At 73.2% G+C, this 57,671-nt stretch carries 47 protein-coding genes, 2 rRNA genes and 3 pseudogenes (2 of these 52 cut by a window edge); 39 read left to right on the top strand and 13 right to left on the bottom strand.

What is annotated here, in order from left to right; genetic code table 11:
• From HA039_RS27000 to HA039_RS33670, 3 genes are all read left to right on the top strand, one after another.
• A 23S ribosomal RNA gene (locus HA039_RS27000) occupies positions 1-1,228 on the top strand (it extends 1,896 nt beyond the left edge of the window).
• A 110-nt stretch (positions 1,229-1,338) separates the two neighbouring features.
• Positions 1,339-1,455, top strand: a 5S ribosomal RNA gene (gene rrf / locus HA039_RS27005).
• Positions 1,456-2,735: 1,280 nt separating this feature from the next.
• Positions 2,736-3,476, top strand: a complete 741-nt coding sequence (locus HA039_RS33670; protein WP_208298844.1) for a tetratricopeptide repeat protein — start codon at positions 2,736-2,738, stop codon at positions 3,474-3,476.
• Positions 3,477-3,537: 61 nt separating this feature from the next.
• On the opposite strand, the gene HA039_RS27015 is transcribed toward HA039_RS33670, so the two are convergent.
• The gene (locus HA039_RS27015) at positions 3,538-4,848 is read right to left on the bottom strand and encodes a DUF1015 domain-containing protein (RefSeq protein ID WP_167033958.1); all 1,311 of its coding nucleotides are present in this window, start codon (positions 4,846-4,848) and stop codon (positions 3,538-3,540) included.
• 73 nt (positions 4,849-4,921) lie between these two features.
• Between HA039_RS27015 and HA039_RS27020 the strand changes: the two genes are divergently transcribed.
• Positions 4,922-5,953: an HAD hydrolase-like protein gene (locus HA039_RS27020; RefSeq protein ID WP_167033959.1), complete on the top strand. Its 1,032-nt coding sequence runs from the start codon at positions 4,922-4,924 to the stop codon at positions 5,951-5,953.
• A 67-nt stretch (positions 5,954-6,020) separates the two neighbouring features.
• Here the strand turns inward: HA039_RS27020 and HA039_RS27025 are convergent, their stop codons facing one another.
• From HA039_RS27025 to HA039_RS34215, 3 genes are read right to left on the bottom strand one after another with little or no spacing between them, the layout of a single operon-like run.
• Positions 6,021-6,872, bottom strand: coding sequence for a siderophore-interacting protein (locus HA039_RS27025; RefSeq protein ID WP_167033960.1), 852 nt, complete (start codon positions 6,870-6,872; stop codon positions 6,021-6,023).
• Positions 6,869-7,570, bottom strand: a complete 702-nt coding sequence (locus HA039_RS27030; protein ID WP_243870264.1) for an ABC transporter substrate-binding protein — start codon at positions 7,568-7,570, stop codon at positions 6,869-6,871. Before HA039_RS27030 ends, HA039_RS27025 begins: the two co-directional genes overlap by 4 nt.
• A 5-nt stretch (positions 7,571-7,575) precedes the next feature.
• Positions 7,576-7,737 (bottom strand): hypothetical protein, encoded by a 162-nt coding sequence (locus HA039_RS34215; protein ID WP_243869766.1) that lies wholly within the window; start codon positions 7,735-7,737, stop codon positions 7,576-7,578.
• Between the two features lie 99 nt (positions 7,738-7,836).
• Here HA039_RS34215 and HA039_RS34660 point away from each other — a divergent pair.
• Positions 7,837-7,926, top strand: a pseudogene (locus HA039_RS34660) (ABC transporter ATP-binding protein); the annotation flags it as partial.
• A 62-nt stretch (positions 7,927-7,988) separates the two neighbouring features.
• Here HA039_RS34660 and HA039_RS27040 read toward each other — a convergent pair.
• The gene (locus HA039_RS27040) at positions 7,989-8,336 is read right to left on the bottom strand and encodes an SCP2 sterol-binding domain-containing protein (protein WP_167033961.1); all 348 of its coding nucleotides are present in this window, start codon (positions 8,334-8,336) and stop codon (positions 7,989-7,991) included.
• A gap of 42 nt (positions 8,337-8,378) precedes the next feature.
• Here HA039_RS27040 and HA039_RS27045 point away from each other — a divergent pair, with 42 nt between their 5' ends.
• The 5 genes from HA039_RS27045 to HA039_RS27065 all read left to right on the top strand — a co-directional run bounded on the left by HA039_RS27045 (position 8,379) and on the right by HA039_RS27065 (position 13,725).
• Positions 8,379-8,750, top strand: a complete 372-nt coding sequence (locus HA039_RS27045; RefSeq protein ID WP_243869768.1) for a hypothetical protein — start codon at positions 8,379-8,381, stop codon at positions 8,748-8,750.
• A 7-nt stretch (positions 8,751-8,757) separates the two neighbouring features.
• Positions 8,758-9,573, top strand: a complete 816-nt coding sequence (locus HA039_RS27050) for a TlyA family RNA methyltransferase (RefSeq protein WP_167033962.1) — start codon at positions 8,758-8,760, stop codon at positions 9,571-9,573.
• Between the two features lie 32 nt (positions 9,574-9,605).
• Positions 9,606-10,580 (top strand): NAD kinase, encoded by a 975-nt coding sequence (locus HA039_RS27055; protein ID WP_167037677.1) that lies wholly within the window; start codon positions 9,606-9,608, stop codon positions 10,578-10,580.
• Between the two features lie 143 nt (positions 10,581-10,723).
• Positions 10,724-12,487, top strand: coding sequence for a DNA repair protein RecN (gene recN / locus HA039_RS27060; RefSeq protein ID WP_167033963.1), 1,764 nt, complete (start codon positions 10,724-10,726; stop codon positions 12,485-12,487).
• Positions 12,488-12,636: 149 nt separating this feature from the next.
• A complete protein-coding gene (locus tag HA039_RS27065) occupies positions 12,637-13,725 on the top strand; it encodes a glycosyltransferase family 4 protein (protein ID WP_167033964.1) in 1,089 nt (362 codons plus the stop codon).
• Positions 13,726-13,755: 30 nt separating this feature from the next.
• On the opposite strand, the gene HA039_RS27070 is transcribed toward HA039_RS27065, so the two are convergent.
• The 3 genes from HA039_RS27070 to HA039_RS27080 form a co-directional block, all read right to left on the bottom strand.
• A complete protein-coding gene (locus tag HA039_RS27070; RefSeq protein ID WP_167033965.1) occupies positions 13,756-15,402 on the bottom strand; it encodes a PucR family transcriptional regulator in 1,647 nt (548 codons plus the stop codon).
• Positions 15,403-15,437: 35 nt separating this feature from the next.
• Positions 15,438-16,229, bottom strand: a complete 792-nt coding sequence (locus HA039_RS27075; RefSeq protein WP_167033966.1) for a class I SAM-dependent methyltransferase — start codon at positions 16,227-16,229, stop codon at positions 15,438-15,440.
• Positions 16,230-16,345: 116 nt separating this feature from the next.
• Complete coding sequence (locus tag HA039_RS27080; RefSeq protein WP_167037680.1) at positions 16,346-18,154, bottom strand: glycoside hydrolase family 15 protein; 1,809 nt, start codon at positions 18,152-18,154, stop codon at positions 16,346-16,348.
• Between the two features lie 453 nt (positions 18,155-18,607).
• On the opposite strand from HA039_RS27080, the gene HA039_RS27085 reads away from it, so the two are divergent.
• The 14 genes from HA039_RS27085 to HA039_RS27150 all read left to right on the top strand — a co-directional run bounded on the left by HA039_RS27085 (position 18,608) and on the right by HA039_RS27150 (position 34,946).
• Complete coding sequence (locus HA039_RS27085; protein WP_161310575.1) at positions 18,608-20,278, top strand: CTP synthase; 1,671 nt, start codon at positions 18,608-18,610, stop codon at positions 20,276-20,278.
• A 98-nt stretch (positions 20,279-20,376) separates the two neighbouring features.
• Positions 20,377-21,003, top strand: coding sequence for an NUDIX domain-containing protein (locus tag HA039_RS27090; protein ID WP_167033967.1), 627 nt, complete (start codon positions 20,377-20,379; stop codon positions 21,001-21,003).
• Between the two features lie 797 nt (positions 21,004-21,800).
• A complete protein-coding gene (locus tag HA039_RS27095) occupies positions 21,801-23,927 on the top strand; it encodes a tetratricopeptide repeat protein (RefSeq protein ID WP_167037683.1) in 2,127 nt (708 codons plus the stop codon).
• Between the two features lie 98 nt (positions 23,928-24,025).
• Positions 24,026-25,141, top strand: a complete 1,116-nt coding sequence (gene ald, locus HA039_RS27100) for an alanine dehydrogenase (RefSeq protein WP_167037685.1) — start codon at positions 24,026-24,028, stop codon at positions 25,139-25,141.
• A gap of 381 nt (positions 25,142-25,522) precedes the next feature.
• Positions 25,523-26,641, top strand: coding sequence for a ParA family protein (locus tag HA039_RS27105; RefSeq protein WP_167033968.1), 1,119 nt, complete (start codon positions 25,523-25,525; stop codon positions 26,639-26,641).
• Positions 26,638-27,207, top strand: coding sequence for a hypothetical protein (locus HA039_RS27110; RefSeq protein WP_167037688.1), 570 nt, complete (start codon positions 26,638-26,640; stop codon positions 27,205-27,207). The genes HA039_RS27105 and HA039_RS27110 overlap by 4 nt, the downstream gene beginning before the upstream one ends.
• A 51-nt stretch (positions 27,208-27,258) precedes the next feature.
• Positions 27,259-28,422 (top strand): segregation and condensation protein A, encoded by a 1,164-nt coding sequence (locus HA039_RS27115; protein ID WP_167033969.1) that lies wholly within the window; start codon positions 27,259-27,261, stop codon positions 28,420-28,422.
• Positions 28,419-29,060, top strand: a complete 642-nt coding sequence (scpB, locus tag HA039_RS27120) for an SMC-Scp complex subunit ScpB (RefSeq protein WP_167033970.1) — start codon at positions 28,419-28,421, stop codon at positions 29,058-29,060. The genes HA039_RS27115 and scpB overlap by 4 nt, the downstream gene beginning before the upstream one ends.
• Positions 29,060-30,415, top strand: a complete 1,356-nt coding sequence (locus tag HA039_RS27125; RefSeq protein WP_167033971.1) for a pseudouridine synthase — start codon at positions 29,060-29,062, stop codon at positions 30,413-30,415. Before scpB ends, HA039_RS27125 begins: the two co-directional genes overlap by 1 nt.
• Positions 30,416-30,560: 145 nt before the next feature.
• Positions 30,561-31,217, top strand: coding sequence for a nicotinamide riboside transporter PnuC (pnuC, locus tag HA039_RS27130; protein WP_167037691.1), 657 nt, complete (start codon positions 30,561-30,563; stop codon positions 31,215-31,217).
• The gene (locus tag HA039_RS27135; protein WP_167033972.1) at positions 31,214-32,293 is read left to right on the top strand and encodes an AAA family ATPase; all 1,080 of its coding nucleotides are present in this window, start codon (positions 31,214-31,216) and stop codon (positions 32,291-32,293) included. The genes pnuC and HA039_RS27135 overlap by 4 nt, the downstream gene beginning before the upstream one ends.
• Positions 32,290-33,084 carry an NUDIX hydrolase gene (locus tag HA039_RS27140; RefSeq protein WP_167033973.1) on the top strand — a complete coding sequence of 265 codons (795 nt, stop codon included), beginning with the start codon at positions 32,290-32,292 and terminating at the stop codon, positions 33,082-33,084. Before HA039_RS27135 ends, HA039_RS27140 begins: the two co-directional genes overlap by 4 nt.
• Positions 33,081-34,103, top strand: a complete 1,023-nt coding sequence (locus HA039_RS27145) for an ADP-ribosylglycohydrolase family protein (protein ID WP_208298720.1) — start codon at positions 33,081-33,083, stop codon at positions 34,101-34,103. Before HA039_RS27140 ends, HA039_RS27145 begins: the two co-directional genes overlap by 4 nt.
• 3 nt (positions 34,104-34,106) lie before the next feature.
• Positions 34,107-34,946 (top strand): nucleotidyltransferase domain-containing protein, encoded by an 840-nt coding sequence (locus HA039_RS27150; protein WP_167033974.1) that lies wholly within the window; start codon positions 34,107-34,109, stop codon positions 34,944-34,946.
• Here the strand turns inward: HA039_RS27150 and HA039_RS27155 are convergent.
• On the bottom strand, positions 34,872-35,621 hold the full coding sequence (locus tag HA039_RS27155; protein ID WP_167033975.1) for a nucleotidyltransferase domain-containing protein: 750 nt from the start codon (positions 35,619-35,621) through the stop codon (positions 34,872-34,874). The two genes, HA039_RS27150 and HA039_RS27155, sit on opposite strands and share 75 nt — an antisense overlap.
• A 125-nt stretch (positions 35,622-35,746) precedes the next feature.
• On the opposite strand from HA039_RS27155, the pseudogene HA039_RS34220 reads away from it, so the two are divergent.
• The 5 genes and pseudogenes from HA039_RS34220 to der form a co-directional block, all read left to right on the top strand.
• Positions 35,747-35,857 (top strand): annotated as a pseudogene (locus HA039_RS34220) (chorismate mutase); the annotation flags it as partial.
• Positions 35,854-36,939: a prephenate dehydrogenase gene (locus HA039_RS27160; RefSeq protein WP_167033976.1), complete on the top strand. Its 1,086-nt coding sequence runs from the start codon at positions 35,854-35,856 to the stop codon at positions 36,937-36,939. The pseudogene HA039_RS34220 and the gene HA039_RS27160, both read left to right, overlap by 4 nt.
• Positions 36,940-37,156: 217 nt before the next feature.
• Positions 37,157-37,882, top strand: coding sequence for a (d)CMP kinase (gene cmk / locus HA039_RS27165; RefSeq protein WP_167033977.1), 726 nt, complete (start codon positions 37,157-37,159; stop codon positions 37,880-37,882).
• The gene (locus HA039_RS27170) at positions 37,840-38,586 is read left to right on the top strand and encodes a lysophospholipid acyltransferase family protein (protein ID WP_425086387.1); all 747 of its coding nucleotides are present in this window, start codon (positions 37,840-37,842) and stop codon (positions 38,584-38,586) included. The genes cmk and HA039_RS27170 overlap by 43 nt, the downstream gene beginning before the upstream one ends.
• 77 nt (positions 38,587-38,663) lie before the next feature.
• Entirely contained in the window at positions 38,664-40,124 is a 1,461-nt protein-coding gene (gene der / locus HA039_RS27175) for a ribosome biogenesis GTPase Der (protein WP_243869772.1), read from the top strand.
• A gap of 137 nt (positions 40,125-40,261) precedes the next feature.
• Here the strand turns inward: der and HA039_RS27180 are convergent, their stop codons facing one another.
• Both HA039_RS27180 and HA039_RS27185 read right to left on the bottom strand, forming a co-directional pair.
• Positions 40,262-40,591: a hypothetical protein gene (locus HA039_RS27180; RefSeq protein WP_167033979.1), complete on the bottom strand. Its 330-nt coding sequence runs from the start codon at positions 40,589-40,591 to the stop codon at positions 40,262-40,264.
• A gap of 101 nt (positions 40,592-40,692) precedes the next feature.
• The gene (locus HA039_RS27185) at positions 40,693-41,472 is read right to left on the bottom strand and encodes a hypothetical protein (RefSeq protein ID WP_167033980.1); all 780 of its coding nucleotides are present in this window, start codon (positions 41,470-41,472) and stop codon (positions 40,693-40,695) included.
• 518 nt (positions 41,473-41,990) lie between these two features.
• Here HA039_RS27185 and HA039_RS27190 point away from each other — a divergent pair.
• The 4 genes from HA039_RS27190 to HA039_RS27205 all read left to right on the top strand — a co-directional run bounded on the left by HA039_RS27190 (position 41,991) and on the right by HA039_RS27205 (position 46,002).
• The gene (locus HA039_RS27190) at positions 41,991-43,256 is read left to right on the top strand and encodes a glycosyltransferase (protein ID WP_167033981.1); all 1,266 of its coding nucleotides are present in this window, start codon (positions 41,991-41,993) and stop codon (positions 43,254-43,256) included.
• A complete protein-coding gene (locus HA039_RS27195; RefSeq protein WP_243869774.1) occupies positions 43,253-44,134 on the top strand; it encodes a hypothetical protein in 882 nt (293 codons plus the stop codon). The genes HA039_RS27190 and HA039_RS27195 overlap by 4 nt, the downstream gene beginning before the upstream one ends.
• A gap of 87 nt (positions 44,135-44,221) precedes the next feature.
• Positions 44,222-45,385, top strand: a complete 1,164-nt coding sequence (locus HA039_RS27200; protein WP_167033982.1) for a glycosyltransferase — start codon at positions 44,222-44,224, stop codon at positions 45,383-45,385.
• Between the two features lie 401 nt (positions 45,386-45,786).
• Positions 45,787-46,002: an I78 family peptidase inhibitor gene (locus tag HA039_RS27205; RefSeq protein WP_167033983.1), complete on the top strand. Its 216-nt coding sequence runs from the start codon at positions 45,787-45,789 to the stop codon at positions 46,000-46,002.
• 128 nt (positions 46,003-46,130) lie between these two features.
• Here the strand turns inward: HA039_RS27205 and HA039_RS27210 are convergent, their stop codons facing one another.
• The gene (locus HA039_RS27210; protein WP_167033984.1) at positions 46,131-47,123 is read right to left on the bottom strand and encodes a phosphatase PAP2 family protein; all 993 of its coding nucleotides are present in this window, start codon (positions 47,121-47,123) and stop codon (positions 46,131-46,133) included.
• A gap of 436 nt (positions 47,124-47,559) precedes the next feature.
• Here HA039_RS27210 and HA039_RS27215 point away from each other — a divergent pair, with 436 nt between their 5' ends.
• The gene (locus HA039_RS27215; RefSeq protein WP_167033985.1) at positions 47,560-49,308 is read left to right on the top strand and encodes an MFS transporter; all 1,749 of its coding nucleotides are present in this window, start codon (positions 47,560-47,562) and stop codon (positions 49,306-49,308) included.
• Between the two features lie 146 nt (positions 49,309-49,454).
• Entirely contained in the window at positions 49,455-50,642 is a 1,188-nt protein-coding gene (locus HA039_RS27220; RefSeq protein ID WP_167033986.1) for an acyl-CoA dehydrogenase family protein, read from the top strand.
• Positions 50,643-50,699: 57 nt separating this feature from the next.
• Here the strand turns inward: HA039_RS27220 and HA039_RS27225 are convergent, their stop codons facing one another.
• Positions 50,700-51,131, bottom strand: a complete 432-nt coding sequence (locus HA039_RS27225; protein ID WP_167033987.1) for a cell division protein SepF — start codon at positions 51,129-51,131, stop codon at positions 50,700-50,702.
• Between the two features lie 237 nt (positions 51,132-51,368).
• Here HA039_RS27225 and HA039_RS27230 point away from each other — a divergent pair, with 237 nt between their 5' ends.
• The 4 genes and pseudogenes from HA039_RS27230 to HA039_RS27245 all read left to right on the top strand — a co-directional run.
• A complete protein-coding gene (locus HA039_RS27230) occupies positions 51,369-52,526 on the top strand; it encodes a DUF5685 family protein (protein ID WP_167033988.1) in 1,158 nt (385 codons plus the stop codon).
• Between the two features lie 399 nt (positions 52,527-52,925).
• Positions 52,926-54,821, top strand: a pseudogene (locus HA039_RS27235) (FAD/NAD(P)-binding protein); the annotation flags it as partial.
• 440 nt (positions 54,822-55,261) lie between these two features.
• The gene (locus HA039_RS27240; RefSeq protein ID WP_167033989.1) at positions 55,262-56,335 is read left to right on the top strand and encodes an LLM class flavin-dependent oxidoreductase; all 1,074 of its coding nucleotides are present in this window, start codon (positions 55,262-55,264) and stop codon (positions 56,333-56,335) included.
• Positions 56,332-57,671, top strand: the 5' portion of a protein-coding gene (locus tag HA039_RS27245) for an NtaA/DmoA family FMN-dependent monooxygenase (protein ID WP_167033990.1). The gene runs 7 nt beyond the window's last position; the window shows 1,340 of its 1,347 coding nt (coding positions 1-1,340); it begins with the start codon at positions 56,332-56,334; the stop codon falls past the right edge of the window. The genes HA039_RS27240 and HA039_RS27245 overlap by 4 nt, the downstream gene beginning before the upstream one ends.

The raw sequence follows: 57,671 nt of genomic DNA on the forward strand, positions 1-57,671 counted from the left end.
TGCCCCCGTAACTTCGGGAGAAGGGGGGCCATCTTGGGTGAAGGAATTTACTTCCTGAGCTTGGGGTGGCCGCAGAGACCAGCGAGAAGCGACTGTTTACTAAAAACACAGGTCCGTGCGAAGCCGTAAGGCGATGTATACGGACTGACGCCTGCCCGGTGCTGGAACGTTAAGGGGACCGGTTAGTCACATTTCGGTGTGGCGAAGCTGAGAACTTAAGCGCCAGTAAACGGCGGTGGTAACTATAACCATCCTAAGGTAGCGAAATTCCTTGTCGGGTAAGTTCCGACCTGCACGAATGGCGTAACGACTTCTCGACTGTCTCAACCATAGGCCCGGTGAAATTGCACTACGAGTAAAGATGCTCGTTTCGCGCAGCAGGACGGAAAGACCCCGGGACCTTTACTATAGTTTGATATTGGTGTTCGGTTCGGCTTGTGTAGGATAGGTGGGAGACTGTGAAGCTTGGACGCCAGTTCAGGTGGAGTCGTCGTTGAAATACCACTCTGGTCGTGCTGGATGTCTAACCTGGGTCCGTGATCCGGATCAGGGACAGTGTCTGATGGGTAGTTTAACTGGGGCGGTTGCCTCCTAAAGAGTAACGGAGGCGCCCAAAGGTTCCCTCAGCCTGGTTGGTAATCAGGTGTTGAGTGTAAGTGCACAAGGGAGCTTGACTGTGAGACCGACGGGTCGAGCAGGGACGAAAGTCGGGACTAGTGATCCGGCGGTGGCTTGTGGAAGCGCCGTCGCTCAACGGATAAAAGGTACCCCGGGGATAACAGGCTGATCTTCCCCAAGAGTCCATATCGACGGGATGGTTTGGCACCTCGATGTCGGCTCGTCGCATCCTGGGGCTGGAGTCGGTCCCAAGGGTTGGGCTGTTCGCCCATTAAAGCGGTACGCGAGCTGGGTTTAGAACGTCGTGAGACAGTTCGGTCCCTATCCGCTGTGCGCGTAGGAGTTTTGAGAAGGGCTGTCCCTAGTACGAGAGGACCGGGACGGACGAACCTCTGGTGTGCCAGTTGTTCTGCCAAGGGCATGGCTGGTTGGCTACGTTCGGGAGGGATAACCGCTGAAAGCATCTAAGCGGGAAGCCTGCTTCGAGATGAGAACTCCCACCCCCATGAGGGGTTAAGGCTCCCAGTAGACGACTGGGTTGATAGGCCAGATGTGGAAGACCGGTAACGGTTGAAGCTGACTGGTACTAATAGGCCGAGGGCTTGTCCTCAGTTGCTCGCGTCCACTGTGTAGTTCCCGGGTTGCGAACTGTCGCACCGGTTGAACTAGCGTCTTTTACTCAATTGAAGAGTGTGCTTGTTCGCTAGAGCCCGATAGGGTTTCGGTGGTCACAGCGTGAGGGAAACGCCCGGTTACATTCCGAACCCGGAAGCTAAGCCTCACAGCGCCGATGGTACTGCAGGGGGGACCCTGTGGGAGAGTAGGACGCCGCCGAACAATCTTTCAAGGACCCTTGGTCCAGCGTTCATGCTGGACCAAGGGTCCTTTTTGTTTTTCCCCACACGACGATCACTGCGGTACCCGCAGAACAGGAGCCACCGATGTCCCCCAATTCCTCCGACGACCGACCTGAGCGCGAGCAGCGTCGCAGCAGGGACAGTGGTGGCGACCGGGGCGGGTTCCGTGGTGGCCGTCCCGCGGGTGCGGGCGGGGCCGGCGGCGGTCGTACCGGTACGGGTGGCAGGCCCGCCACCGGCGGTCGGCCGAGCACCGGTGGCCGGCCCAGTACCGGTGGCGGCGCCCCTCGCCGTGACGACCGTGGTGGTCGGCCCACCGGTGGTGGCAGCGGCAGTGGTGGCTTCCAGCGGCGTGACGACCGGCCTTCGGGTCCCCGTCGTGACGACCGTGGTGAAGGCAGGCCCTCGTTCCGCGGCGACCGGCGTGACGAACGCCCCAGTGGTCAGCGCCGCGACGACCGGCCGGCCGGCAGCGGTCCGCGCCGTGAGGACGACCGCGGCGGTCGTCCCAGCGGTTCCGGCGGCTACGGCGGCGGTCGGCCCAGCACGGGTGGCGGCCCCGCCCGTCGCGACGACCGCGGCGGCCGGCCCACCGGCGGTGGCACCGGCGGCGGTTACCAGCGCCGTGACGACCGCCCCACCGGTGGTGGCTTCCAGCGTCGTGACGACCGCCCGAGTGGTGGTGGCTTCCGGCGTGACGACGAGCGTGGCGGGCGGCCCACCGGAGGCGGTACGGGCGGCGGTTACCAGCGTCGTGACGACCGGCCCAGCGGTGGCGCCCCCCGGCGCGACGACCGTTCGAGCGCTCCCCGGCGGGACAGCAACGACCGTCCCCCCTTCAAGCGTGACGACAACCGGGGCGGCGGTGGCGGCTTCCAGCGTCGCGACGACCGGCCTACCGGTGGCGGTTTCCGGCGGGACGACGAGCGTGGCGGGCGGCCCACCGGTGGTGGCACCGGCGGCGGTTACCAGCGCCGTGACGACCGCCCCAGCGGTGGCGGTTTCCGGCGTGACAACGACCGGGGCACCGACCGTGGCAACGACCGCGGGGGCCGTCCCGCGGCCGCCGGCGGCGGTTACGCCCGGCGTGACGACCGGGGCGGGCGTTCCGGTGGCGGCTACGGCAGCCGCGACGGCGAGCGCGGGACCGGCTACGCGCGGCGGGACGAGCGCGAGCGTGACCGGGAGCCCATCAAGCGGCTCCCGATTCCCGACGAGGTCACGGGCTACGAGATCGACAAGAGCGTCCGGCAGGAGCTGATGAGCCTGCCCAAGACGCTCGCCGACGACGTCGCCAGGAACCTCGTCATGGTCGCCCAGCTGATCGACGACGACCCGGAGCAGGCGTACGCCTACTCCCGTATCGCCCTCCGGCTCGCGTCCCGGGTCGCGGCCGTCCGCGAGGCGGCCGGCTTCGCCGCGTACGCCACCCAGAAGTACGCGGAGGCGCTCGCCGAGTTCCGGGCCGCGAAGCGGATGACCGGGAACGTCGACCTGTGGCCCGTCATGGCGGACTGCGAGCGCGGCCTCGGCCGTCCCGAGCGCGCCATGGCGATGGCCGGGGAGCCCGAGGTCGCCAAGCTCGACAAGGCCGGCCAGGTCGAGATGCGGATGGTCGCGGCCGGGGCGCGCCGGGACATGGGGCAGATCGAGGCCGCCATCGTCACGTTGCAGGGGCCCGAACTCGCGTCCCACTCCGTGCAGCCGTGGACCGCGCGGCTTCGTTACGCGTACGCCGACGCGCTCCTGTCGGCCGGGCGTGAGGACGAGGCGCGTGAGTGGTTCGGCAAGACCGTCGAGGCGGACAAGGACGCCGCGACGGACGCTTCGGACCGTCTTGCCGAGCTGGACGGTGTCGAGTTCGTCGACGCCCTGGTCGATGACGAGGACGACGACGTCGAGGATGACGCCGAGGACGACGACCTCGACGTGGTGAAGGACGAGGACGAGGACGACGAGAACGACGACGAAGACGAGAACGAGGACACCACTGGGCACTGAGCCGTGAGGCGAGTGGGCGGCACCCCCGACCGGGGTGCCGCCCACTCGCCTTTTTTCCGTTTCAGCCCTGCGACAGGCTCCGCAGGACAAGTCCGGTCGCCGGCTTCGGCCCGAACGACGTCGACTTGCGGGGCATGGTGACGCCCTGGCGTGCCAGGTCCCGTACGACCTCCTCGCGCACCGGATGCATCAGCACCGCCGTCCCCCCGACCCGTTCGGCCTGGGTGACCGCCGCCTCGGTGTCGTGCAGGTACGCGATGTGCTCGGGCGCGTCGGGGATCCGCCAGACGTGGTCGAGCAGGGTGGAGTGCAGGACCGTCGCGTCCAACTCCCGCCAGGCGGCGGGCGGTCCGGCCGGCACCGTACGGGCCAACAGGTCCTCGTCCGGCCGGTCCACCAGGTGGAAGCGGCCGTCCCCGGCCAGCAGGAACGCGTTGCTCGCGGACGCGGCCTCCGCCAGTGCCGTCAGGGCCTGGGCCAGCGGGACGTCGAGCGTACGGACGCGGAACGTGTCCCCGATCGCGCCGAGGGCCTGTGCGACCGGGAGCCGGTGCAGCAGGCGGTGGATGGCGCGGACCTGGAGGGGGTAGCGGGCCGTGTCGATCAGAAGGACCAGGCCGAAGTCCCAGGGGCTGCCCGCCGGGTGCTCGGCGCGCAGCCGCAGGTACGTCGCCCAGCGGTGGTGCCCGTCGGCGATGAGCGCCTGGTGGCGCGCGAGGTCGGCCTGGATCTCGGCGAGGTCCGCGGGGTCGGTGACCGACCACAGGCGGTGGGCGAAGCGGTCCTCGGTGATGGTGGCCAGGATGGGCGGCCGGGTGAGGGTGCGTTCGATGACCACGCTCGTGCCCGTTGCGGGGGCCTGCGTCGCGGTGGAGTCCGAGGCGTTCTCGGAGCGGTAGGTCAGCAGCAGCGGTTCGAGGTTGGCCGCCGTGGTCCGCATCAGCGCCGCCCGGTCCTCCACCACGTCCGGCATCACGTCCTCGTGCGGCAGGACGATCCCGTCGGCCGGCGCGGACAGTTCCAGCGCGCCGATGACCCCGCGTTGCAGCAGACCGTCCCTGCGCTGCTCGTAGACGTAGAGGGCCGGTTCCCGGTCGGCGGCGAGGATGCCCTCCGCCAGCCACTCGGCCAGGGTCCGGGCCGCCTGCCGGTGCCTCTCGTCGGGGGTGGCGGCCTGCGGCAGGATCAGCCTGACGATGTTGTACGGGTCCGCCGACTCCAGGTGGTGGAGTCCGTCGGGCCTGATGACGACGTCGTACGGCGGTGAGGTGACGGCGGACAGGCTGCCGACCCGGTCGGGGTCGTAGCGGAGTCCGCGGAACGGGATCAGGCGCAGCCCTCTGTTCTCATCCTGCGGACCTGTGGTGTTCATCCGTGCATCGTATGTGGGGCGGGGGATGAGCGATGATCGGGGGAGAAGTCCCGAGCGAGGAGCGAAAGACTCGATGAGCGAGCGCCAGAACACGACCAGGCCCCGGGGCAGCGAGACCCCGTTGAACGAGGCGTACGACACGGCTCTGCTCGACCTCGACGGGGTGGTGTACGCGGGCGGTGAGGCCATCGACCACGCCGTGGACGCGCTGGGTACGGCCAGGGACGCGGGGATGCGTCTCGCGTACGTCACCAACAACGCCCTGCGCACGCCGGACGCGGTCGCCGCGCACCTGACGGAGTTGGGTGTGCCGGCCGAGCCCGCCGATGTGATCACCTCGGCGCAGGCGGTGGCCCGGCTGATCGCCGAGCAGGTGCCGGAGGGTTCCAAGGTGCTGGTCGTCGGGGGTGAGGGGCTGCGGGTCGCGCTGCGGGAACGCGGGCTCGAACCGGTCGAGTCGGCGGACGACGGGCCGGTGGCCGTGGCGCAGGGGTACGGGGGGCCCGAGATGGCCTGGGGGCGGTTCGCGGAGGCCGGTTACGCGATCGCGGCGGGGGTGCCGTGGTTCGCGTCCAACACGGACCTGACGATTCCAAGTGCGCGGGGGATCGCGCCGGGCAACGGCGCGGCGGTGGAGGTCGTGCGGATCGCGACGGGCGCGGAGCCGCGGGTCGCGGGGAAGCCGCTGCCCCCGATGCACCGCGAGACGATCCTCCGTACCGGGGCGGAGCGGCCGTTGGTGGTGGGGGACCGGCTGGACACCGACATCGAGGGCGCGTTCAACGGTGAGGTCGACTCGCTGCTGGTGCTGACCGGGGTGACGGACGCGGCCCGGCTGCTCGCGGCGCTGCCCGCGCACCGGCCGACGTATGTGGACGCGGATCTGCGGGGGTTGCTGACCGGACAGCCCGAAGTCACCGAGGCCGAGGGCGGGTTCGGCTGTGGTGGCTGGACGGCGTCGGTGCGGGGCGGTGAGTTGGCGCTCGCGGGGGACGGCGGGGCGATGGACGGGCTGCGCGCGCTGTGCGCGGCGGCGTGGACGCACGCGGGTGACGGGGCGGCCGATCTGGACGCCGGCGAGGCGCTGGCGAAGCTGGCGCTGTAGGGCGATCCGGGAGCAGGGGGCCGGCCGCTTTTCCGGGGCCGGCCCCTTCGTACCGTGAGGGGCGTGGTCAGGCGTCCTCGTCGGCGCGGAGCAGTTCGTCCTCCGACGTGCCGCGGCGCCAGTAGCCGGTGAACCTGACCGCCTTCCGGTCGAATCCGCGTTCTCCGACGAGGTGGCGGCGTACGGCTTTCACGGTGGCGGACTCGCCGGCGATCCAGGCGTACGGGGTGCCCTCGGGCAGGACGGCGGCGCGGATCGCGTCCGTGGTGCTGGGGGTGTCCTGCCGGCCGTCCCGTTCGCCGCGTACGAGCCAGGTGATCTCGGCCTCCGCCTTGGTGGGCAGGGGTTGACGGTCCGTCAGGTCGTGGACGTCGATCCAGACGCGCGCGGGGGTGCCCGGCGGGAGGTGTTCCAGGATGCCCGCGACGGCGGGGATCGCCGACTCGTCCGCGGTCAGCAGGATCCAGTCGGTCCCGGCGGGCGGGCGGAAGTCATAGCCGCCGTTCTCCTCCCCGGTCGGGGCGAGGACGCCGACCCGCATACCGGCGGCGGTACGGGCCCAGCGCGCCGCGGGCCCGGCGGCCGGGTCGTCGGGGTCGCCGTGGAGGGCGAAGTCGAGCATCAACTCGTCCGGGGCGCGGCGCAGTTCGCGGACGGTGTAGGTGCGCATGATGCCCCGTACCGCGACGTCCATGGAGCGCCAGGCGTCGTACCAGTCGTCGGAGTCCTCGGCGATCACCGGCATGACGGGCGCGTCCTGCCCCGGGTGCGGGAGGAAGAGCTTGACGCGCTGGTCGCGTCCGGCGGTGGCCATCCGGGCGACGTCGGGTCCGCCGAGGACGACGCGGACCATCGCGGGGGTGATCGGTTCGGTGCGGAGCACCTCGGCGTCGAAGAACCGGTACGGGGCGTCGGTCATGCGGGAAGCCTCCTCGACTTCGTGACGGCGGCGGCGAGTTGTTCGAGCACGGGCGCGTACCCGGCGTAGCTGTGGCGTTCCTCCATGGCCCACGGGGTGATCTGCCCGGCGGCGACGGCGGGCAGTCGGTTCCAGGTGGGGTGCTCGGCGAGTTCGGCCGGGGTGAGTGCCTCGGAGCGGTTGTCGACCATGATGAGGTCGGCGGGGTACTTCCCGGCGTTCTCCCAGCTGAGGAACTCCCAGAAGCCCCACTTGTCGACCTTCTCGCCCTGGACGAACTCGACGCCCAGTTCGGCGAAGTAGCGCAGGTCGCAGTACGAGTCGGGGACGGCGACGTACATCTGGTCGTTGTCGGCGGACATGGCGAGGACCCTGAGGCCGCCCTTGTCCGCGGCCGCCGCGCGCAGGGTCGCCTCCGCGCGGTCGAACCGCTCCTTCGCGCGTACGACGTGGGGTGCGTCGAGGTCGGCGCCGAGTGAGGCGGCCAACTCGGCGTAGCGCCGCAGCGGTTGCCGCAGGGACACGCGGGCCGTGGTGATGCCGACGGTGGGGGCCAGTGGTTCGATCTTCGCCCTGCTCTCCTGGGGGACGAACCAGAGGTCGGGCGGCGGGAACATGTTGCTGACGAGGAGGCCGGGCCGCAGGGCCGCGTACTTCTCCACGTTGAACTCGCCGAACGCCCTGCCGAGGCTCGTCACCTTCGTCAAATCCAGCTCGCCGGCCTGGGGGTTGGGCCGGCCGCCGACGGGGTCGCTTTCGTGCCGGCGCCGCAGGCGGCCAGCAGGGTGCCGAGCCCGGTGACGGCGGCCGCGGTGAGCAGGGCGCGGCGGCGTTCCGGTGGGGGCACGGGGCGGGCGGTGTTCATGACGGTGGACTTCCCTCCGGGAGACGCTTGGCGAGGTTAGGCTAACCAACCTAACCTGGTGCTGGTCGACAGTCCCCCGAACCGGGCGCCGGGCAGGCAGCCATGGCCCTCGCCCAGCGCACCCCGCTGCTGCTGCTCGACGAGCCCACCACCTTCCTGGACATCCAGCACCAGGTCGACGTGCTCGACGGGGAGATCGACGGGCACCCCGCTGGTCGTCCCGGCGAGCCGGGAGCGCCGGGCGGGCGCGGTCAGAGCAGCGAGCGCAGGCGCAGCAGGTCCCGGAAGCCCGCCTCCAGCCTGACCCGTCCCGAGGTCCAGGCACGGGCGAAGTTCAGCTCGCCGCCGACCAGCGCCACCAGGTCGTCCCCGGTCATCGCCAGGCGGATCTGCGCCTTGTCGGGCGGCGGGCCCGGCACGCTGTCCCGTACCTCGATCCGGCCGCCCACCAGCTCGCCCCGGAACGTGAGGTCCAGATCGGTGAGGTGGCAGCTCAGGGAACGGTCGAAACCGGCCGCCTTGCGGACGTCACCGTCCGCGCCCGCCAGATTGTCCGAGAGCTTCTCGAGTGCGCTGCGGCACTCCTCCTTCGTCGCCATCGTGACCGACGGTACCGCAGGGCTTCGGGGTAGCGTCTGGGCATGAACGACTCCGCGGCGGACACGCACGACTCCCTGGCGGCCCCCGCCGGTCCCGGCCCCGGCCTTGGGCGGGAACCCGGTCCCGGCGCCCTCCCCGGCGCCCCCGCGCCCGCCGCCCCGCCGCCCGCCTCCGAACCGGCCGCGCCCCGGCCGCTCGGGGTCGAACGGACGCCGACCGGCGACCCCGCCACCGACGAGCTGCTCACGCGGCTGGCCGACGCCGACCACCTCCCCGCCGACGGCCACCAGGAGGTGTACGAGGATGTGCACCGGGGGCTGCGCGACGCGCTGACCGCGCTCGACGCACGCCCGGCCCCACAGGGACCCCCGGCGCCCCCGGCGACCCCTCACGCGTACGACCACAGGAGCTGAACCGAACGTGGCAGGACTGGCACGCCGCCGTCTCGATGCCGAACTGGTACGCCGCAAGCTCGCCCGCTCCCGTGAGCACGCGAGCCAGCTGATCGCCGCAGGGAGGGTGAAGGTCGGCGGCGCCACCGCGACCAAACCCGCCACCCAGGTGGAGACCAGCGCCGCCGTGGTCGTCACCGAGGACGACGGCGACCCCGACTACGTGTCCCGCGGCGGGCACAAACTCGCGGGCGCGTTCGCCGCGTTCACCCCCCTCGGCCTGACCGTCGAAGGCCGCAGGGCCCTGGACGCGGGCGCCTCCACGGGCGGCTTCACGGACGTCCTGCTGCGCGCCGGGGCCGCCCACGTGGTCGCGGTCGACGTCGGGTACGGCCAACTCGCCTGGTCGCTCAGGGGCGACGCGCGGGTCACCGTCAAGGACCGCACGAACGTCCGGGAGTTGACGCTCGACGACCTCGGGGGCGAACCCGCCGACCTGATCGTGGGCGACCTCTCGTTCATCCCGCTCGGCCTGGTGCTGCCCGCCATGGTGCGCTGCGCGGCCCCGGACGCCGACCTCGTCCTGATGGTCAAACCGCAGTTCGAGATCGGCAAGGAACGGCTCGGCAACGGCGGCGTCGTCCGCAGCCCCGAGCTGCGCGCGGAGACCGTACGGGCGGTGGCGGGGCGGGCCGCGGCGCTCGGCCTCGGCGTGCGGGGCGTCACCGCCAGTCCGCTGCCCGGGCCCTCGGGGAACGTCGAGTACTTTCTGTGGCTCCACGCCGGAGCGCCCGAACTCGATCCGGCGGACGTCGATCGTGCAGTGGCGGAGGGACCCCGTTGACCACGAACACCACGCTGACCGCGAACACCCCGTTGACCACGAACACCACCTCTCCTACGGACGACACCACCTCGCCTCAGGACAGCACCACCTCGGCCGCGGGGACCACCGACCGGGCCCGTACCGTCTTCCTCCTCGCCCACACCGGCAGACCCGCGGCCATCCGCAGCGCCGAACTGGTCGTGACCGGGCTGCTGCGCAACGGCATCGGGGTACGGGTGCTGGCCGGCGAGGCGGTCGACCTGCCGCTCCCGCCCTCCGTCGAGACCGTCCCCGAGGCCACCCCCGGTGTCCTCGAAGGCTGTGAGCTGCTGGTCGTGCTCGGCGGCGACGGCACCCTGCTGCGCGGCGCCGCGTTCGCCCGCGCCTCCGGTGTGCCGATGCTCGGCGTCAACCTCGGCCGGGTCGGGTTCCTGGCCGAGGCGGAGCGCGACGACCTGGACAAGGTCGTCGCCCGGGTCGTCAGCCGCGACTACGAGGTCGAGGAGCGCATGACCATCGACGTCGTCGTGCACAGCAACGGCGACGTCGTCCACCGGGACTGGGCCCTGAACGAGGCCGCCGTCCAGAAGGTGTCGCCCGAAAGGATGCTGGAGGTGGTCCTGGAGATCGACGGCCGCCCCGTCACCGGCTTCGGCTGCGACGGCATCATCTGCGCGACCCCCACCGGCTCGACGGCCTACGCCTTCTCGGCCGGCGGGCCCGTGGTGTGGCCCGAGGTCGAGGCGCTGCTGATGGTGCCGATCAGCGCCCACGCGCTGTTCGCGAAGCCCCTGGTCACCTCGCCGACCACGGTCCTGGCGGTGGAGGTGCAGCCCAACACCCCCAACGGGGTCCTGTGGTGCGACGGGCGCAGGACCGTCGAGCTGCCGCCGGGCGCCCGCGTCGAGGTGCGGCGCGGGGCCGTGCCGGTACGGCTGGCGCGGCTCCACCACGCTTCCTTCACCGATCGGCTGGTGGCCAAGTTCGCGCTGCCGGTCTCCGGCTGGCGCGGGGCGCCGCACTGACCCGTACCACCGGCCGTGCGCAGGTCAGGGCGGGTGCCCGGGGTACGGAGGCGCCCGCCAGGACCGTCGTACGGAGGCGCGGACACCGCACGTCCGTACGAATGAGGGGTGGGGTCCGTCGCACGGCGGTCCCCGGACCTCGTATGGTCATGACCGTGTTGGAGGAGATGCGGATACGGTCGCTCGGGGTCATCGACGACGCGGTCGTCGAGCTGTCGCCCGGCTTCACGGCGGTGACCGGTGAGACCGGCGCGGGCAAGACCATGGTCGTCACCAGCCTCGGGCTGCTGCTCGGCGGACGGGCCGACGCCGCCCTGGTGCGGATCGGCGCGAAGGCGGCGGTCGTCGAGGGGCGGATCACCCTGTCCCCCGGCGATCCGGCGGCGGTACGGGCCGAGGAGGCCGGTGCCGAGCTGGACGACGGGGCCCTGCTCATCAGCAGGACCGTCTCGGCCGAGGGCCGCTCGCGCGCCCACATCGGCGGGCGTTCCGTGCCGGTGGGGGTGCTGGCCGAACTGGCGGACGACCTCGTCGCCGTACACGGCCAGACCGACCAACAGGGACTTCTGCGGCCCGCGCGGCAGCGGCAGGCCCTCGACCGGTACGCGGGCGGGACGGTCACGGAACCGCACGCCACGTACGCGGCGGCCTACCGCAGGCTGCGGGCCGTCGCCACCGAGGTGGACGAACTGACCACGCGCGCCAGGGAACGGGCGCAGGAGGCGGACCTGCTGCGCTTCGGCCTGGCGGAGATCGCCGCCGTCGAACCGCTCCCGGGCGAGGACGCCGAACTCGCCGCGGAGGCCGAGCGGCTGGGCCATGCGGAGGCGCTGTCCTCGGCCGCGTCCGTGGCGCACGCGGCGCTCGCCGGTAACCCCGAGGACCCGGAGGCCGTCGACGCGACCACCCTCGTCGGGGGCGCGGGGCGGGCCCTGGACGCCGTACGGGCGCACGATCCGGCCCTCGCCGGGCTCGCCGAGCGGATGGGGGAGATCTCCATCCTGCTGGCGGACGTGGCCGGGGAGCTGGCCGGATACGCCGACAACCTGGACGCCGATCCGCTGCGGCTGGCCGCGGTGGAGGAGCGCCGGGCGTCCCTCACATCCCTGACCCGGAAGTACGGCACCGACATCGACGGGGTCCTGGCCTGGGCCGAGGAGAGCACCACGCGCCTGGCCGAGCTGGAGGGCGACGACGAGCGGATCGGCGAGCTGACGGCCGAGCGGGACGCGCTGCGCGAGGAACTGTCCGGCCTCGCCCAGGCGTTGACCGACGCCAGGTCGGCGGCCGCCGCGCTCTTCGCGGAGGCGGTCACGGCGGAGCTGGCCTCGCTGGCCATGCCGCATGCCCGGGTGTCGTTCGACATCCGGCAGACCGAGACGGCCGACGAGACGTCCGGCATCGAGGTCGGCGGCCGGTCGGTCGTGTACGGCCCGCACGGCGTCGACGAGGTCGAACTGCTCCTGGCCCCGCACCCGGGCGCCCAGCCCCGGCCGATCGCCAAGGGTGCCTCGGGCGGTGAGCTGTCCCGCGTGATGCTCGCCGTGGAGGTCGTCTTCGCCGGGTCCGACCCGGTGCCGACGTACCTCTTCGACGAGGTCGACGCGGGCGTCGGCGGCAAGGCGGCGGTCGAGGTGGGCCGCCGGCTGGCCAAACTCGCCCAGTCGGCACAGGTGGTGGTGGTCACTCACCTTCCGCAGGTCGCGGCGTTCGCCGACCGCCAGCTGCTGGTCGAGAAGACCAACGACGGCTCGGTGACGCGCTCCGGCGTGACGGTCCTGGAAGGCGAGGACCGGGTACGGGAGTTGTCGCGGATGCTCGCGGGGCAGGAGGACTCGGAGACCGCCCGCGCCCACGCCGAGGAACTCCTCGCCACCGCCCGCGCCGACGGCCCGCGGGCGGGCTGACCCCCTCTCCGCCCGTCACCCGGTTGGGTGAATCTGGAGGGGGAGTTGCGGCGGCGGACACACGAACGACGCGTCCGCGGTGCCGGAACGTGCGTACGGACTGGCATCCTTGAGGTACCCCCCGATCCCGACCCAGGAGCCCCGGCCACGTGACACCACTGCGTACGGTCCAGGTGCTCGGCGGCGGCAGCGCGGGCAGCAGCGCGCACGTCCGCTCCCTGGCGGCCGGACTGGTCGCCAGGGGAGTGCGCGTGACCGTGTGCGCCCCCGCCGACCTGGAACGCTCGTACGACTTCGGCGGCGCCGGCGCGCACCACGTGCCCGTACCGAGGCGCGGGGACCCCGCCGCGGTCGCCGCGCTGCGGGCCGCGTGCGCGGGGGCCGACGTGGTGCACGCGCACGGACTGCACGCCGCCGCGCGGACCGCCCTGGCCCTCGGCGGGCAGCGGGTGCCGCTCGTCGTCACCTGGCACACCCGCTCGCAGGGCGAGGGCGCCCGCGGGCCGCTGCTGCGGCTGCTGGAACGACGCGTCGTCAGGACGGCGGCGGTCGTGCTCGGCACCTCCTCGGAACTGGTCGACCAGGCCCGCGCGCGCGGGGCGCGGGACGCCCGGCTCGCCCCGCTGGCGGTGCCCGCGGCCCGGCCCCCCGACGACGGCCCCGAGAACAAGGCGCGCGCCGAACTGGGCGCGGTCGACCGGCCGTTGCTGATGGCCGTCGGCGCGCTCGTGCCGCACCAGGGGTACGACACCCTCCTGGACGCGGCCGCCGCGTGGAGCCGCCTCGACCCCGTACCGCTGCTGGTCGTCGCGGGTGAGGGCCGGGAGCGGGCGCGGCTCCAGCGCCGTATCGAGAGCGCCGAGTTGGCCGTCCAGCTCGTCGGGCGCCGCGACGACATCGGCGAACTGCTGTCCGCCGCCGACGTGGTGCTGCTCCCCAGCCGCTGGGAGGCCCGCTCCGTCCTCGCCCAGGAGACCCTGCGCCTGGGCGTGCCCCTGGTGGCCACGGCGGTGGGCGGCAACCCCGATCTGCTGGGGGACGCCGCCGAGTTCGTCCCGTACGGCGACTCCGTGGCGCTCGCCGCGACGGTCGTACGGCTCCTCGGTGACGCGGACCGCAGGAAGGAACTCGCCGCGGCGGGCCGCGCGCAGGCGGCCACGTGGCCGACGGAGGACGACACGATCGCGCAGATGCTCAGCGTCTACGACGAGTTGACGCAGCCGCGACGGGTGGGCTGAGCGGGCGGTCAGGGTCCGTTCAGGGCGCGGTCAGGGCGCGTGGCGCCTCGCCCGCAGCGCCAGGCTCAGCGCCAGGACCGTCTGCGGGTCGTCCAGGTCCGTGCCCAGCAGCTCCTCGATCCGCGCCAGCCGGTTGTACAGCGTCTGCCGGTTCAGGTGCAGCTCACGCGCCGTCTCCGCCTTGCGGCCCGCGTGGGCGAGGAAGACCTCCAGGGTCGGCAGCAGGGCCGGCCGCGCCGTCCTGTCGTGCGCCCGGAGCGGGCCGATCGCGCGGTCCACGAAGGCCGCCAGGTCCGGATGGTCCCGCAGCCGCCACAGCAGCAGGTCGATGTCCAGGCGGCGGGCGTCGTACCACGGCAGGTCCGTGAGGCCCTGCGCCGCCGTCGCGGTCTCGGCCGCGTGCCGCAGCCCCGCGCTCGCGGCCGCCCAGTTGCCGGGGACCCCGACCACCACCACCGGCGGCCGCACCCCCGGCCGCTCCAGGCCCGCGCGCTCCACCCCGGCCCGCAGCGCCGTCGCGACCCGGTCCGCCACCGCCGTACGGTCGCTCTCGGTCCGCAGCCCCAGCAGCAGCGGCACCCGCCCCTCCACCGGGCGCACGCCCAGCAGCGCGGGTACGCCTCCCCCCACGGACGACGACAGCTCCTCCAGCACGGCCCGCGCCAGCAGCGCCCAGTTGCCGGACGGCGACAGCTCCGGCGCCAGCCGCATCACCACGGGCAACAGGGGCCCGTCGCCGGGCCGGAACCCCAGCACCCTCGCCTGCGCGGGCGCGTCCTCCGCGCGGATCCGGCCCTCGGCGAGATCCGTGAGGAAGTCCCCGCGCCCCCGCGCCGCGACCTCCTCCTCCTGGCGGGCCTGCATCAGCACCACCGCCAGGAGGCCCGCCGCGCGCTCCGCCGCCATCCGGTGCACCGGCAGCAGCGGCGCCGACACGGCGGGCACGACGAGCCGGGCCCGTACCGCGCCGGAACCGTGCCCGCCGCCCGGCACGTCCACCAGCACGGTGCCCGCGGGCGGCCCCGCCGCGCGGGTCGCGCGCTGCCCGCGCAGCCCCTCCCAGACCTGGAGCGGATCGGCGGCCGGCGCGGGGGCGGGGCCGGCCTCCGGGGCCGCCGCGTAGAGCAGCCGGCCCTCCGCCGTCTCCAGGAAGACCGGGTTGGCCGCGAAGCCGGCGAGGATCCGCAGCACCCGCGGGACGCCCCCGCCGTCGAGCAGCGCCTCCGTGCAGCGCCGGTGGACCTCCTCGGCCCGGCGCAGCAGCGCGTAGTGCCCGTTGACGATCTCGGTGTGCACCTCTTCGGTCACCGTCACGAACGGCACCTCGCGGTGGAGCTGCACCAGCGGCAGCCCGGCCGCCCCGGCCGTCTCCACGAGCGGGGCGGGCAGCCGGTCGAACCTCCGGCCCAGCTCCACCACGAGCGCCGCGATCCCGCGCTCGGCGAGGGTGCGCACGAAGGCCCGCTGCTCGGCGGGCCGGGTGCCGAGCCCGAGGCCGGTGGTGAGGAGCAGCTCGCCGCCCTTGAGGAGCGAGGCGATGTTCGGGACCTCCCCGGCGTGCACCCAGCGCACCGTACGGTCGAGGCGGTCCGCGCCCGCGACGACCTCGGGCAGCCCGGCACGGAGTCCCGGCAGCTCAAGGGCGCGCCGTACCGTGATCCCGTCCTGGCTCTCCATAGCAGCGGAGGCTACCCGGGCCGCCCCGCCCCGCGTCAGCCCGGCTTGACCGCCAGCGTCGCGAAGTAGTTCGAGAAGTGCGCGGCGGACGCGTTGGAATGGTGCGGCGCCTCCGCGAAGCCGGTGACGGCGAACCCCGCGGCGAGCTGCCCGCCGATCTGGTCGGTGAGGCTGTGGCTGTATTCGAGCGCGGCGTCCGCGCCGAACTTCGCGGCGCGTTCCTCGGCGGAGTACCACGTGACATCGCTGTACGGCAGCTTGTGCACGACGATCAGCTCGCCGCGCTCGTCGAGCGCCTCGTGGTCGAACAGGTACGCATCAGGGTTGACGAAGCCCGAGAGCAGCGTCCCGCCCGGCCGCAGGACGCGGAAGCACTCGCGCCACACCACGGTCACGTCCGGTACGAACAGGTTGGAGACCGGATGGAACACGACGTCGAAGGTCGCGTCGCCGAAGGCGCTCAGGTCGCTCATGTCGCCCAGGACGGTGCGCAGTTCGAGGCCGTCGCGCTCCGCCACCAGCCGGTCCTGGCCGAGCTGGCCGGGGGAGTTGTCGAACGTCGTCACCCGCGCCCCGGCGGCGGCGAGGATCGGACCCTGCTGTCCGCCGCCGGAGGCCAGGCACAACACATCCTTGCCGGTCAGGTCCGCCGGCAGCCAGGAGCGGTCGACCGGCTCATGACCGACGAGAACGATCGACCAGTCGCCCGCGCGGGCGCGCTCGACCTCCTCGGCGCTCACCGGCGTCGACCACTCGTTGCCCTCCTGGACGTACTTGTCCCAGGCGGCCCGGTTGTGGGCGACGGGGTCGACACCGGTGTTCTGCACGTTCCACTCCCTGCTACGGCCGACCGGACACCCGCGGTCCGGGCAGTTCGGTGCCGTCAGCCAACACGTTCACAGGGAGTGGACTCAACCGGATTACCTCGCGCCGAGGAGTCCGCTCAGCCCCCGTACGCCCCCGACGCCGTCAGGCGCAGGGCCGTGTCGATCAGGGGGACGTGGCTGAACGCCTGCGGGAAGTTGCCCACCTGGCGCTTGAGACGCGGGTCCCACTCCTCGGCCAGCAGGCCCAGGTCGTTGCGCAGGTCCAACAGCTTCTCGAAGAGCTTGCGGGCCTCGTCCACCCGGCCGATCATCGCGAGATCGTCGGCCAGCCAGAACGAGCAGGCGAGGAAGGCGCCTTCGTCGCCCTCCAGGCCGTCCACGCCCGCCTCCTCGCCGGCGGTCGGGTACCGCATGATGAAGCCGTCCTCCGTGGACAGCTCCCGCTGGATCGCCTCGATCGTGCCGATGACGCGCTTGTCGTCCGGCGGGAGGAAGCCCATCTGCGGGATCAGCAGCAGCGACGCGTCCAGCTCCTTGGAGCCGTACGACTGCGTGAAGGTGTTCCGCTCCTTGTCGTACCCCTTCTCGCACACGTCGTGGTGGATGTCGTCCCGCAGCTCGCGCCAGCGCTCCAGGGGACCGTCCGCGTCCCCGGACTCGATGAGCTTGATCGTGCGGTCGACCGCGACCCACGCCATCACCTTCGAGTGCACGAAGTGCCGGCGCGGCCCGCGGACCTCCCAGATGCCCTCGTCCGGCTGGTCCCAGTGCTTCTCCAGGTAGCGGATCAGCTTCAACTGGAGCAGCGAGGCGTAGTCGTTGCGGGCCAGGCCCGTCATGTGCGCCAGGTGCAGCGCCTCGGTGACCTCGCCGTACACGTCGAGCTGGAGCTGGTGCGCGGCGCCGTTGCCGACCCGGACCGGGCCCGAACGCTCGTACCCGGGCAGCCAGTCCAGCTCCGCCTCGCCCAACTCCCGCTCACCGGCGATGCCGTACATGATCTGGAGGTTCTCCGGGTCGCCCGCGACGGCCCGCAGCAGCCACTCGCGCCAGGCGCGGGCCTCCTCGCGGTAGCCGGTGCGCAGCAGCGAGGAGAGCGTGATCGCGGCGTCGCGCAGCCAGGTGTAGCGGTAGTCCCAGTTCCGGACGCCGCCGATCTCCTCCGGGAGGGAGGTCGTCGGGGCCGCGACGATGCCGCCGGTCGGCGCGTACGTGAGGGCCTTGAGGGTGATCAGCGAGCGGACCACTGCCTCCCTGTAAGGGCCGTGGTACGTACAGTGCTCGACCCATTCACGCCAAAAATCGGAGGTGGCCTCCAGCGAGCCCTCGGGGTCGGGGAGCGCGGGCGGTTCCTTGTGCGAGGGCTGCCAGCTGATCGTGAAGGCGACCCGGTCGCCGGGCGCCACGGTGAAGTCCGAGTACGTCGTGAGGTCCTTGCCGTACGTCTCCGTCTCGGTGTCCAGCCAGACCGAGTCGGGGCCCGCGACGGCGACCGTGCGGTTGTCGACCTTGTGGACCCACGGGGTCACCCGGCCGTAGCTGAAGCGCATCCGCAGCGCGGAGCGCATGGGCACCCGGCCGCTGACGCCCTCCACGATCCGGATGAGCTGCGGGGCGCCGTCGCGGGGCGGCATGAAGTCCGTCACGCGGACCGTGCCGCGCGGCGTGTCCCACTCCGATTCCAGGATCAGCGAGTCGCCGCGGTAGTGGCGCCGCGCGGCCCTCGGCGGCACGGAACCCGCGGAATACGCGGGTCCGAGGCGCCAGAAGCCGTGCTCGTCCGTACCGAGCAGTGCCGCGAAAACGGCGTGTGAGTCGAAGCGGGGCAGGCACAGCCAGTCGACTGTGCCGTCCCGGCAGACCAGGGCGGCGGTCTGCATGTCTCCGATGAGTGCGTAATCCTCGATGCGCCCGGCCACGTGCATCTCCAGTCGAACGGCCACGTTCGCCCCGAAGGGCGCTTACTGCGGTCAAGGGTCGTTGACGAGCATGTTTTCCGGGAACACGGGCGGGGTGGTGCCGTTTGCCGGCCTGCATCGGCAGCGAATGTCCGAGCAGGATACGACGCACCTCGGAGTTCCGCGCCACGCTCCCGGCAACACGGGTCCGCCGAACGGGTGAGCCAAGGGTGACGTGGCGGGAATCCTGGGGAATCCGGCGGGGCGGGAGGGGCCCGCGAGGCGGGGCCGTGTGGCCGGAACCAGCCTCCCTTCGGCGCTGATACCCTGGTAGCCCGTGGACCGGTGGACTCCCTTGCTAAGCAATGAGGCCCCGAACCCGCAGCGACGGCGGCCTCCCGGAGATCTCTCCCCCGAGACTCTCAGGGCCCGGCACCGGCACGCACCCCAGACCGCGACCACGGGAGCCCCCTCTTGGCCATGCCGAACCGATCCTCGACGCCCTCGACGACCAAGCACATCTTCGTCACCGGGGGTGTCGCGTCCTCCCTCGGCAAGGGCCTGACCGCCTCCAGTCTGGGTGCGCTGCTCAAGGCGCGCGGTCTGCGGGTCACCATGCAGAAGCTCGACCCGTACCTGAACGTCGACCCCGGCACGATGAACCCCTTCCAGCACGGCGAGGTGTTCGTCACCAACGACGGCGCCGAGACCGACCTGGACATCGGCCACTACGAGCGCTTCCTCGACGTCGACCTCGACGGCTCGGCCAACGTCACCACCGGCCAGGTCTACTCGACGGTCATCGCCAAGGAGCGCCGCGGCGAGTACCTGGGCGACACCGTCCAGGTCATCCCGCACATCACCAACGAGATCAAGCACCGCATCCGGCGGATGGCGACCGACGACGTCGACGTCGTGATCACCGAGGTCGGCGGCACGGTCGGCGACATCGAGTCCCAGCCGTTCCTGGAGACCGTGCGCCAGGTCCGCCACGAGGTCGGCCGCGACAACGTGTTCGTGGTCCACATCTCGCTGCTGCCCTACATCGGCCCGTCCGGCGAGCTCAAGACCAAGCCGACCCAGCACTCGGTCGCCGCGCTGCGGAGCATCGGCATCCAGCCCGACGCGATCGTGCTGCGCGCCGACCGGGACGTCCCGCTGTCCATCAAGCGCAAGATCTCGCTGATGTGCGACGTGGACGAGGACGCCGTCGTCGCCGCGATCGACGCCAAGTCGATCTACGACATCCCGAAGGTCCTGCACACCGAGGGCCTGGACGCCTATGTCGTACGGAAGCTGGACCTGCCGTTCCGCGACGTCGACTGGACGGTCTGGGACGACCTGCTGGACCGCGTCCACAACCCCGACCACGAGGTCACGGTCGCGCTGGTCGGCAAGTACATCGACCTTCCCGACGCGTACCTGTCGGTGACCGAGGCGATCCGGGCCGGCGGCTTCGCCAACCGGGCCCGCGTCACGGTGAAGTGGGTCACCTCGGACGACTGCAAGACCCCGGCGGGCGCCGCGCGGCAGCTGGAGGACGTGGACGGGATCCTGATCCCCGGCGGCTTCGGAGAGCGGGGCGTGACCGGCAAGGTCGGCGCGATCCGGTACGCCCGCGAGAACAAGGTGCCGCTGCTGGGCCTGTGCCTGGGCCTCCAGTGCATCGTGATCGAGGCGGCGCGCAACGTCGCGGAGATCCCGGACGCCAACTCCACCGAGTTCGACTCCGGTACGGCGCACCCGGTGATCTCCACGATGGAGGAGCAGCTCGCGTACGTGGAAGGCGCCGGGGACCTCGGCGGCACGATGCGGCTCGGCCTCTACCCGGCGAAGCTCGCCGAGGGCTCCATCGTGCGGGAGGTCCACGCCGGTGAGCCGTACGTCGAGGAGCGTCACCGCCACCGCTACGAGGTCAACAACGCGTACCGCGCGGAGCTGGAGAAGAAGGCCGGGCTGGTCTTCTCGGGCACGTCCCCCGACAACAAGCTCGTCGAGTACGTCGAGTACCCCCGCGAGGTGCACCCGTACCTCGTCGCCACCCAGGCGCACCCCGAGCTGCGGTCCCGGCCGACCCGGCCGCATCCGCTGTTCGCGGGCCTGGTCAAGGCCGCGGTGGAGCGCCGGGCGGCGCAGCTGCGGGACAACTGACCGTCCCGCCGATAGCGATACGGTAGGAACCGGGGTGCCGTCCTTCGGGACCGGCGCCCCGGTTTCCGCTGGTGCGCTGCTGTGTGGGAGGACGTTTCATGACCATCGAGGACGCTCCGGAAGAGTGGCGGGTCACCGCGAGCAGGACCCCCTTCCGCGGGAACAAGACCAGCGTCCGGACGGATGATGTGGTCATGCCCGACGGGGCGGTCGTGTCCCGTGACTACCAGGTGCACCCCGGGTCGGTGGCGATCCTCGCGCTGGACGACGACGGCCGGGTGGTGGTGCTGCGCCAGTACCGGCACCCCGTGCGCCAGAAGCTCTGGGAGATCCCGGCCGGCCTGCTCGACATCCCGGGCGAGAATCCGCTGCACGCGGCGCAGCGCGAGTTGTACGAGGAGGCCTACGTCAAGGCCGGGGACTGGCGGGTGCTGACGGACGTGTACCCGTCACCCGGCGGTTCCGACGAGGCGGTACGGATCTTCCTCGCCCGGGACCTGTCGGAGGCGGGGGGCGCGCGCTTCGAGGTCGCCGAGGAAGAGGCGGACATGGAGCTGGCGCGGGTGGAGCTCGCCGACCTCGTGCGGGGTGTGATCAGGGGCGAGCTGCACAACATGTGCCTGGCGGCGGGCGTGCTGGCGCTCGCGGCGGTGCTGGCGGGGGACGGGATCGAGGCGCTGCGGCCGGCGGAGGCGCCGTGGCCGGCGCGACCGTTCACGGCCTGAGCGGCCACCCCGCTCCCTCCGATCCGGGTCGCTCCGATCTGACGAAATGCTGATCCGATCGAGGGACTTGTCCGCCCTGCCTCACCCGGTCGGTGGCGGGGAGCGAACTACGCTCGGACCGCCCGTGCGGAGACCCGCCGGGCTCGGCTCGTGCGCAGGCGGACGGAGCGTGGCCCGTGACGGATCAGGCGGTGGACATGGACGCCCCGGGCGGGGTCTGCTCCGCCGCCCTGGATACGGGTGACACGGACGGTGCGCGGGGCGGCGCGGGCGCTGAGCCGGGTGGCGCGGGGCCCGCGCCGGGCCCCGAGGTCGGTACACCGGGTGACGTGGACGTGAGGTCGGGCGGGCGGGACGAGCCGGCCGGCCGGGCCGGTGGTGCGGGCGGGACAGGTGGTTCGGGCGGCGCCGGCGGTGGTCGTGCGAGGACCGGAAAGAGTGCGAAGAGCGGCAGGAGACGCCCCCGCGCGGCGAAGAAGGCGGCCGGCGCGGCGGCGGAACCGGCCGGGGAGGACGTGGGCGCGGCGGTGGCGGGTGGGGTGGACGTGACGAGGTCCGAGGAGACGCGGGTGCCGGCCGGTACGGGGACGCCGATCGCGGCCGAGGGTGTCACCACGACGCCCGGGCCCGCCCCTGTCGCGGAGGCACCCGGCCCGGCGGCCGGCTCTTGTCCTCAATCGCCGGACGGGCTTGATACCGCCCGCCCGGCCGTCGCCCCGGACGCGACGGCTTCCGTCGAGGAGAACGTCCGTACGCCGGGCCCCCACGCGCCCGTCGCCGGGCGCGGCGTCGACGGGATGGCCTACGGGTCGCCCGACGGAGGCGGGACCGACCTCGCGGCGGACGCCGGGAGCCCGGGTGAACAGCGCGTCGACCCCGGCCTCGACACCCCGCCGGGTACTCCGCACGAGCGCCCCCCGGGCGCCGACGGGACCACCGCGTTCTTCGGGCGCGCCCGGGAGATCAAGGCGCTGCACGAGGACATGGAGCGCGCCGGGCTCAACACGATCTCCGGCCGCAAGGAACCCCGCGCCCGCGTCCTCCTCGTCGCGGGCCGCCCCGGCTCCGGCCGCACCGCGCTCGCCCACGAGATCGCCCGGCGCCTCGCCGACCGCTACCCCGACGGGGTCGTCCGGGCCCGCCTCACCGAGCCCGGCGGCGACACCGTCCCCACCGAGGCCACCGCCCGCGAGATCCTCACCACCTTCGGCATCCCCACCCCGCCCGGCGCGGGCGAGGACCAGCTGTCCGAGATGGTGCGCGAGGCCCTGGCCACCCGCCGCGTCCTGCTGCTCCTCGACGACGCCGCCGACGCGGAGCAGGTCGACCCGCTCGTCCCCGACAACCCGGACTGCCTCGTCGTCGCCGTCTCCCAGGGCCCGCTCACCGGCATCCCCGACGTCCGGCCCTGCACCCTCGGCGGCATGGACGTGAAGGCCGCCGTCGACCTGCTCGCCCGGTACACCGGCGCCGTACGGATCACCGTCGACCCGCAGGCCGCCGAGGCCCTCGTGGAGGAGTGCGGCGGCCAGCCCGCCGCCCTCGTCCTGGCCGGCGGCTGGCTCGCCGCCCGCCCCACCGCGTCCGTCGCCGACGTGGCCGCGCAGTTGCGCGCCCTGCCCGACGACCCCGACCGCCCCGTCGGCGACCGCCCGCTCGCCCGGGTCTTCGGACTCGTGTACGCGACCCTCGCCGCCTCCACCGCCCGCATGCTGCGCCTGCTCGCCCTCGCGCCCACCGGCGTCACCGACGCGCACACCGCCTCCGCGCTGGCCGGCTGCTCCGTCACGGACGCCCGCACGACCCTCGACGGCTTCGTCGCGGTGGGGATGCTGCGCCGGGCCGGCGACCCGGCGGGGGAGCTGTACGAGGTGCCCGCCTGCCTCGTCCCGCTGCTGCGCGGCCTCCTCGCCCGCGACCGGCCCGGCGAACTCCAGCTCGCCCGGGCCCGGATGCTGGAGCGGACCGTACGCCTGCTCCAGTCCTGCCGCGCCGTCACCGACCCCGAGAACACGCAGGCGCGCAGGAAGCTCGCCGAACTGCCCCGCGCCCTGCGCTTCCCGGACGCCGCCACCGCCGACGACTGGCTGCGCACCCGGCTCCCCGCGCTCGTCGCCTCCGCCCGCCTCGCGGTCGCCGACGGCGAGTTGGACACCCTGGCCCGCCGGCTGGTCGCCGCCCTGGTCAGGGCGCTGGCCGCACACCGCGGTACGGAGGCGGCCGCCCCCGAGCTGTACGGCCTGCACCACCTCGTCCTCGACATCGCCGGGCGGCGCGGGCTGCACCGCGAGCAGGCCGCCGCGCTGCTCAACATCGGCGACCTGGACGCCAGGACCGGTCGTACGCACGACGCGCTGGTCCGCTACCGGGCCGCCCTGGACGCCGGGCGCGCCGCGAACGACCACTACGCGACTGGCCGCGCGATGGAATCCGTCGGCGGCGCCCACCAGGACCTGGAGGACTGGCAGCGGGCCGCCGACTGGTACGGCAGGGCGCTCGCCCAGCGGATCGCCCGGGGTGAGCGCGCCGACGAGGCGCGGCTGTACGGCCGGCTCGGCGCGGTCCACACCTACGCGGGCCGGTACGGCGAGGCGCTGCGCAACTGGCGCGCCGCCGCCGCGGGCCACCGCCGGCTGGGTGATCTCCCGGGCCAGGCACGGGCGTTGAGCGAGGCCGCCCGGGTACAGGAGTACGCGGGCCGCCCCTACGAGTCGCTGCGCACCTGCGAGGAGGCGGTGGGCTGGGCGCGGCTCGCCGGGGACGTACGGCTGGAGGCGGCGTTGCAGCTCAGGCTGGCCGACACCCTCGACCGGGTCGGGGACCCGACCGCCGCCCGGCTGCACCGGGCTGTCGCCGACCGGCTCCTTGAAACGACAGAAGGCGATTCTGCCTACGAAATCCGCAGCACCTCGCCGAACGAATAATGCTTTGCAAGGCTGGACAGGGGGAAGTCCTTCATTAGACTGGATTCGCCGCACCCACTCGCGGCGTACCCTCCCCTGAGCCAAGGACCGTGATCGACGTGCTGGTCGGTATCCCCCGCGAGGTCAAGAACAACGAGTTCCGCGTGGCCATCACCCCCGCCGGTGTGCACGAACTGGTGCGCCACGGCCATCAGGTCGTCGTCGAGCGGGACGCCGGCACCGGCTCCTCGATCACGGACGGCGAGTTCACCGCCGCGGGCGCCCGGATCCTGCCCACGGCCGACGAGGTCTGGGCCGCCGCCGACCTGGTGCTGAAGGTCAAGGAGCCGATCGCCGAGGAGTACCACCGGCTCCGCAAGGACCAGACGCTCTTCACCTACCTCCACCTCGCGGCGTCCCGCTCCTGCACCGACGCCCTGCTGGACTCCGGCATCACGGCGATCGCGTACGAGACGGTCGAGACCGCGAACCGCGCCCTCCCGCTGCTCGCCCCGATGTCCGAGGTCGCGGGCCGGCTGGCCCCGCAGGTCGGCGCGTACCACCTGATGCGCTCGGCCGGCGGCCGCGGTGTCCTGCCGGGCGGCGTGCCCGGTACGGCCCCGGGCCGCGCCGTGGTCATCGGCGGCGGGGTCTCCGGCTGGAACGCCACGCAGATCGCCGTCGGCATGGGCTTCCACGTGACGCTCCTCGACCGGGACATCAACAAGCTCCGCGAGGCGGACAAGGTCTTCGGCACCAAGGTCCAGACCATCGTGTCCAACACGTACGAACTGGAGCGCGCGGTCGTCGACGCGGACCTCGTCGTGGGGGCCGTCCTGATCCCCGGCGCCAAGGCGCCGAAACTGGTCACCAACGCGCTCGTCGCCCGGATGAAGCCCGGAAGTGTACTTGTCGACATTGCAATCGATCAGGGTGGCTGCTTCGAGGACTCGCACCCGACGACCCACGCCGAGCCGACCTTCCGCGTCCACGACTCGGTCTTCTACTGCGTCGCCAACATGCCCGGCGCGGTGCCCAACACGTCGACCTTCGCGCTGACGAACGCCACGCTCCCGTACATCGTGGAACTGGCCGACCGGGGCTGGGCGGAGGCGCTGCGGCGCGATCCGGCGCTCGCGAAGGGACTCAACACCCACGGCGGTCAGGTGGTTTACCGCGAGGTCGCGGAGGCGCATGGACTGAATCACGCCGAATTGGGCGCGGTTCTCGGCTGACTCGTCAACGCGATTCGTCAACATCACGACACCGGCCGGATCTTGCCCCGCGAGGTCCGGCCGGGCGTGTGCCCGGGGGCTCTCGAACGCCGGGTCAACTCGCGGGGAACGTAACTCTTTAACCGTTTCGCGCACCCGTGAAACGTGCGGTCCACGCTGTGGTGAGAGGGCTGTGCGCCCTTGACAGCGAGGTGTTCGGTTGCCGACACATCGGGCCGGGTCCGGCGGATTGTGTTGCTGCGGACCGGTGACACGCCATAGAGTCGCCCATCGTCGGCATGGTGCCACGCTGACCTATCGATAAGTTTCCTGGTCACGTCCAAGGAGGTAAGACGACTTGTGAATGAGTCGACATTTACTCCCGGGGGTGGTCAGCCAGGGATGCCTGCGAGGGGCGGGAGCCCGTCGTCCGGGCTGGAGGCTGTCGGCTCCGTCGCTGTCCGCACCTTCGCCACCCACCAGCACACGACAGCCCACCAGATGATGGACGGCCACCACGTGAACGCCATGGCCGGCAACGAGGGCGGGCGAGAGTCCAGCCCATTCGCCGACTACAACGAAGTGCCCGAGGGGCACTTCTACGACCCCGACGCCGAGTACGAGCCCGACCCCGAGTACGCGGCCACCCTCGCACCCGACGCTGCCCGCCAGCGCCGCGAGCGGATCGGCCCCACCGGGCGTCCCCTGCCGTACTTCCCGATCCCAGGCCCGCTGACGGACCACGGCCCCGCGACGATCATCGCGATGTGCAACCAGAAGGGCGGCGTGGGCAAGACCACGTCGACCATCAACCTGGGTGCCGCGCTCGCGGAGTACGGCCGCCGTGTCCTCCTCGTCGACTTCGACCCGCAGGGAGCCCTGTCGGTCGGTCTCGGCGTGAATCCGATGGAGCTCGACCTCACCGTCTACAACCTGCTCATGGAGCGGGGCATGGCGGCCGACGAGGTGCTCCTGAAGACGGCGGTCCCCAACATGGACCTGCTGCCGAGCAACATCGACCTCTCCGCCGCCGAAGTGCAGCTGGTGAGCGAGGTGGCGCGCGAGTCCACGCTCCAGCGGGCCCTGAAGCCCCTGCTGCCCGACTACGACTACATCGTGATCGACTGCCAGCCGTCGCTCGGCCTGCTGACCGTGAACGCGCTGACCGCCGCGCACAAGGTGATCGTCCCGCTGGAGTGCGAGTTCTTCGCGCTGCGCGGGGTGGCCCTGCTGACGGAGACCATCGAGAAGGTGCAGGAGCGGCTCAACCCCGAGCTGGAACTCGACGGCATCCTCGCCACGATGTACGACTCCCGTACGGTGCACAGCCGCGAGGTCCTCGCGCGGGTCGTCGAGGCCTTCGACGAGCACGTGTACCACACGGTGATCGGGCGGACCGTGCGCTTCCCGGAGACCACCGTCGCCGGTGAGCCGATCACCACGTACGCCTCGAACTCCGTGGGTGCGGCCGCGTATCGCCAGCTCGCCAGGGAGGTGCTCGCCCGGTGTCACGCCGAGTGAGTCTGCCCGGGGCCGACGAGCTGTTCCGTACGACCGGGGGCATGGCGCTCCAGTCGTCGTCGCCCGCGGAGCGGGAGCGCCGGCGCAACGCGAACGCCAACGGCGAGGCCCGGGTGCCCAATCCGGCGGGCCCGCCGGGGGAGGGCGACCCGGCGGACGGGACGCCGACCGGGGGCCCCGCCGCCTCGCCCGCGGAGGAGCACTCGGCCACCGCGCCCGACGCGGCGGAGTCGTCCCGCGGCCGTACGGGCGGGGCCGACGCGGAGCAGTCGGGACCGGTGAAGAACCGGCGGCCCCAGGAGGCGCAGGGCGGCCAGCAGCGGCGCCGGGGGCGCGGCGCGAACCGCCGCCCCAGCGGGCGTGAACGGCACGACGAGAAGATCACGGTCTACGTCTCGGCCGAGGAACTGATGGACCTGGAGCACGCGCGCCTGGTGCTGCGCGGCGAGCACGGGCTCGCCGTGGACCGCGGGCGGATCGTCCGCGAGGCGGTCGCGGTGGTCCTGGCGGACCTCGAATCGCGGGGCGACGCGAGCATCCTCGTACGGCGCCTGCGCGGGCGCTGAGGATAGCCTGCCGGGGCGCGCCACCCTCCGCCCTCGCCCACCAGGAACCCGATGCCCCCGCCTCCCGACACGACCCGCCCCCCGCGCCGAGCGCTGGGCCGCGGCCCGGGAGCGACGCCTCCGGGGGCACCCGCGGAAGAAGCGCCGCCGCCTCCCGCCCCGAGCACCGAGCCCCGCCCCGCTCCTCCGGACACCGGGCCCACCCCGCCGGTGCCGCGCCCGGCGCGCGACGAACCGGAGCCCGCGGCCCCGCCCCGCCCGCCGGAGCCCGCGCCGCCGCCACCCCCCGCACCGGCACCCCCGTCACCCTCCGGTGCCGCCCCGACCGCCGATCAGGGTGTGACGGACGTCACCGACCCGGCCGCGGAGGTCAGCGACCCCGCGGTGGCCGACCCCGCGGTGGCCGACGCCGACGGGCGGTTCACCGTGCGGCTGGTCAACTTCGAGGGGCCTTTCGATCTGCTCCTCCAGTTGATCTCCAAGCACAAGATGGACGTCACCGAGGTCGCGCTCTCCAAGGTCACCGACGAGTTCATGGCGCACATCCGCGCGATGGGGCCCGACTGGGACCTCGACCAGACCACCGAGTTCCTCGTCGTCGCCGCCACCCTGCTCGACCTCAAGGCCGCCCGCCTGCTCCCCTCCGCGCAGGTGGAGGACGAGGCCGACCTCGCGCTCCTCGAAGCGCGGGACCTGCTCTTCGCCCGCCTCCTCCAGTACCGCGCGTACAAACGCGTCGCCGAGATCCTCAACGCCCGCCTCGACGACGAGAGCCGCCGCTACCCCCGTACCGTCGGACTGGAACCCCACCACGCCGAGCTGCTCCCCGAGGTCGTCATCAGCATCGGCCCCGAGGGGTTCGCGCGGCTCGCGGTCAAGGCGATGCAGCCCAAGCCCAGGCCGCAGGTGTACATCGACCACATCCACGCGCCCCTGGTCTCCGTACGGGAGCAGGCCGGCCTGGTGGTCGCGCTGCTCCGGGAGCGCGGCGAGGCGAGCTTCCAGGCCCTGACCGAGGACGCCGCCGACACCCTCACCGTCGTCGCCCGGTTCCTCGCGCTGCTGGAGCTCTACCGGGAGCGGGCCGTGGCGCTGGACCAGGAGGAGGCCCTCGGGACCCTCATGGTGCGCTGGACCGGCGGCGACGAGGACGCGGCGCCCGCCGTGACCGACGAATTCGACCAGGAACACGCGAGCGGCGAGGAGCAGTCATGAGCGAGCGGCAGCGGAGCACGGTCGCGGAGCTCGGCCTCAAGCCCGCCCTGGAGGCGGTCCTCATGGTCGTCGACGAACCCGTCTCCGAGGTGCACCTCGCCAAGATCCTCGACCGGCCCCGCCGGGCCGTCGCCGACGCCCTGCGCGAGCTGGCCGACGAATACACCGTGCAGGGGCGGGGCTTCGAGCTGCGGACGGTCGCCGGCGGCTGGCGATTCTACTCGCGCCCCGAGTACGCGGAGGCCGTCGAGGGCTTTGTCCTGGACGGCCAGCACGCCCGGCTGACGCAGGCCGCCCTGGAGACCCTCGCGGTGGTCGCGTACCGCCAGCCGGTGAGCAGATCGAGGGTCTCGGCCGTACGGGGAGTGAACTGTGACGGGGTCATGCGGACCCTCCTCCAGCGCGGGCTGGTGGAGGAGGCGGGCGCGGAACCCGAAACAGGTGCGATCCTGTACGGGACGACGAACTACTTTTTGGAGCGGATGGGCCTGCGCGGCCTGGACGAGCTTCCGGAGCTCGCGCCCTTCCTCCCCGAGGCGGACGCGATCGAGGCCGAGACCCTTGAAGGTGTCCCGTCGTTCGATCCGGACGCACCGTACGCCCCGGAAACTCACGCAGACGACAAGACGGAAATTTGATGCGAAGCGGTAACAGCAACAGCGGAAGCGGCAACCGGAACAGCGGGAGTGGGAGCGGGAGCGGCGCGAACCGGAACGGCGGCGGAGCAAGGAGCGGCGGCGCGGGCGGCCGGGGCGGCAGCGCGGGAGGCCGAGGCGGCGGCGCGGGCGGTCGGAGCACCGGCGGCCGGGACGGCGGCGGCGCGGGCCGCGGGCGCGACGGCAACCGCGGCGGCAGCACCCCCCGTACCAGCGGAAGCGGCTGGAGCAGCGCCGGCGGCACGGGCCGCGGCCCCCGGGACGAGCGCCGCGACGACCGCGCCCGGGACGACCGCGCCCCCGGCGCCGGCCGTGACGAGGAGCAGAAGCGCCTTTCCCGCCCCCGCCCCGAGGAGCGCCGCTACGACGTCGGCCGCTCCGGGGCCACCGGCGGCGCCGGCGCCACGGGCGCCCCGCGCGGAGCCCGCGGCGCGGCGGCGCGCGGCGGTGCCAAGGGCGGCCCCAAGCCGTCCCAGAGCCCGCCCCGCGCCCGCAGGACCCCCGGCGGCCAGGCCCGCCCCCGCGAGCTGGACGCGAAGATCGAGCAGCGCAACCGCGACCGGTACGCCGACAAGCCCGAGATCAGGACGCCCCGCACCAACCCGGGCGCCGAGCAGGAGGGCGAACGCCTCCAGAAGGTCCTCGCCCGCGCCGGCATGGGATCGCGCCGCGCCTGCGAGGAGCTGATCGAGCAGTCCCGGGTCGAGGTCAACGGCGAGATCGTCCTCGAACAGGGCAAGCGCGTGGACGTGGACCGGGACGAGATCAAGGTCGACGGGCTGACCGTCGCCACCCAGTCGCACCTCTTCTTCGCGCTGAACAAGCCCGCCGGCGTCGTCTCCACCATGGAGGACCCGGACGGCCGGCAGTCCCTCGGCGACTACGTCACCAACCGCGAGACCCGCCTCTTCCACGTCGGCCGGCTCGACACGGAGACCGAGGGCATCATCCTGCTCACCAACCACGGTGAGCTGGCCCACCGCCTCACCCACCCCCGGTACGGCGTGAAGAAGATCTACCTCGCCGCCATCCAGGGCCCCCTGCCGCGCGACCTGGGCAAGCGGCTCAAGGACGGCATCCTGCTGGAGGACGGCTACGCGAAGGCCGACCACTTCCGGGTCGTCGAGAACACCGGCAAGAACTACCTGGTGGAGGTCACCCTCCACGAGGGCCGCAAGCACATCGTCCGCCGCATGCTCGCCGAGGCCGGCTTCCCGGTCGACCGGCTCGTGCGGACCTCCTTCGGCCCGATCCCGCTGGGCGACCAGAAGTCCGGCTGGCTGCGCCGCCTCACCAACACCGAGGTCGGCATGCTGATGAAGGAAGTGGGGCTGTAGGCAGCCCGGTTGACGGAAGCGGGGCCGCGAACAGCCCCGCCGTACGACAAGGAGAGAGCCCGCGGCCGCCCAGGCCGCGGGCTTTCTCCCTTGTGGGGCAGGCCCGTTCCCCTTTATAGTCAACATGACCATTAAGGAGGCGGGCGTGAGTCTCGCGGACATCCTCGATCCCCTGCAACGACCCCTGGTGACCGTGCTGGGCACCCCGGTCAGCTGGACCGAGGTGCTCGGCTTCGGCAGCGGCGCGCTCTGCGTGTGGCTGGTCGCCCGTCAGCACGTGGCCAACTGGCCGGTCGGCATCGCCAACAACCTGTTCTTCGTCCTGCTGTTCCTCCAGGCGGGCCTGTACGCCGACATGGCGTTGCAGGTCGTCTTCATCACCCTCGCCGTGTACGGCTGGTGGATCTGGACCCACGGGGGTGGCCCGGATCCGCGCGCGCTCGCCGTGCGGCGCACGACCCGCGCCGAATGGGCCGTGCTCTGCGCGGCGGGGGTGATGGGGACACTCGGCCTGACGATCCTGCTCGGCCGCGCCACCGACTCGACCGTGCCCTTCTGGGACGCGCTCACGACGTCCCTCTCGCTCATGGCGACCTACGGGCAGTGCCGCAAACGGCTGGAGTCCTGGTGGCTGTGGATCGCGGCCGACCTCGTGTACATCCCGCTCTACGCCCACAAGGACCTCTACCTGACCTCGCTGCTGTACGTCGGCTTCCTGGCCCTGTGCCTGGCGGGACTGCGCAACTGGTCCCGGGACGCGGCCCGTTCACCGGACCGCCCCCTGGTGGTGACGGCCCGATGAGCGAGTACGGACACGGTCTGGTCCTCGGCAAGTTCTATCCGCCGCACGCCGGCCACCACCATCTCGTACGGACCGCGCGGGACCGCTGCGCCGCTCTCACCGTGCTCGTCTGCGCGTCCTCCACGGAATCCCTCCCCCTCGCGGAGCGGGTCGCTTGGATGCGCGAAGTCCACCCGGACGTACGGGTGGTGGGGGCCGTCGACGACATCCCGATGGACGTGAACGACCCCGCCGTCTGGGACGCGCACATGGCCGTCTTCCGGGGCGCGGTGCCCGGCCGCGTCGACGCGGTCTTCACCTCCGAGGCGTACGGCACGGAGCTGGGGCGGCGGTTCGGCGCCGAGTCCGTGTGCGTCGACCCCGGCCGTACCGTCTTCCCCGTCTCCGGGACCGCCGTGCGCGAGGACCCCGTCGCCTGCTGGGACTTCCTGGAGCCGCCCGTACGCGCCGCGCTCACCCGCCGGGTCGTGGTGCTCGGGGCCGAGTCCACCGGCACCACCACGCTGGCCCGCGCCCTCGCCGCGCACTACCGCGCGCGGGGCGGGGTGTGGGCGCGGACCGGGTACGTACCCGAGTACGGCCGGGAGTTCAGCGAACGCAAACTGGCCGCGCTGCGGGCGCGGGAGCCCCGGGCCCGTTGGGAGGACGTCGAACTGACCACGGACGACTTCCCGTTGATCGCCCGGCGGCAGGACGAGGCCGAGGAGAACGAGGCGCGGGCCGGCTCACCGGTCCTCGTCTGCGACACGGACGCGTTCGCCACCACCGTCTGGCACGAGCGGTACGTGGGCGGGCGCAACCCGCTCGTCGAGGAGATCGCCGGCCGGACGCGCCGTCACCTGTGGCTGCTCACCGGGGACGAGGGCGTGCCCTTCGAGGACGACGGGCTCCGGGACGGCGAGGAGCTGCGGCCCTGGATGACCGCCCGGTTCCGCGCCGAACTGACCCGTACCGGAAGGGAGTTCGTCGAGCTGGACGGACCGCACGACAAGCGCCTCGACACGGCCGTGGCGGCGGTGGACGCCCTGCTCGACCGGGGCTGGCACTTCGCGCCGCCGCCCCCGGAGCGACGATGAGCGCGCCCCGGGTCCCCGACGGGTACGACCCCTCCGCCTTCACGCCGTTCGCGGTGACCGTCGACCTCGCCGTCTTCACCGTCCGCCACGGCCGGCTGCACGTCCTGCTCGTCGAACGCGGCCTGGAGCCCTACCGGGGCGCGTGGGCGCTGCCCGGCGGCTTCGTCCTGCCCCGCGAGTCCGCCGGACAGGCCGCCCGCCGCGAACTCGCCGAGGAGACCGGCCTGTCGGAGCGGACCGCCGGCGCGCTCCACCTGGAGCAGCTGCGGACCTACAGCGACCCCGACCGCGACCCGAGGATGCGGGTCGTGTCCGTGGCGTACGCGGCGCTCGTCCCCGACCTGCCCGAACCACGCGGCGGCGGCGACGCGGCGCTCGCGCGGTGGACGGACCTGTCACGGGTCCTGCGGCCGGGCACCCCGGGCCCCTCCGGGAGCACCGCGCCGCCCGCCGACGGCCTCGTACCGCTCGCCTTCGACCACGGGGACATCCTCGCCGACGCCTACGACCGGATCGGCGCCAAGCTCGAGTACAGCTGCCTCGCCACCGCCTTCTGCCCGCCCGAGTTCACGCTCGCGGAGCTGCGCCAGGTGTACGAGACCGTCTGGGGCGTGGAGCTGGACGGTCCCAACTTCCGGCGCAAGGTCCTCGCCACCCCGGGCTTCGTCCAGGCGGTCGACGGTCCGCCGCGCCGCACCGGCGCCCCGGGCAAACCCGCCGCGCTGTACCGCGCGGGCGCCGCCACGACGCTGCACCCACCTCTCCTGCGACCGGAAGGACGGACCGCGTGATCTCCACCAGGACCCTCACCAAACAAGCCGCCACGGGATCGCTGATCGGGCTCGCCCTCGGCGACGCCCTAGGCTTCCCCACCGAGTTCAACGACGTGCCGTCCATCCTCGCCACGTGCGGCCCCTGGCGCGAGATGGACCTGCCGAGGCCGGCGTTCGTCACCGACGACACCCAGATGACCCTCGCGCTGGCCCGGGGGATACGCACCGCGACGGACCGCGGTGCCCTCGGCCCGTCGCGCCTGGTGCCGCCGGTGCGCGAGGAGTTCGTCGCCTGGTACCACTCGCCGGACAACAACCGCGCCCCCGGCCGTACCTGCCTGACGGCCTGCGAGCTCCTCGACGGCGACCTGCCCTGGCAGCGGGCGAGCCGGATCGGCTCCAAGGGCTGCGGGGCCAACATGCGCGTCGCGCCCGTCGGCCTCGTCCCCTTCCTCAGCGACGAACAGCGCTCCGGGGCCGCCCAGTTGCAGGCGGCCCTCACCCACGGCCACCCCACCGCGCTCGCCGCGTCCGACCTCACGGCCCGGGCGGTGTACCTGCTGGCGCGGGGCGGCGAACCGATGGGCCTGATCGGCCAGTTGCGTTCGTACGCCTACGAGAACCGCTCCCGCTACCGCCACCAGTGGCTCGGCGACCTGTGGACGTTCTCCCACGACCCGAGCCCCGAGGACTTCGCCCGGCGCGGCTGGGACGAGTGCCTGGCGGCCCTGGAACGGGTCCAGGACGCCCTGCGCGCCCCCTCCCCGGAGACCGACCCCTGCCTGGCCACCGGGGACGGCTGGGTCGCCGAGGAGGCGCTCGCCACCGGGCTCCTCTGCTTCCTCCTCTTCCCCGAGGAGCCGGTCACCGCGATCCGCAGAGCCGCCTGCACCCGCGGCGACTCCGACTCCCTCGCCTGCCTGACCGGAGCCTTCGCGGGCGCCCACCTCGGCGCGGGAGCCTGGCCCAAGGAATGGGCCGAGCGCGTCGAGTACCGCAGCGACCTGCTGTCCCTGGGAGCCCTCTGGGACGCTTGACCCATGCGCGAACCCACCACCACCCACCCGGCGGCCACCTCACCGGCCACCCCCGGGCGCACCCCGTCCGAGCACCGCCTCCGCGAGGCCGGCCTCCCGGTCACCGACCTCGCCCCCGTCCTCGCGGAGGAGACCGACCCGCTGCTGTTCGCCACGGTGTCCGGGGCGCACCTCTACGGATTCCCCTCCCGCGACTCCGACATCGACCTGCGCGGGGTCCACGTCCTGCCGGTGGAGGCCCTGATAGGGCTGGACGAGCCGGACGAGACCCGGACCCGGATGGGGGAGAGGGACGGGGTGGAGATGGACCTCGTCACCCACGACCTGCGCAAGTTCGCCCGGCTGATGCTGCGCCGCAACGGGTACGTCCTGGAACAGCTCCTGTCGCCCCTCGTCGTGCACACCACCGACGCCCACCGCGAGCTGGCCTCGGTGGTCCCCGGGCTGCTGACCTCCCATCACGCCCACCACTACGCCGGGTTCGCGGCCACGCAGTGGCGGCTCTTCGAGCGGACGGGGGAGTCGAAGCCCCTGCTCTACACCTTCCGCGCTCTGCTGACCGGCATCCACCTGATGCGCGGCGGCGGGATCGAGGCCCATCTCCCCACGCTCCTCGGCGAGGTGGCCGCGCCCGCCTACCTGCCCGACCTGATCGCCGCGAAGGCCGGGGCCGAGCACGGCCGCGACGGCGTGCCGGACCGCGCCCTGGCGGAGAAGGACGTGACGGCGCTCCGTACGGTCCTGGAGGACGCCAGGGCGGCCACCGCGCTACCCGAGGAGCCCGGGACCGCCGGCCGGGACGCCCTGCACGCCCTCGTCGTGAGGACGCGCCTCTCCCTGTAGGGCGGACGCGCGGCGGGCCCGGATCAGGAAGTCCTCGATCCTGGCGTGGTCGGGCGCCCCGGGCAGCGGGGACCGGGCCGCCGCGTCGTCCGCCTCCGCCGCCAGGCGGTTCATCCGGCGCTCGACCTCCGGCCACGGCACCTCGCCCCGCTTGACCGCCAGCAGCGGCTCGCGTTCCGCGCCCACGTCGAGGACCAGCCTGCCGGTGCGCAACAGGTCCCCGCTGAGCGCGAGGAGCCGCAGCAGGTGCATGGCGTGCTTCCAGCGCGGGGCGCCGTGCTGCCGTACGTCCGCCTCCAGCTTCCGCCGCTGGCCCACCGCGTACCGTACGAAGGTCGCGTGGGCCTGCCGGGAGAGGAACGCCCCGCGCAGGGACAGCAGTTCGCGGCCGGTGTCGTCCAGGCGCTCGACCAGCGGCGAGTGCAGGCACTCCAGCACGTTGGGGTTCGCGCGCAGCGCCAGCGCGCAGAAGCGCTCCAGCTCCCAGGAGAACTGCTCGTCGGCCGGACCCTCGACATGCGCCGGCGGCTTCTCGAAGCCCCAGAACAGCGCGGTCGGCGCCAGGAACACCCCGCGCACGTCGGTGTCGCTGGTCTCCGTCGCCAGACCGAACGCACGTGACCCCATCACGCAGGAGTAGACGGTGTGATCACGTACGAGAGCGTCGGGCGTCATGCGCGAGAAGGGTACGGGACCGTCCGGCCGGTCCCGCGGGGCGGCCGCCGGCAGGCGCCCCCGCCCGGTGTCCGGTTTAACCTGGAAACCGCACATCGGTCACCGAGGAGGACGCCGTGACGGAACGAGCGGTACGGGGACTCGGTATCGTCGACGGGTCCGGCCTCCCCCGCCCCCGGACCGCGCACGTCCACCCCGGCGCCGCGGCAGCCCTTCGCAAGGACATCGCCCAGTGAGAACCGCCGTTGTCATCGGAACCGGCCTGATCGGCACCTCCGCGGCCCTCGTCCTCGCCTCCCGCGGGGTCACCGTCCACCTCGTGGACCGCGACAGCACCAGGGCCCGTACGGCCGCGGCCCTCGGCGCCGGCACCGACCGGGCCCCCGAGGGCCCCGTCGACCTCGCCCTCGTCGCCGTACCGCCCGCCCATGTGGCCGCGACCCTCGCCGAGGCGATGCGCGGCGGGATCGCCCGCGGCTACCTCGACGTGGCCAGCGTCAAGGGCGGCCCCCGGCGCGAGCTGGAGGCACTCGGTCTCGACCTGGGCGCCTACCTCGGTACGCACCCCATGGCCGGCAAGGAGCGCTCGGGCCCGCTGGCCGCGTCCGCCGACCTGTTCGAGGGCCGCCCCTGGGTGCTGACCCCGACCCGGGACACCGACACCGAGGTGCTCAACCTCGCCCTGGAGCTGGTCGCGCTCTGCCGCGCCGTCCCGGTCGTGATGGACGCCGACGCCCACGACCGGGCCGTCGCGCTCGTCTCGCACACCCCCCAGCTGATCTCGTCCATGGTGGCCGCCCGCCTCGCGGACGCCGACGAGACGGCCGTACGCCTGTGCGGCCAGGGCATCAGGGACGTGACCCGGATCGCCGGCTCCGACCCCGCGATGTGGGTCGACATCCTCAGCGCCAATCCCGGCCCCGTCGCCGACGTGCTGGCCGGGATCGCCGCCGACCTCGACGAGACCGTCGGGGCGCTGCGCTCGCTCCAGTCCGCCGACGAGGACAAGCGCCGCGCGGGCGCCGAAGGCGTCGAGGACATCCTGCGGCGGGGCAACGCCGGCCGGGTCAGGGTGCCGGGCAAGCACGGCACCGCGCCCGCCGCGTACGAGGTCGTGGCGGTCCTGATCAGCGACAGGCCGGGCGAGCTGGCCCGTATCTTCGCGGACGCCGGGCGGGCCGGGGTCAACGTGGAGGACGTCAGGATCGAGCACGCGACCGGCCAGCAGGCCGGCCGGGTGCAGCTGATGGTCGAGCCCTCGGCGGCCCCGCTGCTCACCGAGGCCCTGCGGGAACGCGGCTGGTCGATCCGGCAGTAGGCGGCCGCCCGGTCCGGCCGTGGGACCGGGTCCCGGCCGCGCGGGGCCGGGGCCCTGGGCCGGGTGGAGTACGGCCCTGGGCCGTCCGGCGGAGCCCGTCCGGCGGGGGCGGCCGCCGAACGAGTGCATTTGTGGTGCCCAGTACTCGGTAACCTTGTACGAGGGCGTATGGACGCCCCGCGTGCCCGCACGCCGCACTCACCCGTGAACCAGGAAGGTGTCCGCCTCCGTGGAAACCGCAGCATCCGTCGCCCGGACCGCCCCGGCCGCTGTGATCGTCGCCATCGACGGGCCCTCCGGCACGGGCAAGTCGAGCACCTCCAAGGCCGTGGCGTCCCACCTCGGGCTCAGCTACCTGGACACCGGGGCCCAGTACCGGGCCATGACCTGGTGGATGATCAACAACGGCATCGACGTCTCGGACGCCGTCGCCGTCGCGGACGCCGCGGGCAAGCCCGTGATCGTGTCCGGCACGGACCCCGCCGCCCCGACGATCACCGTCGACGGCGAGGACGCCTCGGGCCCGATCCGTACGCAGGACGTCACCGCCAAGGTGAGCGCGGTCAGCGCGGTCCCCGAGGTACGGTCCGTCGTCACCGCGCTCCAGCGCGCCGTCGCCGCCGCGGCGGAGGGGGGCATCGTCGTCGAGGGCCGGGACATCGGGACGACCGTGCTGCCGGACGCCGACGTCAAGATCTTCCTCACCGCCTCGCCCGAGGCCCGCGCGGCCCGCCGCAGCGGCGAGCTGAAGGGCCAGGAGGCGGTCGACGTCTCCGTCACCAGGGAAGCGCTGATCAGGCGGGACGCGGCCGACTCCAGCCGCAAGACGTCCCCGCTCGCGAAGGCGGCCGACGCGGTCGAGGTGGACACCACGGAGCTGACCCTCCAGCAGGTCGTCGAGTGCGTCGTCACCCTGGTCGAGGAGAAGCGGGCCGTCAGGTGAGCGCCCCGCCCGAGCAGGGCGCACGTCCCGCGAACCGGCCGGGCAGAGCCCCGTCCCAAGCGGGCGCGGCGGTGGGCCGGGGCATCGGCGTCGCGCTGATGTACGGCCTGTGGAAGCCCCGGGTGCTGGGCGCCTGGCGCGTCCCCGCCCGGGGCGCGGCGATCCTCGCCGTGAACCACTCGCACAACGTCGACGGCCCGATGATCATGGGCACCGCGCCCCGGCCGGTGCACTTCCTGATCAAGAAGGAAGCGTTCGTCGGGCCGCTGGACCCGTTCCTGCGGGGCATCGGGCAGCTCAAGGTGGACCGCACGGTCGCCGACCGGGCCGCGATCACCGACGCGCTGGACGTGCTCGCCGCCGGCGGCGTCCTCGGGATATTCCCCGAGGGCACCAGGGGCGAGGGCGACTTCGCCTCCCTGCGCGCCGGGCTCGCCTACTTCGCCGTACGGTCGGGTGCGCCGATCGTGCCGGTGGCGGTCCTGGGAAGCACGGAGCGCCGGGGACGGTTGGTACGGGCACTGCCCCCGCTCCGCAGCCGGGTCGACGTCGTCTTCGGCGACGCCTTCGCGGCGGGCGACGGCAGCGGCCGGCGGACCCGCAAGGCGCTGGACGAGGCCACCGTACGGATCCAGGAACGGCTGACCGCCCACCTGGCGGACGCCAGGCGGCTGACCGGACGCCGGGCGGCCGGCCCGCTGTAACAGCGCACGAGTATTTCAGTAGTGCCGCCGCATGCTGCGGCGCACCGATCACGATGGATGAACGAGGTACGGACTTCATGAACGACCAGATCGACTCCGGGGAAGCGAACGGAGAGCTTGGCGACGCCGAGTACGCGGAGTTCATGGAGATCGCCGCACACGAGGGCTTCGACCCCGAGGAGGTGGAGGGGGCGATCGACGAGGCCGGTCACGGCCCCCTGCCGATCCTCGCCGTCGTCGGACGCCCGAATGTCGGCAAGTCGACGCTCGTGAACCGCATCATCGGCCGCCGTGAGGCGGTCGTCGAGGACAAGCCGGGCGTCACCCGCGACCGGGTGACCTACGAGGCGGAGTGGGCGGGCCGCCGCTTCAAGATCGTCGACACCGGCGGCTGGGAGCAGGACGTCCTCGGGATCGACGCCTCCGTCGCCGCCCAGGCCGAGTACGCCATCGAGGCCGCCGACGCGGTGGTCTTCGTGGTGGACTCCACGGTCGGCGCCACCGACACCGACGAGGCCGTGGTGCGGCTGCTGCGCAAGGCGGGCAAGCCCGTCGTGCTCTGCGCCAACAAGGTCGACGGACTGAGCGGCGAGGCCGACGCGACCGCGCTGTGGTCGCTCGGCCTGGGCGAGCCCCACCCCGTCTCCTCCCTGCACGGCCGCGGTACGGGCGACATGCTCGACGCGGTCCTGGAGGCGCTGCCCGACGCCCCGGCCCAGACCTTCGGCCTCGCCGTCGGCGGCCCCCGCCGCATCGCGCTGATCGGCCGCCCGAACGTGGGCAAGTCGTCCCTGCTCAACCGGGTCGCGAAGGAGGACCGGGTAGTCGTCAACGAGATGGCGGGCACCACCCGTGACCCCGTGGACGAGCTGATCGAGCTGGGCGGCACGGTCTGGAAGTTCATCGACACCGCGGGCATCCGCCGCCGGGTCCACCTCCAGGCGGGCGCCGACTACTACGCGTCCCTGCGCACCGCGGCCGCCGTCGAGAAGGCCGAGGTCGCGGTCATCCTGATCGACACGACCGAGTCCATCAGCGTCCAGGACCAGCGCATCGTGACGATGGCCGTCGAGGCGGGCCGCGCCATCGTCATCGCGTACAACAAGTGGGACACCCTCGACGAGGACCGCCGCTACTACCTCGAACGCGAGATCGAGACCGAGCTGGCGCAGGTCGCCTGGGCGCCCCGGGTGAACGTCTCGGCCCTCACCGGCCGGCACATGGAGAAGCTCGTCCCCGCCATCGAGACGGCGCTGGCCGGCTGGGAGACCCGGGTCCCGACGGGACGCCTGAACGCGTTCCTCGGTGAGCTGGTCGCCGGACACCCGCACCCCGTCCGCGGCGGCAAGCAGCCCCGGATCCTGTTCGGCACGCAGGCCGGCGCCAAGCCGCCGCGCTTCGTGCTCTTCGCGTCCGGCTTCATCGAGGCGGGCTACCGCCGCTTCGTGGAGCGCCGGCTGCGCGAGGAGTTCGGCTTCGAGGGCACGCCGATCCACATCTCCGTACGGGTGCGCGAGAAGCGCGGCCGCAAGAAGTAGCCCGGCCGGGCGGCGGCACGGGAAAGCCGGAAGCTGTGGGGTCCGGCGCGGACGGTTCCGCGCCGGACCCCACAGCTTCCGGCTTCTCTCGTACGTACGGGGGTCCCGGTCCGGTCGCCGGAGCGGGGCCCGGTCTCTCAGAGCCCGCGGCGCGGACCCGGCGGCAGGGCCGCCGGGGTGTGCCGCGCGCCCGGCTGGCGCGGATCGCGCTGCCAGGACCCCACGTACGGCGTGTGTCCGCCGTACCCGCCGTGCGACGACGCGTGCAGCCCGGTGCCGAAGGCGGTGAAGCCCAGGTTCTCCTCGTTGCTCCGGTCCCCGGGCAGAGCCCGGAAGGACCGGCGGAACTCGGAGTACAGGGCGTCGTAGATGGGCGTCGTGGAGTATCCGTCCGCGACGTCCTGCGCGGGGCGCATCGAAGGGATCTGGCTCTGGTACTGCGGGCGTGAGGGGTCGTATGCGTGCACGTATGTGCCAACGACCCCGCTCTCCGTCGGATGCGGGGTGCCCGGCGAAATCGACGCCCGCGGAGGTTCCGTGAGCCGTACGGCCGGGCCCGCGGCCGCCGTCACGTGCCCGCGAGCGGCATGGCGGCCGCGACCAGCCGGCCGTTGGCCGCCGCTTTCTCCAGGGCCTCGCGCAGCAGGTCCTCGCGGGGCTGCTGGCCGATCGAGCCGACCGGGGCGGCGAAGACGAGGACGGTGCTGGACCGGTTGGCCGCCGCCCGCCACCCCTCGGTGACCTGGAGCGGCTGGTGGGCCTGCCACCAGGCGACGGACCCGCTGCCGCCGGTGCCCGGCTGGAGCACGGCGTGCAGCTGGCCCATGGCGAGCAGCACGGACCAGCCGGGCAGGTGCGCGGGCAGCGTCTCCAGGTCGGAGACGTGCCGGAAGCCCTGCTCGGCGAGGAGCGGGAGGAATTCGTCGGTGCTCCCCTCCGAGCCGGGGCGGGCGATCGGGGCGGTCGGCTCGACGACCAGCGCCGGGTGCAGATCGCCCTCGATCAGCACCAGGCCGCTGGTGACGCCCAGGACGGCCTGGTCGCCGCCGGCCGTGCCGGGCTGCGCCGACTCGCTGCCGGTGATGGACCGGACGGCGCCCTGGAGCTGGTCCTCGGCGACCTGGACCACCTGGGACGGGATGCAGGTGGCGTGGGCGAAGGCGAGGACGGCGGTCTCCTCGCCGACGAACAGCACTGTGCTGGTCCGCTCCTGTTCGGAGTCGCCGGGAGTGCGGCAGGACGTGCAGTCGTAACTGCCCGGGGAGTTGTCGCCGGCCAGCAACCGGTCGGCTTCCTCGTCGCCGATCTCGGCGCGTACGTCCTCGCTGACATCGAGCATGCGCGGCACGGGTGGCTCCTCGAACTGGGTGCGTGGGCCGGGCTGTTCCCGGCTCGTAAAGAAGACAACGGGTGAGCCGTGGCCCGGGTCACGCGGATCGGGGAACGGAAATCGAACCGTCCGCCACCGTGGGTGACCGATCGACCGGAATCAGTCATGGCGTTCAACGGCTCGCGCGGACCGGCAAGTTGGCCCGGCCGCGCGGGCGGCAGGGTCGTCACGTCGACGGATCGATTCGGCGCGGCGGACGGCCGTGCCGTGACCGTCGACAAATCGGGAAGTCGGCGATCGGAAGAGGTGGCCGGAAAAGGCCGGTTCCTTTCGGCCCAGTACGGGTCCGGGGCGGCTCCCGAGCGGGGCCGGGGCGGCCCTGCGGGAGCCGGCCGCCCCCGCCGCCGTACCCGCCGGAGAGCCGCCCCCGGCACCGGATCACGCGAATCTGCTCGAAATCGGCACCGAACGCTCCATTCGAGCGTCTAACCGACCGAGCCGATACGACCGGGACGACCAGGGGGACCCACCCACGTATGCGCCTTTCCTTCCTGCTCCACAACGCCTACGCCGTCGGCGGGACGATCCGGGCGACGTTCACGCTCGCCGCCGCGCTGGCCGAGCGGCACGAGGTCGAGATCGTCTCGGTCTTCCGGCACCGCGAGGAACCCGCCCTGGGCGCCCCCGCCGGGGTCGGCCTGCGCCACCTGGTCGACCTGCGGTCCGGCAGCCCCGGGTACGACGGCGAGGCCGCCGAGCACGGACCGGCCCGGATCTTCCCGGTCGGCGACAGCAGGTACCGGCAGTACAGCGCCCTCACCGACCACCGGATCGGCGCCCACCTGCGCTCCCTGGAGGCGGACGTCGTCATCGGCACCCGCCCCGGGCTCAACGTCCACCTCGCCCGGCAGGCGCCCCGCGGCCCGGTCCGGATCGGCCAGGAGCACCTGAGCCTCGACGCCCACGCCGGCCGCCTGCGCCGCGAGATCCGCCACCGCTACCGGCTGCTCGACGCCGTCACCACCGTCACCGAGGCCGACGCCCGCGCGTACCGGACGGGGCTGCGGCTGCCCGGCGTACGGATCACGGCGATCCCCAACGGCGTGCCCGCGCCCACCGTCGCCCCCGCCGACTGCACCGGGAAATGGGTCGTCGCGGCCGGCCGGCTCACCCAGGTCAAGCGGTACGACCTGCTGGTACGGGCCTTCGCCGGGGTGGTGGAGGTCCGCCCCGACTGGCGCCTGCGGATCTACGGCTCCGGCGACGCGTCCGGCAACGAGAAGGACACGTTGCGCGCGCTCGTCGAGGAGCACGGACTGCACGAGCACGTCCTGCTGATGGGGTCCGCCGACCCGCTGGAGGCGGAGTGGGTCAAGGGATCGGTCGCCGCCGTCACCTCCGGCCGGGAGTCCTTCGGCATGACCATCGTCGAGGCGATGCGCTGCGGCGTCCCGGTCGTCGCGACCGACTGCCCGCACGGCCCCGCCGAGATCATCGAGGACGGTGTCGACGGGCGGCTCGTGCGCAACGGGGACGTCGCCGCGATCACCGGCGGGCTGCTCGCGCTGATCCAGGACGACGCGCTGCGCGGACGCGCCGGCCGGGCGGCGCTCACCGCGTCCGCCCGGTTCGACCCGGCGCTGGTCGCCACCCGCCACGAGGCGCTCTTCGCCGAGCTGGCCAGGGGCTCCCGCGGCAGGTGGCACGACTCGCTGCACCGCGGCCGCGGCGCCGTGCTGGCCCGCGCGCACGCCGCGCGCAACCTCGCAGTCGACGTGATCCGGAAGGGCAGGACCGCATGACTCAGGACGACGTGACGCAGGAGAGCGTGGCGCGGGACGACGCGACCGGGCGGAACGGACGGCGAGGGGGACGAGCGGAACGCGTCGCGGACTGCATCGCCGACTCCGCGGGCGGCATCACCTTCGACGTCGCGGGCGCCGCCGGACCCGCCGCGGCGCTCGTGCTGCGCCGCCGCGACGGCGCCCCCGCCGACGGCACCGACCGGGAGGTACGGCTGCCGCTGACCGGAGGCGGCGGTCCGGGGCGGGCGCTGCGGGCCGTGCTGCCCAGCACCGTCCACCTGGCCGAGGGGTACTGGGACGTCAGGACCGGCGCCGACGGCGAGCACGCCGTGCGCCCCGGGGTCAGGGACGTCCGGGCGCTCGTCGACCGCGTCCCCGGCCAGGACCGGGTCACCGCCCGCATCCCGTACCCCACGGGCGACGGCCGGCTCGCCGTCCGCAGCTGGGTCCGCACCCCGCACGCCGAGGCCGGCGCGATCCGCTGCGACCGGGGCACGATGACGGTCGGGGGAGTGCTGTACGGCGCCGAGGCGCGGCCCGGCGCGGTGGCCGAGGCGCGGCTGAGCGGCGGCGGCCGGGTCCACCGGGTCCCGGTCACCGGACGGGGCTCGTCCTTCGCCTTCACGCTGCCGTACGCCCTCCTGGCGGACGCGCCGGTCGAGCGGCGGCTGGGCTGGGACCTGTGGCTGCGGCCCGCGCCGGACGCGGACGGGATCAGGATCTCGCGCATCCTGGACGACATCTGGGACAAGCGGAACATCCTGGTCTACCCCCGCTTCGTCCGCCCGTCGCCCGACGCCTGGTCGGCCACCCCCTGCTACACCGCCGACAACGGCCTCCGCGTACGCCTGGAACCCGCCCCGGACCGGCCCTGACAAGCCCTGACGAGCGCTGACAGGCCTTGATCGGGACTTGACGGGGGCTTTGCCGGGCCCCCAGGTCATCCGCCTACGTTGTCCTATATGCGCATACTTTTCTCCGCCACCCCGCAGCACGGCCACGTCCTCCCGCTGCTCCCTCTCGCCCGCGCGTTCCGGGACCGGGGCGACACGGTCGCGGTCATGACCGGTGACGCCCTCGCCTCCGTCTTCGCTTCGGAGGACATCGAGTTCCTCGGCGTCGGACCCGCGGTCGACGTGCTGTTCGAGGAGGCGTCCCGCAGGACGGGCGGCCACGACGACCGGGGAGAGCCCGCCCCCACGTTCGTCGGGGAGTTCTTCGGCGGCACCCGCGTCGACCTGACCGCCGATGACGCCCTCGCCGCCGCCCGCGCCTTCGGCCCCGACCTGATCGTCGCGGAGTCCTGCGACTTCGTCGGCCCGCTCGTCGCGGCGGCGCTCGGCGTCCCGGTCGCCACGCACGCCCTCGGCCCGGCGCTCCCCGCCGCGTTCGTCGACAACATGGCGGCCGTCGCGGGGACCCGCTACAAGAGCCGAGGCCTGGAGGCGACCCCGGCCCGGTGGTACGTCGACACCTGCCCCGAGGCGATCCAGGCCCCCGGCCTGCAGGCCCCCGGCCTGCAGGCCCCGGCAGGCCGGCTCGCGATGCGGCCGGAAGCGCACCAGGGCCCCGGCGCCTCCGGGAAGCCCGACCCGGAGCCCGCGCGGGCGGCGGACGGTGGGAAGCGGGTCCTGGTCACGTTCGGCACGTACTTCGCCGACCCCGATGTCCTCGGCCCCATCCTGCGGGAGCTCGCCGCGTCCGACGTCGACCTGCGGGTCACGCTGGGCCTGACGGCCGGACCGGACGACTACGACCTCGACGCCGACAGCGGCAAGGTCACGTTCGTCGGCTTCACCCCGCTCGCGGAACTGCTGGGCGGCGTCGACCTCGTCGTCACCCACGGCGGCGCCGGCACCACCATCGGGGCGCTGTCCCGCGGCCTGCCGCTCGTCGTGGTGCCCCAGGGCGCCGACCAGTTCCTCCAGGCCGCCATGGTCGAGGCCACGGGCACGGGCGTCGCCGTCCAGCCCGCCGACGCCACCCCCGAAGCCGTCGCCCGCGCCGCCGCCGACGTGCTCGCCGACCCGGCGTACGCCGCCCGCGCCCGCGAGATCGCGGACCAGGTCGCCGACCTGCCCGCGCCCGCCGAGGTCGCCGAGCAACTGGCCGGCGCCCTGAGCTGACCGCCCCGGGGCCGGCCACGGGGCGGCTCGCGCCGTCAGCCCTGCCGGGTACTGACGCGGCACTTACTTGAGAGCGAAGTGACCGAAATCGATCGGATCGGGCGTGTTCGCCGTCGGTGGGTCATGCGGGGGAATCGTGAATTCCGCATGGTCCGACAATTCGCCGCCGTTCTTGCGGGCACGGTACGGACCCGAATTCGGTAAGGGTGAATTTATCTGATCTTAGAGGGTAGGGAATTACTCCTTCGTGCCGAATCAGGGGGCCGAACGAGTGAAGTCGGGGCGCTCCGGCGCCGTCCGCGATCCTGTGACACAAGTGTGACGGCGGACCGGCCGGAAGAGGCCGGGTCCCGCGATTGCCCGGCTTCCTTCCGTGCCCGGGGGCGCCTACCGTGAGTGGCATGGGACCCACACCGGACGCTCAGGACCAGCCTTCCGACGACCTCGGCGCGTACGTCGGCCTGGACGCCGACGACGCCGGGAACAGGGCCCGGCGGCGGGGCTGGACAACGGTCCGGTCGGTGCCGCCGGGCGCGATCATCACGATGGAGTACGTGGTGGGGCGCATCAACTTCGAGGTCGCGCACGGCCGGGTGGTGCGCTGCTGGCGCGGCTGAGACGCCTGCCCGCGGGAAGGGGCCACCAGCGCTCCCGTGGCACGCGAGAGGCCCCCGGCATCGGCCGGGGGCCTCTCGCGTGCCACGGGAGCGTCCTGGAGACCCCGCCGGGCCGCCAGGAGGGCCGCTCAGCCCCCGGTCACCGGCCGCGAGCGCGGCGGGCGGCGGCTGCCGGCCGGGGCGGCGGGCGTACGTTCCGAGCGGACCGCGTGCGGGCGCGGCTGGGTGAGCTGCGACGGGGACCGTCCCGCGCCCGCCCGCCCCGGGTGACCGGCGCCGATCGGTTCGCGCGGGGTGTCGTCGTCCTCGGCGTGCCCGGGCCGGACCGGGACCGGTCGCGGGCCGCCCGCGGCCACCGGGGCCTGCGCCGCGAGACTCCTGCGGGCGCGCAGCCGGTCCAGGACGGAGTCCCGTACGGCGAGGATCGCGCGCTCCATCCGGCCGATCATCGGCTCGCACCACGGCAGGGCCAGCAGGATCAGCAGTCCCGCCGCCCAGCCCAGCAGCACGTCGCTCAGCCAGTGCGTACCGAGGTACACGGTGGTCGCGCCGACCCCCAGGGCCACCATGGACGAGGTGATTGACAGGTAGCGCCTGGCCCGGGGCGTACTGGCCAGGTAGGCCAGGATTCCCCAGGTCACGACGGCGTTGGCGGTGTGTCCCGAAGGAAATATATCGCCGCCCGCGAACAGCTCGGCCGAGCCGATCTGGGTCGCGTAGTGGGGGCCGAGCCGGCCGAGGCCGATCTTGACCGCGCCGACCGTGATGTTGAGCAGCAGCAGGGCCGTGCCGAGGGCCAGCAGGGGCCGCACCGTGTGCTGGCGCCAGGAGCGCCACCCCAGCCAGGCCGCGATCATCACGGCGGTGGGGCCGCGCTGCCCGAGCACCACGAAGTAGTCGAGGAAGGCGTGGAGTCCCGGCCATTGCTGGTACGGCCGGAACAGCATGACCTTCCAGTCGAGAGTCACCAGCCAGGAAGAGGAGAGCACGGCCACGACGATGGCGAGATAGAACGCCAACGTCCCGCCGAGGAGAGCCTTGCGGGTGCGACTCATCCGCGGGATCTCTATCTTCGGCGGCTCCAGCTCCCGATCCAGGCGGGCAAAGATGTTGGTGCGCACGCAATCGACGTTACAGCGAGTGAGTGACCGAACAGGGCGATCAGGTCTCTTTGTGATGACGATGTGATGTGGAGTATGTCTCAGGTCACGGTTTATCCGGCCCGGTTCCCGAAATCCATGTGACCTCGAACCCTATTAATCGGCATGGCGTTCGCGGAACCGTCTTTGTGCGGAACAGAATTAGTTCACCGGGATGCCGCGTGGAATTTCCCTGCCGCTCGCGGGGGCGCCGGCCGCACCCCGGGGCGTCCGGTGTGGCGCACGCCACACCGGAGCCCCCGAACGGTGAGACCTGCACCACGTGACATGCGCGTTCCCTCGCGTACTGTGGCGGATCACCCGCGCGTCGATGCGGGGTCGCCGCGGAACCGCCCCTGCCGGGCCGGGATCCCGGCCGGCCCTCCGAGCGCGGGGGGACGCATCGGGAGGTACTCAGATGACCGGGACCACCACGGCCGCGGCGCGGTCGCGCGCCGCCGTCGGCGGTGCCAACCGCTGGGTCGTCCTGGTCGTCCTCTGCGTCAGCCTGCTGCTGGTCGCGCTCGACGCGACCGTCCTGCACGTGGCCGTCCCCTCCGTCACCGAGGACCTGCACCCCAGCGGCGTCCAGCTCCTCTGGATCGTGGACGCCTACCCGCTGGTCTGCGCCGCGCTGCTGATCCTCTTCGGCACCCTCGGCGACCGCATAGGGCGCCGGCGCGTCCTCCTGCTCGGGTACGGGTTCTTCGCCGCCGCTTCTGCCGTCGCCGCCTTCTCGGACTCGCCCATGGTGCTGATCGGGGCCCGCGCCCTGCTCGGCGTCGGCGGCGCGATGATCATGCCGGCCACCCTCTCCATCCTCCGCGCGGTCTTCCCCGACCGGCGCGAGCGGGCGGTGGCCATCGGGGTGTGGACGGCGGTCGCCGCGGTCGGCGCCGCCGTCGGACCCGTCCTCGGCGGCTTCCTCGTCGAGCACTTCTGGTGGGGCTCGGTCTTCCTGATCAACCTCCCGCTGCTGGCCGTCATCCTGCCGCTCGGCCGCCTGGTGCTCCCCGAGTCCAAGGGCAGCTCCGACGGCCCCTGGGACGTGCTCGGCGCCCTGATGGCGGCGGCGGGCGTGCTCGGCCTCGTCTTCGGCGTGAAACGCCTCGGCGCCGGCGAGCACCCCCTCGGCCTCGCGACCCTCGTACCGCTCTGCGCCGGAGCCGCCCTGCTGGTCCTCTTCGTACGGAGGCAGCGCCGCCGCGCCAACCCGCTGATCGACATGCGCATGTTCGCCAGGCCCACCTTCTCCGTCTCCATCGGCTGCATCGTCCTCGCGATGCTCGCGCTGGTCGGCCTGGAGCTGATCGCCGTCCAGTACCTCCAGCTCGTGCTGGGGCTCAGCCCGCTGGAGACCGGGCTGCGGCTCCTGCCGCTCACCTTCGCCGCGATGGCCGCGGGCGCCACCGGATCGCTCACCCTGCGCCGGGTGGGCCCCCGCCGGATGGTGTCCGGGGGCTTCGTCCTCACCGCCGCCGCCGTCCTGCTCCTCGTGATGATGGGCCAGCACGACCGGCCGGGCCTGCTGACCGCCGCCTTCGTCCTGCTCGGCTTCGGGGTGCAGTCCACGCTCTTCGGCGCCTACGAGTCGATGCTCAGCGAGGCCCCCGCCGAACAGGCCGGCGGGGCCGCCGCCATAGGCGAGACGTCGTACCAACTGGGCGCGGGCATGGGCATCGCCCTGCTCGGCAGCGTGATGAACGCGTCCTACGCGCCCGCCATGTCCTCCGTGAAGGGCGTCCGCAAGGCGGACGGCACGGCCGCCTCCCAGTCCCTGGGCGAGGCCTACCAGGTCGCGAACCGGCTGGGCGGACCCGCCGGCGACTCCCTGCGCAGCGCCGCCCGCCACGCGTACGTGCACGGTCTCCACGTCACCCTGCTGGTCAGCGCCGGCCTGCTGCTCCTCGGGGCCCTCGCCGCCCTGCGGCTGCCCCGGATCATGGAGTGCGCGGCGCCCGGCGCCGACACCGCCGCCGGGACACCCGAGGCGGTGGCCGTCCCGGCGGCCGCGATACCGGAACAGCGGCCGCGGGAGCGTCACGTACCGGACCTGCGCAAGGCCGCCGCGTCCCGCGCCCCGGCCGACCGGGCCGAGCCACCGGGGAAGCAGCAGCCCGCGCCCGGCCGGCGGACCGCCCTGGTACCCCGCGGCCCGTCCCGCTGACGCCCGGCCCGCCGACGGCCCGTCCCACGGGTGGCGGCCCGTCCCACGGGCGTTGCGGTCGCCGCGGCGGCGCCGTAACGTCTGCGCCGAGCCGCAACTAACACCGCTAGTTTCATGAGCCGCGCGAGCCGCCGGAGGCAGCCCCCATGCCCGTACCGTCCTTCGACCCCGGTGATCCGCTCGGCCTCGACGACCTGCTCGACCCGGAGGACCTGGCGATCCGGGACACCGTCCGCGCCTGGGCGGCCGACCGCGTCCTGCCGCACATCGCCGAGTGGTACGAGAAGGGCGAGCTGCCCGTCCTGCGCGAACTGGCCCGGGAACTCGGCGAACTGGGCGCGCTCGGCATGTCCCTGACCGGATACGGCTGCGCGGGCGCGACCGCCGTGCAGTACGGGCTCGCCTGCCTGGAGCTGGAGGCCGCCGACTCCGGCATCCGCTCCCTCGTCTCGGTCCAGGGCTCCCTGGCCATGTACGCGATCCACCGTTACGGCTCCGAGGAGCAGAAGCTGCGGTGGCTGCCCGGCATGGCGGCCGGCGAGCTGATCGGCTGCTTCGGCCTCACCGAACCCGACCACGGCTCCGACCCGGCCGGGATGCGCACCCGCGCCCGCCGGGACGGCACCGACTGGATCCTCGACGGCCGCAAGATGTGGATCACCAACAGCCCGGTGGCGGACGTCGCCGTCGTCTGGGCGCAGACGACCGAGCGGCCGGACGGGGTCCGCGGCTTCCTCGTCCCGGCCGGCACCCCCGGCTTCTCCGCCCCCGAGATCAAGCGCAAGTGGTCGCTGCGCGCCTCGGTCACCGGCGAACTGGTCCTCGACGGCGTACGGCTGCCGGCCGACGCCGTCCTCCCGGAGGTCACGGGGCTGCGCGGACCGCTCAGCTGCCTGAACCACGCGCGGTACGGGATCGTCTGGGGCTCCATGGGAGCCGCGCGCACCAGTTTCGAATCGGCGCTGGAGTACGCGCGGACGCGGGAGCAGTTCGGCCGGCCGATCGGCGGCTTCCAGCTCACCCAGGCCAAGCTCGCCGACATGGCCCTCGAACTGCACAAGGGCATCCTGCTCGCGCACCACCTGGGACGGCGGATGGACGCCGGCCGGCTCCGCCCGGAACAGGTCAGCTTCGGGAAGCTGAACAACGTGCGGGAGGCCATCGGGATCTGCCGTACCGCCCGCACGATCCTCGGGGCCAACGGGATCTCGCTCGACTACCCGGTCATGCGGCACGCGACGAACCTGGAGTCGGTCCTCACCTACGAGGGCACGGTCGAGATGCACCAGTTGGTCCTGGGCAAGGCGCTCACCGGTCTCGATGCCTTCCGGTGATCCGGGAGGTTCCCGGACGAAACCGGACAGGCCCGGGCGGACCGGTGCGCGCCCCGCTCAGCTCTGGTTGAAGAAGCCGTCCTGCGCGCGCCCCGCGGGGTCGCCGCTGACGATCTCGGTGTCGGCGGGGGTCAGCAGGAAGACCCGCGTGGCGACCCGCTCGATCGAACCGCGCAGTCCGAAGGCCAGCCCGGCGGCGAAGTCCACGACCCGCTTGGCGTCGGAGGGCTCCATGGCGGTGAGGTTCATGATGACCGGGGTGCCGGCCCGGAAGAGCTCGCCGATGTGCCGGGCGTCCCGGAAGCCGTCCGGGGAGACCGTGGCGATCCTGCGGTCCTCGGGAACGGCCTGGGAAGCGACCCGCGCCCGGGGGTCGGTCTTCCAGGTGTCGTCGCTCTCCGCACCCTCGGCGTACTCGTCGTCGTAGTAACGCTCGTCGTTGTCCTCGACGAGGCCCAGCCAAGCACTCGCCTTGCGCACCGATCCCATGGACGCCTCCTCTCACCGCGGTCACTAGTGGTTCCGCACTCCCTATGGTCGACCATGATGCGGATTCCGCGCCAAGGGGATAGCCGCCGCACAGGGGATTCGTGACGGTACTGGTGCAGAAGATGTGGCGGTTCGTCAAGGTTCCTCCTGCGTACGGGCCCTGAGGCGGTGCAAAATATGACGTTCCGGCCAGATGGGTGACGCGGGGGTCGTACGGGTGAACGGGGGGTCGATACGATGCTCTGCGCACAGACGAACGACTCCGGGGGGACCGTCGTGTTCGGGATCGTCAGACCATGCACACACCGCCTCACCGACGGCCTCAAGGCCGAGTGGACGGCCCATCTCTGCGGAATGTGCCTCGCACTTCGCTCCGACCACGGACAGCTGTCCCGGGTCGTCACCAACTACGACGGCCTGATCGTCTCGGTCCTGACGGAGGCTCAGACCGGACCCGACCCGGCCCGGCGGCGCACCGCGGGCCCCTGTCCGCTGCGCGGCATGCGGACCGCGCCGGTCGCCCGGGGGGAGGGCGCGCGCCTCGCCGCCGCCGTCTCACTGGTCCTGGCGTCGGCGAAGGTACGGGACCACGTGGCCGACGGGGACGGGCTGTTGAAGCGCAAGCCGCTGGCCGCCGCCGCGCGCCGGGTCGCCACCGGCTGGGACCGGGCGGGCGCCCGCACCGGCGCGCGGCTGGGATTCGACACGTCCGTCCTGGTCGACGCCGTCGACCGGCAGCAGGGCATCGAGGCCCTCGCCGGTCCCGGCACCGCGCTGCCGGCCGTCACCGAGCCGACCGAGACGGCGACCGGCGCCGCCTTCGCGCACACCGCCGTCCTCGCGGGCCGGCCGGGCAACCGCGCGCCGCTGACCGAGGCCGGACGGCTCTTCGGACGGCTCGCCCATCTGCTGGACGCCGTGGAGGACCAGGAAACCGACGCAGCGTCAGGAGCCTGGAACCCGCTGACCGCGACCGGTACGAGCAGGGCGGAGGCCCGCAGGCTCGCCGACGACGCCGTGCGCGGCGTCCGTCTCGCCCTGCGGGACGCGGAGTTCGCCGACGGCCGGCTCGCGCACGTCCTGCTCGCCCACGAACTGCGCGTGTCCGTGGACCGGGCGTTCGGCACGACGGCGTGCGCGCACCCCACGACGGGTACGCCGCAGGGGCCGCACCCCGGGCCGCCCCGGCCCGGACCGCGCGGGTTCCTGGCCGGCTGCGCGGCCTTCGTCGGCCTGTGCTGCACCTGCCGGATGTGCTGCGCGGAGAGCTACGAGGGCCCGTGGTCACGCAAGGACCGGGAGGGCATCTGCCGTGACTGTGACTGCGACTGCTGTGACTGCTGCAACTGCGATTGCGACTGTTGTGGATGTGACGGCTGCGGCTGCGACTGCTGACCGGACGGGCCGGAGGAGGAGAGCGGGAAAGCGGGAGCGAGGGGGGTGACGCGGGGAACGACGCATGTGAAGGCACGCGGGAGACGGCGGACGAGCGCCGGTGGTACGGAGGCCGTGCAGGGCGTCAGCTCAACAGGACGAGGACCACACTCGACCGAAGTCGATGTGGGAGCGGGTGACCAGCCACTGCTGCGCATACATGTGCCAAGTGGAACAGGCATCCGTTTGCGCGTCAACCGAGTACCCCCGGAGGCCCGGAGTGTGGACAAGCTTGACAGCGGACCGTACGGAGCCCTTAGCCTCGGGGCTGTGAGTGGACCCCGCTGAGGGGCTCGGTCCACCCGCGTCAGCCGTGAAGGCACATCCCGTGTTCGATCCCTGTATCCACGGAGCCTTCGCATGCCTGTGCCCTCGCACCCCACCCGTACCCCCGCCCTGACCCGGTCCGTCGTCGTGGTCGGCGCGGGTCCGCGCGGCACGGGGTTCCTCGAACGGTTCGCCGCCAACGCGCCCGCCCTGTACGACGGACGGCCGCTCGACATCCACCTCGTCGACCCGTTCCCCCCGGGCGGCGGCCGGATATGGCGCCGCGCGCAGTCGCCGCTCCTCTGGATGAACTCGATGGCCGAGGACGTCACCATGTTCACCGACGACTCCGTGCTGCTCGACGGCCCCGTCACCGAAGGGCCCGCCCTCCACGAATGGGCACGGGACGTGGGGGAGGGCAGGGCCGGCCTCTCCGAGGAGACCGTGCGCGCCGACCCGGGACTGCGCGCCGAGATAACGGCCCTGAGCGGCCAGGCCTTTCCCAGCAGGCGGGTGCAGAGCGCCTACCTGAGCTGGGTGTACGAGCGGACGGTGGCCGCCCTCCCGCCCGGCGTCACCCTGCACCGCCACCCGACCCGCGCCCTGCGCGTCGGCGGACCGCGCGACGGCAGGCAGAGCGTCTGGCTGGAGGACCGCACCGAACCGCTCCCCGCCGACCTGGTGGTCCTGACCCTCGGGCATCTCGACGCCGAACCGGAGCCCGAGCACGTGGAACTGGCGGCGTTCGCCCGGCGGCACGGGCTGGTGCACGTACCGCCCGACTTCACCGCCGACAGCGACCTGTCCGCCCTGCCCGCCGGCGAACCGGTGATCGTGCGCGGCTTCGGCCTCGCCTTCGTGGACCTCATGGTGCTGCTCACCGAGGGCCGCGGCGGGCGCTACTCCGAGGCGCCGGAGGGGGAGGGGGCCAGTGAGGAGCTGGTCTACCACCCCTCCGGGCGGGAGCCGGTGCTGTACGTGGGGTCGCGGCGCGGTGTCCCGTACCACTCCAAGCTCGGGTACGGCCTGACCGGCGAGAGACCGCCGCTGCCGCGCTTCCTCGGGCCCGGCCAGATCGACGAGCTGCTCCGCCTGCCCCGGCCGCTCGACTTCCGGCGCGACGTCCGGCCCCTGGTCGACAAGGAGCTGGGCTTCGCCCACTACCACCGGCTCTTCACCGCCCACCCCGAGCGCACCCGCATGGCCTGGACCGACTTCGAGGAGAAGTACGCCGCCGCCGCGCCCGGCAGTCCGGAGCTGGACGCCCTCACGGCCGCCGCCGTGCCCGACCCCGCCGACCGGCTCGACCTCGCCCTCCTCGACCGCCCGCTGGCCGGGGTGACCTTCGCGTCGCACGAGGCGCTCCAGGACGGGCTGCGCGCCTACGTCACCGCCGACCTCGCGCGCCGCCACGACCCGGCCCACAGCGCCGACCTCGCCGTGTTCTTCGGACTGCTCTCCGTCTACGTGCAGTTGACCCGGCTCGGCGACCTCGGGGACCTGGGCGGCCAGTGGCACGGCTTCTTCAGCTACCTCGCCTCGGGGCCGCCGGGACCCCGGCTGCGCCAGCTCCTCGCCCTGTCCCGGGCCGGGATCGTCCGCTTCCTCGGCGCCGACACCACGGTCGAGGCCGACGAGCGGAACGGCGTCTTCCGGGCGGGTGGCGCGTCCGTGCCCGGCCACCACGTCGAGGCGCGCGCCCTGGTCGAGGCCCGGCTCCCCGACCCGTCGCCCGAGCGCACCCGCAGCCCGCTGCTGCGCGCGCTGTACGAGGAGGGGGCCGCCGCCACCTCCGCCGGGCTGGTCCGGGTCGACCCCGGCGACGGGCGGCTCGTCGAGAGCGACGGGCGCCCGCACCCGCGCCGCTTCGCGCTGGGCCCGTACACGACCGCGCGCTCCAGCGGCGCCTTCACCCGCCCCCGTACCGGCGGCCCCGCCTTCCGCCAGAACGACGACGTCGCCCGCGCGATCCTGTCCTTCCTGCGCAACCCGGCGGACGACCGAGACCCGGCGGACGACCGAGACCCGGCCGACGACCGGGACCCCGCGGACCGACCGAATCCCACCGGCCACCGGGATCCCACCGACCACCCGGACCCCGTCGGCCACCACGACCCGGGGGACGACCGGGAACCGGCCGACCACCGGGAACCCACCTACGGCGGGGACACCACCGACCACCGGGACCTGGCCGACGACCGGGATCCCACCGACCACCAGGACCCGGCCGGCCACAGGGATCCCGTCGGCGACCCGGACCCGGCCGATCACCCGGACCCAGCCGGCCACCACGACCCGGGGGACGCCGGCCGTACCGGTCGTCCGCGGGTGGGGTCCGGCTCCTGACCCGCCGCCGTCCGAACCGACGCCGCGTGCCCCGCTGTTGCCCGGCCGGGCGCAGCCCCCCCCGAAGCTGAGAGGCCCTGACATTGCCCGCCACCCGACCCCTGCATCTCGCCGCCGAGATCGGCGGTCCGCCGCGGTACGACGCCGCCGATTACGTCGCCCTCGCCCGCCTCGCCGAGCGCGGCGCCCTCGACTTCGTCACCCTCCAGGACTCGTTCACGCGGCCCGGCCTCGACGCGCTCGCCGTCCTGGCCCGGGTCGCCCCGGCCACCGAGCGGATCGGGCTGGTCGCGACGGTCACCACCACCCACACCGAGCCGTTCCACGTCTCCTCCGCCGTCGCCACCCTGGACTGGGTGAGCCGCGGCCGGGCCGGCTGGGTGGTCGACGTGTCGACCACCCCCGCGCAGGCCCGGCTCTTCGGCCGCCGCCACGCGGCGCCCCCCGAGGCCCTGTGGCGGGAGGCCGGCGAGGTCGCCGAGGTGGCGGCGCGGCTGTGGGACAGCTGGGAGGACGACGCCGAGATCCGCGACACGTCGACAGGGCGCTTCGTCGACCGGGACAAGCTCCACCATGTCGACTTCGAGGGCGGCATGTTCACCGTCCGGGGCCCGGCGATCGTGCCGAGGCCCCCGCAGGGCCACCCGGTCACCGTCGTGGACGCGGCCGGCGAGCACAGCGAGGAGACCGCCGCGCGCCACGCGGACGTCGTCCTCATCCGGGCCACCCGCCCGGAGGAGGCGGCCGCGATCCGCGAGCGGCTCCGCGCCCGCGCCGCCGCCCACGGCCGGCGCCCCGACGCCCTGCGGGTCCTCGCCGCCCTCACGGTCAACCTCGGCGACGGCGAACGCCCCGCGGAACCGGGGCTGGAGAGCGCGCCCCGTACCACCGGCGGCGCCGGCGGACCCTACTACCGCGGCGGCCCCGTCGACCTCGCCGAACTCATCGCCGGCTGGCACCGGGGCGGCGCCGTCGACGGCTTCCACGTCGCCCCCGAGGAACCGGCCCGCGACCTCGAACGGGTCGTCAACGGAACGGTCGCGCTGCTCCAGCACCGCAGCCGGTTCCGCACCTTCTACCCGGGCGGCACCCTCCGCGAGCACCTGGGCCTGACCCGCCCCGCCAACCGGTACGCCCACGCCGGGGGAGCCTCATGACCACCGGAGCCCCCGGTCCGACGGCCCCCGCCGGCCGCAGGACCGTCCACCTCGCCGCCCACTTCCCCGGCGTCAACAGCACCACCGTCTGGGCCGACCCCCGCGCGGAGTCGCAGATCGCGTTCTCCTCCTTCGAACGGCTGGCCCGCACCGCCGAACGCGGCCTGTTCGACTTCTTCTTCCTCGCCGAGGGACTGCGGCTGCGCGAACACAAGGGCCGCATCCACGACCTGGACGTCGTCGGCCGGCCCGAGTCGCTCACCGTCCTCAACGCCCTCGCCGCCGTCACCGACCGGCTCGGCCTCGCCGCCACCGTCAACGCCACCTTCAACGAGCCCTTCGAACTCGCCCGCAGGCTCGCCACCCTCGACCGCCTCAGCGAGGGCCGCGCCGCCTGGAACGTGGTGACCTCGTCCGACGCCTTCACCGGGGAGAACTTCCGGCGCGGCGGCTACCTCGACCGCGCCGACCGCTACACCAGGGCCGCCGAGTTCGTCGCCACCGCCCGCGAACTCTGGGACTCCTGGACCCCGGCCACGCCCGCCTCCCCGTACGGCGTCCCGCGCCCCTTCGCGCACACGGGCCGGCACTTCGAGATCGAGGGCGAGTTCACCGTCCCCCGCTCCCCGCAGGGCCACCCCGTCGTCATCCAGGCCGGTGACTCCGAGGAGGGCAGGGAGTTCGCCGCCGCCACCGCCGACGTCGTCTTCAGCCGCCACAGCACCCTGGAGGCGGGCCGCGCCTTCTACGCCGACACCAAGGCCCGGCTGGCGCGCCACGGCAGGCGGCCCGCCGACCTCAAGATCATGCCCGGCGCGACCTACGTCCTCGGCGACACCGACGCCGAGGCCCAGGAACACGCCGCCGAGATCCGCCGCCAACAGGTTTCCCCGCAGAACGCCCTCCTCGCCCTCGAACGCGTCTGGGGCCGCGACCTCTCCGCGTACGACCCCGAAGGACCGCTCCCGGACATCGACCCCGACCCCGCCGCCGTCATCGCCCAGGGCCGGGTGACCGACGGCGACCCGCTCGCCGTCGCCGCGCGCTGGCGCGCCCTGTCCGAGGCCAAGGGGCTCTCCATCCGGGGGACGGTCATCGAGACCACCGCCCGGCAGACCTTCGTCGGCAGCCCCCGGACGGTCGCCGAGGCGCTCGACACGTTCGTCCAGCGGGAGGCGGCCGACGGCTTCATCCTCATTCCCCATCTCACCCCGGGCGGCCTGGACGACTTCGTCGACCGGGTCGTACCGCTGCTCCAGGAACGCGGTGTCTTCCGCACGGAGTACGCGGGGACCACCCTGCGGTCCCACCTGGGGCTTCCCGACCCCGTCCGGAA

This window comes from Streptomyces liangshanensis (assembly GCF_011694815.1).
Taxonomy (GTDB): domain Bacteria; phylum Actinomycetota; class Actinomycetes; order Streptomycetales; family Streptomycetaceae; genus Streptomyces; species Streptomyces liangshanensis.

Coding starts and splice junctions, on each gene's coding strand:
- HA039_RS27015 (WP_167033958.1), bottom strand. CDS start 4,848: ATGAACACCACAGGTCCGCAGGATGAGAACAGAGGGCTGCGCCTGATC.
- HA039_RS27230 (WP_167033988.1), top strand. CDS start 51,369: ATGCTCTGCGCACAGACGAACGACTCCGGGGGGACCGTCGTGTTCGGG.
- HA039_RS27225 (WP_167033987.1), bottom strand. CDS start 51,131: ATGGGATCGGTGCGCAAGGCGAGTGCTTGGCTGGGCCTCGTCGAGGAC.
- HA039_RS27190 (WP_167033981.1), top strand. CDS start 41,991: ATGCGCCTTTCCTTCCTGCTCCACAACGCCTACGCCGTCGGCGGGACG.
- HA039_RS27155 (WP_167033975.1), bottom strand. CDS start 35,621: ATGACGCCCGACGCTCTCGTACGTGATCACACCGTCTACTCCTGCGTG.
- HA039_RS27070 (WP_167033965.1), bottom strand. CDS start 15,402: ATGGAGAGCCAGGACGGGATCACGGTACGGCGCGCCCTTGAGCTGCCG.
- HA039_RS27105 (WP_167033968.1), top strand. CDS start 25,523: ATGCCTGCGAGGGGCGGGAGCCCGTCGTCCGGGCTGGAGGCTGTCGGC.
- HA039_RS27215 (WP_167033985.1), top strand. CDS start 47,560: ATGACCGGGACCACCACGGCCGCGGCGCGGTCGCGCGCCGCCGTCGGC.
- der (WP_243869772.1), top strand. CDS start 38,664: ATGAACGACCAGATCGACTCCGGGGAAGCGAACGGAGAGCTTGGCGAC.
- HA039_RS27040 (WP_167033961.1), bottom strand. CDS start 8,336: ATGGCGACGAAGGAGGAGTGCCGCAGCGCACTCGAGAAGCTCTCGGAC.
- HA039_RS27025 (WP_167033960.1), bottom strand. CDS start 6,872: ATGACCGACGCCCCGTACCGGTTCTTCGACGCCGAGGTGCTCCGCACC.
- HA039_RS27200 (WP_167033982.1), top strand. CDS start 44,222: ATGCGCATACTTTTCTCCGCCACCCCGCAGCACGGCCACGTCCTCCCG.
- recN (WP_167033963.1), top strand. CDS start 10,724: ATGGTCATGACCGTGTTGGAGGAGATGCGGATACGGTCGCTCGGGGTC.
- HA039_RS27220 (WP_167033986.1), top strand. CDS start 49,455: ATGCCCGTACCGTCCTTCGACCCCGGTGATCCGCTCGGCCTCGACGAC.
- HA039_RS33670 (WP_208298844.1), top strand. CDS start 2,736: ATGAGCCTGCCCAAGACGCTCGCCGACGACGTCGCCAGGAACCTCGTC.
- HA039_RS27085 (WP_161310575.1), top strand. CDS start 18,608: ATGCCGAACCGATCCTCGACGCCCTCGACGACCAAGCACATCTTCGTC.
- HA039_RS27195 (WP_243869774.1), top strand. CDS start 43,253: ATGACTCAGGACGACGTGACGCAGGAGAGCGTGGCGCGGGACGACGCG.
- HA039_RS27090 (WP_167033967.1), top strand. CDS start 20,377: ATGACCATCGAGGACGCTCCGGAAGAGTGGCGGGTCACCGCGAGCAGG.
- scpB (WP_167033970.1), top strand. CDS start 28,419: ATGAGCGAGCGGCAGCGGAGCACGGTCGCGGAGCTCGGCCTCAAGCCC.
- HA039_RS27205 (WP_167033983.1), top strand. CDS start 45,787: ATGGGACCCACACCGGACGCTCAGGACCAGCCTTCCGACGACCTCGGC.
- HA039_RS27095 (WP_167037683.1), top strand. CDS start 21,801: ATGGCCTACGGGTCGCCCGACGGAGGCGGGACCGACCTCGCGGCGGAC.
- HA039_RS27140 (WP_167033973.1), top strand. CDS start 32,290: ATGAGCGCGCCCCGGGTCCCCGACGGGTACGACCCCTCCGCCTTCACG.
- HA039_RS27045 (WP_243869768.1), top strand. CDS start 8,379: ATGAACGACTCCGCGGCGGACACGCACGACTCCCTGGCGGCCCCCGCC.
- HA039_RS27115 (WP_167033969.1), top strand. CDS start 27,259: ATGCCCCCGCCTCCCGACACGACCCGCCCCCCGCGCCGAGCGCTGGGC.
- HA039_RS27150 (WP_167033974.1), top strand. CDS start 34,107: ATGCGCGAACCCACCACCACCCACCCGGCGGCCACCTCACCGGCCACC.
- HA039_RS27125 (WP_167033971.1), top strand. CDS start 29,060: ATGCGAAGCGGTAACAGCAACAGCGGAAGCGGCAACCGGAACAGCGGG.
- HA039_RS27135 (WP_167033972.1), top strand. CDS start 31,214: ATGAGCGAGTACGGACACGGTCTGGTCCTCGGCAAGTTCTATCCGCCG.
- HA039_RS27080 (WP_167037680.1), bottom strand. CDS start 18,154: ATGCACGTGGCCGGGCGCATCGAGGATTACGCACTCATCGGAGACATG.
- HA039_RS27020 (WP_167033959.1), top strand. CDS start 4,922: ATGAGCGAGCGCCAGAACACGACCAGGCCCCGGGGCAGCGAGACCCCG.
- HA039_RS34215 (WP_243869766.1), bottom strand. CDS start 7,737: ATGAACACCGCCCGCCCCGTGCCCCCACCGGAACGCCGCCGCGCCCTG.